The sequence below is a fragment of the Ruegeria sp. AI3 genome (genome assembly GCF_056541245.1).
In genome coordinates this window covers 169741-226375 of the sequence record NZ_JBQFYA010000007.1, presented here as the reverse complement: position 1 = coordinate 226375, position 56635 = coordinate 169741, and the positions used below count along the sequence as shown (strand labels likewise).

General features: G+C 53.6%; 57 protein-coding genes (2 of these 57 running past the window's edge). 24 read left to right on the top strand and 33 right to left on the bottom strand.

Annotated elements, in window-relative coordinates; genetic code table 11:
- Nucleotides 1-641, bottom strand: the start of a protein-coding gene (locus ACRZ95_RS12785; protein WP_480555017.1) for a sulfatase-like hydrolase/transferase. 1018 nt of this gene lie to the left of the window's left edge; the window shows 641 of its 1659 coding nt (coding positions 1-641); the start codon lies at nucleotides 639-641; its stop codon lies off the left edge, out of view.
- A 342-nt stretch (nucleotides 642-983) separates the two neighbouring features.
- Here ACRZ95_RS12785 and ACRZ95_RS12780 point away from each other — a divergent pair, with 342 nt between their 5' ends.
- The gene (locus ACRZ95_RS12780; protein ID WP_170679013.1) at nucleotides 984-1877 is read left to right on the top strand and encodes a helix-turn-helix domain-containing protein; all 894 of its coding nucleotides are present in this window, start codon (nucleotides 984-986) and stop codon (nucleotides 1875-1877) included.
- 20 nt (nucleotides 1878-1897) lie between these two features.
- Here the strand turns inward: ACRZ95_RS12780 and ACRZ95_RS12775 are convergent, their stop codons facing one another.
- Both ACRZ95_RS12775 and ACRZ95_RS12770 read right to left on the bottom strand, forming a co-directional pair.
- Complete coding sequence (locus ACRZ95_RS12775) at nucleotides 1898-2668, bottom strand: hypothetical protein (protein ID WP_170679015.1); 771 nt, start codon at nucleotides 2666-2668, stop codon at nucleotides 1898-1900.
- A 74-nt stretch (nucleotides 2669-2742) separates the two neighbouring features.
- Complete coding sequence (locus ACRZ95_RS12770; RefSeq protein ID WP_170679017.1) at nucleotides 2743-3258, bottom strand: DUF805 domain-containing protein; 516 nt, start codon at nucleotides 3256-3258, stop codon at nucleotides 2743-2745.
- Nucleotides 3259-3651: 393 nt separating this feature from the next.
- On the opposite strand from ACRZ95_RS12770, the gene ACRZ95_RS12765 reads away from it, so the two are divergent.
- From ACRZ95_RS12765 to ACRZ95_RS12755, 3 genes are all read left to right on the top strand, one after another.
- Nucleotides 3652-3951 (top strand): hypothetical protein, encoded by a 300-nt coding sequence (locus ACRZ95_RS12765; protein ID WP_170550033.1) that lies wholly within the window; start codon nucleotides 3652-3654, stop codon nucleotides 3949-3951.
- A gap of 250 nt (nucleotides 3952-4201) precedes the next feature.
- Complete coding sequence (locus tag ACRZ95_RS12760) at nucleotides 4202-5620, top strand: ShlB/FhaC/HecB family hemolysin secretion/activation protein (RefSeq protein ID WP_170679019.1); 1419 nt, start codon at nucleotides 4202-4204, stop codon at nucleotides 5618-5620.
- Nucleotides 5621-6948: 1328 nt separating this feature from the next.
- Entirely contained in the window at nucleotides 6949-7152 is a 204-nt protein-coding gene (locus ACRZ95_RS12755) for a hypothetical protein (protein ID WP_170679021.1), read from the top strand.
- Between the two features lie 452 nt (nucleotides 7153-7604).
- Here ACRZ95_RS12755 and ACRZ95_RS12750 read toward each other — a convergent pair whose 3' ends face one another.
- Nucleotides 7605-8309, bottom strand: a complete 705-nt coding sequence (locus ACRZ95_RS12750; protein ID WP_170679023.1) for a helix-turn-helix transcriptional regulator — start codon at nucleotides 8307-8309, stop codon at nucleotides 7605-7607.
- A 106-nt stretch (nucleotides 8310-8415) separates the two neighbouring features.
- On the opposite strand from ACRZ95_RS12750, the gene ACRZ95_RS12745 reads away from it, so the two are divergent.
- Both ACRZ95_RS12745 and ACRZ95_RS12740 read left to right on the top strand, forming a co-directional pair.
- A complete protein-coding gene (locus tag ACRZ95_RS12745) occupies nucleotides 8416-8853 on the top strand; it encodes a VOC family protein (protein ID WP_170679025.1) in 438 nt (145 codons plus the stop codon).
- A gap of 40 nt (nucleotides 8854-8893) precedes the next feature.
- On the top strand, nucleotides 8894-9250 hold the full coding sequence (locus ACRZ95_RS12740) for a VOC family protein (protein ID WP_170679026.1): 357 nt from the start codon (nucleotides 8894-8896) through the stop codon (nucleotides 9248-9250).
- A gap of 878 nt (nucleotides 9251-10128) precedes the next feature.
- On the opposite strand, the gene ACRZ95_RS12735 is transcribed toward ACRZ95_RS12740, so the two are convergent.
- The 3 genes from ACRZ95_RS12735 to ACRZ95_RS12725 form a co-directional block, all read right to left on the bottom strand.
- Nucleotides 10129-10293 carry a hypothetical protein gene (locus ACRZ95_RS12735; RefSeq protein WP_170679028.1) on the bottom strand — a complete coding sequence of 55 codons (165 nt, stop codon included), beginning with the start codon at nucleotides 10291-10293 and terminating at the stop codon, nucleotides 10129-10131.
- 47 nt (nucleotides 10294-10340) lie between these two features.
- On the bottom strand, nucleotides 10341-10547 hold the full coding sequence (locus ACRZ95_RS12730) for a hypothetical protein (RefSeq protein WP_480555013.1): 207 nt from the start codon (nucleotides 10545-10547) through the stop codon (nucleotides 10341-10343).
- A 145-nt stretch (nucleotides 10548-10692) separates the two neighbouring features.
- A complete protein-coding gene (locus ACRZ95_RS12725; protein ID WP_170679030.1) occupies nucleotides 10693-11313 on the bottom strand; it encodes a hypothetical protein in 621 nt (206 codons plus the stop codon).
- A 604-nt stretch (nucleotides 11314-11917) separates the two neighbouring features.
- Between ACRZ95_RS12725 and ACRZ95_RS12720 the strand changes: the two genes are divergently transcribed.
- The 3 genes from ACRZ95_RS12720 (at nucleotide 11918) to ACRZ95_RS12710 (ending at nucleotide 17334) form a co-directional block, all read left to right on the top strand.
- Nucleotides 11918-15517, top strand: coding sequence for an adenylate/guanylate cyclase domain-containing protein (locus ACRZ95_RS12720; RefSeq protein ID WP_170679032.1), 3600 nt, complete (start codon nucleotides 11918-11920; stop codon nucleotides 15515-15517).
- 27 nt (nucleotides 15518-15544) lie between these two features.
- Nucleotides 15545-15802: a DUF4242 domain-containing protein gene (locus tag ACRZ95_RS12715; protein WP_170641725.1), complete on the top strand. Its 258-nt coding sequence runs from the start codon at nucleotides 15545-15547 to the stop codon at nucleotides 15800-15802.
- Between the two features lie 116 nt (nucleotides 15803-15918).
- Complete coding sequence (locus ACRZ95_RS12710; RefSeq protein WP_170679034.1) at nucleotides 15919-17334, top strand: FAD-binding oxidoreductase; 1416 nt, start codon at nucleotides 15919-15921, stop codon at nucleotides 17332-17334.
- A gap of 368 nt (nucleotides 17335-17702) precedes the next feature.
- On the opposite strand, the gene ACRZ95_RS12705 is transcribed toward ACRZ95_RS12710, so the two are convergent.
- Nucleotides 17703-18728, bottom strand: a complete 1026-nt coding sequence (locus tag ACRZ95_RS12705) for a helix-turn-helix domain-containing protein (RefSeq protein ID WP_170679036.1) — start codon at nucleotides 18726-18728, stop codon at nucleotides 17703-17705.
- A 182-nt stretch (nucleotides 18729-18910) separates the two neighbouring features.
- Between ACRZ95_RS12705 and ACRZ95_RS12700 the strand changes: the two genes are divergently transcribed.
- From ACRZ95_RS12700 to ACRZ95_RS12675, 6 genes are all read left to right on the top strand, one after another.
- The gene (locus ACRZ95_RS12700; protein WP_170679038.1) at nucleotides 18911-20272 is read left to right on the top strand and encodes an amidohydrolase family protein; all 1362 of its coding nucleotides are present in this window, start codon (nucleotides 18911-18913) and stop codon (nucleotides 20270-20272) included.
- Between the two features lie 69 nt (nucleotides 20273-20341).
- Nucleotides 20342-21733, top strand: coding sequence for an amidohydrolase family protein (locus tag ACRZ95_RS12695; protein WP_170679040.1), 1392 nt, complete (start codon nucleotides 20342-20344; stop codon nucleotides 21731-21733).
- A 64-nt stretch (nucleotides 21734-21797) separates the two neighbouring features.
- A complete protein-coding gene (locus tag ACRZ95_RS12690) occupies nucleotides 21798-22196 on the top strand; it encodes a hypothetical protein (protein ID WP_170679042.1) in 399 nt (132 codons plus the stop codon).
- Between the two features lie 24 nt (nucleotides 22197-22220).
- Nucleotides 22221-22601 carry a hypothetical protein gene (locus ACRZ95_RS12685; RefSeq protein WP_170463054.1) on the top strand — a complete coding sequence of 127 codons (381 nt, stop codon included), beginning with the start codon at nucleotides 22221-22223 and terminating at the stop codon, nucleotides 22599-22601.
- A gap of 224 nt (nucleotides 22602-22825) precedes the next feature.
- Nucleotides 22826-23614: a DUF3299 domain-containing protein gene (locus tag ACRZ95_RS12680; RefSeq protein ID WP_170679044.1), complete on the top strand. Its 789-nt coding sequence runs from the start codon at nucleotides 22826-22828 to the stop codon at nucleotides 23612-23614.
- A 108-nt stretch (nucleotides 23615-23722) separates the two neighbouring features.
- Nucleotides 23723-26467 (top strand): AsmA family protein, encoded by a 2745-nt coding sequence (locus ACRZ95_RS12675; protein ID WP_170679046.1) that lies wholly within the window; start codon nucleotides 23723-23725, stop codon nucleotides 26465-26467.
- 11 nt (nucleotides 26468-26478) lie between these two features.
- Here ACRZ95_RS12675 and ACRZ95_RS12670 read toward each other — a convergent pair whose 3' ends face one another.
- Nucleotides 26479-26979 (bottom strand): hypothetical protein, encoded by a 501-nt coding sequence (locus tag ACRZ95_RS12670; RefSeq protein WP_170679048.1) that lies wholly within the window; start codon nucleotides 26977-26979, stop codon nucleotides 26479-26481.
- Nucleotides 26980-27211: 232 nt separating this feature from the next.
- Between ACRZ95_RS12670 and ACRZ95_RS12665 the strand changes: the two genes are divergently transcribed.
- Nucleotides 27212-27418 carry a hypothetical protein gene (locus ACRZ95_RS12665; protein ID WP_170679050.1) on the top strand — a complete coding sequence of 69 codons (207 nt, stop codon included), beginning with the start codon at nucleotides 27212-27214 and terminating at the stop codon, nucleotides 27416-27418.
- A gap of 139 nt (nucleotides 27419-27557) precedes the next feature.
- On the opposite strand, the gene ACRZ95_RS12660 is transcribed toward ACRZ95_RS12665, so the two are convergent.
- Nucleotides 27558-28739, bottom strand: a complete 1182-nt coding sequence (locus tag ACRZ95_RS12660) for an adenylate/guanylate cyclase domain-containing protein (protein WP_170679052.1) — start codon at nucleotides 28737-28739, stop codon at nucleotides 27558-27560.
- 194 nt (nucleotides 28740-28933) lie between these two features.
- Between ACRZ95_RS12660 and ACRZ95_RS12655 the strand changes: the two genes are divergently transcribed.
- Nucleotides 28934-30466: a phospholipase D family protein gene (locus ACRZ95_RS12655; RefSeq protein WP_170679054.1), complete on the top strand. Its 1533-nt coding sequence runs from the start codon at nucleotides 28934-28936 to the stop codon at nucleotides 30464-30466.
- A gap of 488 nt (nucleotides 30467-30954) precedes the next feature.
- On the opposite strand, the gene otnC is transcribed toward ACRZ95_RS12655, so the two are convergent.
- From otnC to ACRZ95_RS12620, 7 genes are read right to left on the bottom strand one after another with little or no spacing between them, the layout of a single operon-like run.
- Entirely contained in the window at nucleotides 30955-31596 is a 642-nt protein-coding gene (gene otnC, locus ACRZ95_RS12650) for a 3-oxo-tetronate 4-phosphate decarboxylase (RefSeq protein ID WP_170679056.1), read from the bottom strand.
- A complete protein-coding gene (gene otnK / locus ACRZ95_RS12645) occupies nucleotides 31593-32870 on the bottom strand; it encodes a 3-oxo-tetronate kinase (RefSeq protein ID WP_170679058.1) in 1278 nt (425 codons plus the stop codon). Before otnK ends, otnC begins: the two co-directional genes overlap by 4 nt.
- Entirely contained in the window at nucleotides 32867-33664 is a 798-nt protein-coding gene (locus ACRZ95_RS12640) for an N-acyl homoserine lactonase family protein (protein ID WP_170679060.1), read from the bottom strand. The genes otnK and ACRZ95_RS12640 overlap by 4 nt, the downstream gene beginning before the upstream one ends.
- On the bottom strand, nucleotides 33661-33948 hold the full coding sequence (locus ACRZ95_RS12635) for a putative quinol monooxygenase (protein ID WP_170679062.1): 288 nt from the start codon (nucleotides 33946-33948) through the stop codon (nucleotides 33661-33663). The genes ACRZ95_RS12640 and ACRZ95_RS12635 overlap by 4 nt, the downstream gene beginning before the upstream one ends.
- The gene (locus ACRZ95_RS12630) at nucleotides 33948-35459 is read right to left on the bottom strand and encodes a tripartite tricarboxylate transporter permease (RefSeq protein WP_170679064.1); all 1512 of its coding nucleotides are present in this window, start codon (nucleotides 35457-35459) and stop codon (nucleotides 33948-33950) included. Before ACRZ95_RS12630 ends, ACRZ95_RS12635 begins: the two co-directional genes overlap by 1 nt.
- 4 nt (nucleotides 35460-35463) lie before the next feature.
- Complete coding sequence (locus ACRZ95_RS12625; protein ID WP_170679066.1) at nucleotides 35464-36213, bottom strand: hypothetical protein; 750 nt, start codon at nucleotides 36211-36213, stop codon at nucleotides 35464-35466.
- A 57-nt stretch (nucleotides 36214-36270) separates the two neighbouring features.
- Nucleotides 36271-37278 (bottom strand): tripartite tricarboxylate transporter substrate binding protein, encoded by a 1008-nt coding sequence (locus tag ACRZ95_RS12620; protein WP_170679068.1) that lies wholly within the window; start codon nucleotides 37276-37278, stop codon nucleotides 36271-36273.
- Between the two features lie 135 nt (nucleotides 37279-37413).
- On the opposite strand from ACRZ95_RS12620, the gene ACRZ95_RS12615 reads away from it, so the two are divergent.
- The 5 genes from ACRZ95_RS12615 to ACRZ95_RS12595 all read left to right on the top strand — a co-directional run bounded on the left by ACRZ95_RS12615 (nucleotide 37414) and on the right by ACRZ95_RS12595 (nucleotide 41958).
- On the top strand, nucleotides 37414-38502 hold the full coding sequence (locus ACRZ95_RS12615) for an isocitrate/isopropylmalate family dehydrogenase (RefSeq protein WP_170679070.1): 1089 nt from the start codon (nucleotides 37414-37416) through the stop codon (nucleotides 38500-38502).
- Entirely contained in the window at nucleotides 38499-39530 is a 1032-nt protein-coding gene (locus ACRZ95_RS12610; RefSeq protein WP_170679072.1) for a Gfo/Idh/MocA family protein, read from the top strand. Before ACRZ95_RS12615 ends, ACRZ95_RS12610 begins: the two co-directional genes overlap by 4 nt.
- The gene (locus ACRZ95_RS12605; RefSeq protein WP_480555008.1) at nucleotides 39527-40204 is read left to right on the top strand and encodes a GntR family transcriptional regulator; all 678 of its coding nucleotides are present in this window, start codon (nucleotides 39527-39529) and stop codon (nucleotides 40202-40204) included. Before ACRZ95_RS12610 ends, ACRZ95_RS12605 begins: the two co-directional genes overlap by 4 nt.
- Nucleotides 40205-40568: 364 nt before the next feature.
- A complete protein-coding gene (locus ACRZ95_RS12600; RefSeq protein ID WP_480555006.1) occupies nucleotides 40569-41519 on the top strand; it encodes an Acg family FMN-binding oxidoreductase in 951 nt (316 codons plus the stop codon).
- Nucleotides 41509-41958: a MarR family transcriptional regulator gene (locus tag ACRZ95_RS12595; protein WP_170679076.1), complete on the top strand. Its 450-nt coding sequence runs from the start codon at nucleotides 41509-41511 to the stop codon at nucleotides 41956-41958. The genes ACRZ95_RS12600 and ACRZ95_RS12595 overlap by 11 nt, the downstream gene beginning before the upstream one ends.
- A 38-nt stretch (nucleotides 41959-41996) precedes the next feature.
- On the opposite strand, the gene ACRZ95_RS12590 is transcribed toward ACRZ95_RS12595, so the two are convergent.
- The 9 genes from ACRZ95_RS12590 to ACRZ95_RS12550 form a co-directional block, all read right to left on the bottom strand.
- A complete protein-coding gene (locus tag ACRZ95_RS12590; RefSeq protein ID WP_425085430.1) occupies nucleotides 41997-42764 on the bottom strand; it encodes a hypothetical protein in 768 nt (255 codons plus the stop codon).
- 364 nt (nucleotides 42765-43128) lie between these two features.
- Entirely contained in the window at nucleotides 43129-43299 is a 171-nt protein-coding gene (locus tag ACRZ95_RS12585; protein WP_170679078.1) for a hypothetical protein, read from the bottom strand.
- 263 nt (nucleotides 43300-43562) lie between these two features.
- Nucleotides 43563-44117, bottom strand: a complete 555-nt coding sequence (locus tag ACRZ95_RS12580) for a CIA30 family protein (protein ID WP_480555004.1) — start codon at nucleotides 44115-44117, stop codon at nucleotides 43563-43565.
- Between the two features lie 11 nt (nucleotides 44118-44128).
- A complete protein-coding gene (locus ACRZ95_RS12575) occupies nucleotides 44129-44581 on the bottom strand; it encodes a TspO/MBR family protein (protein ID WP_170679080.1) in 453 nt (150 codons plus the stop codon).
- Between the two features lie 13 nt (nucleotides 44582-44594).
- On the bottom strand, nucleotides 44595-45098 hold the full coding sequence (locus ACRZ95_RS12570) for an aggregation factor core (protein ID WP_170679082.1): 504 nt from the start codon (nucleotides 45096-45098) through the stop codon (nucleotides 44595-44597).
- Between the two features lie 136 nt (nucleotides 45099-45234).
- Nucleotides 45235-45618 (bottom strand): nuclear transport factor 2 family protein, encoded by a 384-nt coding sequence (locus ACRZ95_RS12565; RefSeq protein ID WP_170679318.1) that lies wholly within the window; start codon nucleotides 45616-45618, stop codon nucleotides 45235-45237.
- 144 nt (nucleotides 45619-45762) lie between these two features.
- A complete protein-coding gene (locus ACRZ95_RS12560) occupies nucleotides 45763-46143 on the bottom strand; it encodes a VOC family protein (RefSeq protein WP_170679084.1) in 381 nt (126 codons plus the stop codon).
- Complete coding sequence (locus tag ACRZ95_RS12555) at nucleotides 46144-47157, bottom strand: zinc-binding alcohol dehydrogenase family protein (RefSeq protein WP_170679086.1); 1014 nt, start codon at nucleotides 47155-47157, stop codon at nucleotides 46144-46146. It lies immediately after the preceding gene.
- 26 nt (nucleotides 47158-47183) lie between these two features.
- Complete coding sequence (locus ACRZ95_RS12550) at nucleotides 47184-47474, bottom strand: putative quinol monooxygenase (RefSeq protein ID WP_170679088.1); 291 nt, start codon at nucleotides 47472-47474, stop codon at nucleotides 47184-47186.
- Nucleotides 47475-47578: 104 nt separating this feature from the next.
- Here ACRZ95_RS12550 and ACRZ95_RS12545 point away from each other — a divergent pair, with 104 nt between their 5' ends.
- Nucleotides 47579-48466, top strand: coding sequence for a LysR family transcriptional regulator (locus ACRZ95_RS12545; RefSeq protein ID WP_170679090.1), 888 nt, complete (start codon nucleotides 47579-47581; stop codon nucleotides 48464-48466).
- 17 nt (nucleotides 48467-48483) lie between these two features.
- Here ACRZ95_RS12545 and ACRZ95_RS12540 read toward each other — a convergent pair whose 3' ends face one another.
- The 7 genes from ACRZ95_RS12540 to ACRZ95_RS12510 all read right to left on the bottom strand — a co-directional run bounded on the left by ACRZ95_RS12540 (nucleotide 48484) and on the right by ACRZ95_RS12510 (nucleotide 55896).
- Nucleotides 48484-49404, bottom strand: coding sequence for a haloalkane dehalogenase (locus ACRZ95_RS12540; protein ID WP_170679092.1), 921 nt, complete (start codon nucleotides 49402-49404; stop codon nucleotides 48484-48486).
- Nucleotides 49405-49639: 235 nt separating this feature from the next.
- Nucleotides 49640-51529, bottom strand: coding sequence for an SLC13 family permease (locus tag ACRZ95_RS12535; protein WP_170679094.1), 1890 nt, complete (start codon nucleotides 51527-51529; stop codon nucleotides 49640-49642).
- A 363-nt stretch (nucleotides 51530-51892) separates the two neighbouring features.
- Complete coding sequence (locus tag ACRZ95_RS12530; protein WP_170679320.1) at nucleotides 51893-52999, bottom strand: alkene reductase; 1107 nt, start codon at nucleotides 52997-52999, stop codon at nucleotides 51893-51895.
- Between the two features lie 115 nt (nucleotides 53000-53114).
- A complete protein-coding gene (locus ACRZ95_RS12525; RefSeq protein ID WP_170679096.1) occupies nucleotides 53115-53711 on the bottom strand; it encodes a TetR/AcrR family transcriptional regulator in 597 nt (198 codons plus the stop codon).
- 216 nt (nucleotides 53712-53927) lie between these two features.
- Complete coding sequence (locus ACRZ95_RS12520) at nucleotides 53928-54716, bottom strand: aspartate/glutamate racemase family protein (protein WP_170679098.1); 789 nt, start codon at nucleotides 54714-54716, stop codon at nucleotides 53928-53930.
- A 67-nt stretch (nucleotides 54717-54783) separates the two neighbouring features.
- Complete coding sequence (locus tag ACRZ95_RS12515; RefSeq protein ID WP_170679101.1) at nucleotides 54784-55632, bottom strand: alpha/beta fold hydrolase; 849 nt, start codon at nucleotides 55630-55632, stop codon at nucleotides 54784-54786.
- A gap of 75 nt (nucleotides 55633-55707) precedes the next feature.
- Nucleotides 55708-55896, bottom strand: coding sequence for a hypothetical protein (locus ACRZ95_RS12510; protein WP_170679103.1), 189 nt, complete (start codon nucleotides 55894-55896; stop codon nucleotides 55708-55710).
- Nucleotides 55897-56047: 151 nt separating this feature from the next.
- Here ACRZ95_RS12510 and ACRZ95_RS12505 point away from each other — a divergent pair, with 151 nt between their 5' ends.
- Nucleotides 56048-56635 carry the 5' portion of a LysR family transcriptional regulator gene (locus tag ACRZ95_RS12505; protein ID WP_170679105.1) on the top strand. Its footprint extends 288 nt past the window's final position, so the window shows 588 of its 876 coding nt (coding positions 1-588); the start codon lies at nucleotides 56048-56050; the stop codon falls past the right edge of the window.

Here is a 56635-nt window from a genome sequence, read left to right as displayed (position 1 = left end):
TTGTTGGCCTGCATGGCCTCGCGGGTCATCAGGCTGAGTTGCACCTGCTGGTGCAGCGGAAAGGCGGCGTAGTCAAAGCCCTGATTGTGCGGATAGGCTTCCTCGATATCACCCTGATGCCACTTGCCCACATGCGAGGTGTTGTACCCGGCCTGTTTCAGGATCTCTGGCAGCGTCACCTCGCTTGCGGGCAGTCCCTCGCCGACCAGAGCAACCTTGACCTCTTCAACACCGGCCCGGATCGGGTGCCGACCAGTCAGCATAGCCGTGCGTGTTGGTGTGCAGGAGGGTTCCGTATACATGCGCATCAGCGACATGCCTTCACTGGCAAAGTCGTTGATATTTGGGGTCTCGATCCCCATCACATAGTTCATCTTGCGCTCGCCCATCTGGCCGAAGCTGATGTCGTCGATAAGAATATACAGAAAGTTCGGAGGCTTGCCGTCATTGGCCTCGCGGATCTCGGCCAACCTGGCCTCAATCTCAGCATCCTGCGCATCCCATTGATCCCCGAACTGGGCCCGCAGGAATTCGAACTCACCATCATGAACGATCGCATCTTGCTGCGCGATCGCTGGCACGACGCTCATCATTGCAAACACACAGGCTGCGACACCGGTCTTACCTAAGGCTCTAGTCACTCTCGGACCTCCTTTTGACACTCGTAGATTCCAACGCCTGAACGATCAGTTCGTGGCATTTCGCGGAAAGGGATTGATTTGACCGTTTTGCCAGCTCTGAAAGCTGGCAATGTTCTGAAGGCGTCAGGAACGTCACCACACGTTCGGATCGGGCATCCCCCTTCGGTAGCCGAGGGCGGCCCATTATCGTATCGCTTGAAGACTCCGGCTTCACTTGACATTCCACCTATCGAATTCGTTACATTACCGGTAAACTGTCAGGATCTGGGGGTGGACCACATCAAGAATTCGCCAAATATGCGAAACGCGGCGCCGTCCGGTTGGGGCGGAGCGTCACCGGCGATGGCCCTATCTCTTGATCATCCAAACAGAATCGGAGAGCTCACGCCTTGGGAGATCGACTTTCGGCAGCTCGATCCCGGTCGGTTGTCCACAGCGATAACCGTGCGTTCAGGACAGGCTGTTTCTGCCCTCAACATCTCGATGAACCAGCGCGTCCACCAGCGTGGTGTTTCGCCGGACGGATGGAAGACATTTGGTATCCCCATGCGCGGCTCAATCGAAAAATGGCAGGCCAAAGACGTCACGGACAGCGCCTTTCTAGTCTTCGGTGATCGGGATGGCTTTGACGGCATCACGACCGCAGGATTTTCGGGAAGTGTTGTTTCATTTAAAACCGAAAGGCTGGAAAAGCTGGCCAAAAGATGCGGATTTCATCTGGCGGGCGACGAACCGGAAGCCCGCAAACTGGGCACCACAGCAGGGTTGGCCAGCATGGCACGAATTCAGAGGGCTGTCGTCCGATTGCTGAACGACGCGACTGCCAACTGGTCTCAGGACACTGAAGAGGCGCTTATGCTTGAGGCCCTCAAGATCCTGACCGACACGGACGCGCATTTTGACAAAAGCCAGGCCGAAACCAGACGGCGCGCCCTGAGCCGTGCAATTGATCTGATGCTTGCCAATCTGGAGGACCCGATCTCGATCGAGGAAATCTGCAAGGAGTGCGCGGCCTCGTGGCGCACATTGGACCGCGCCTTCAAGGAACAGTTCGGCCTTGGCCCGAAGTCGTATTACATGCGGCTTCGGCTGAACCGGGTTCGCGAGGACCTGCTGAACAGATCCTTCGATGGCTCAATAGCGGATGCTGCCAACCGCCGCGGGTTTTGGCATATGGGTCAGTTTGCGAAAGACTATCGACTTTTTTTCGGTGAGCTGCCTTCGGAAACTAAATGAGGTGCCAGCTGGAGGGGGCATCAATTGCATTGATCATACCTGTAGTCCCCGTATTCCAGCCAGTTTGCCGAGCCTTCGCTAAAAATCAGAAACTCGGATCTGTCTTCCCCAAGCAGGGCAACGACAAATCCTGCCGGCGGCTCATAGTCTCCGAAGTAACTGTAGGCAGTCATGGCTCTGATCGACTCGCCGTTGACCGTTACTCGCGCGTCCCATTCTCCCTCCGGGTTGTCCAAAATTACGGGTTCGATGACTCGCTCTACCGCTCCGCCACCACAATAGACGATACCTTCTGGGGGTTCGTAGGAGGCCCCCTTGCTAGCACCTGAATCGCAGGCGGAACGAAGGGAACGAATTGCCGCGCTGGAACCTTTCAAGTCAAAGATTCCGTAGCTGACATCTTGATCGATCATCGACAGATTAACTGAAGCATTGGCCGCAAGTTGGTCCAGTACAAAACCATAATCCTCCTGACTATTGAAACTGACCTCGACAGGATAATTGTCGACGATCTGCAAGGCAGCGTTTTCGGCGCCAACCTGAAATGCGCCAACTTCGGTGGTGCCGTTCTTCAAAAATCGAATGGAGAGCCCCTGCTTTTCCACAATGTCCTGGCTGTCCTCATATCCGGCCGGAGCAAAGCGGATACGATTACACTGAAGTTCCAGCGTCATGTTTCCGGTTTGAATAAAAGCATTAGGGTTAGGCCCGGAGTTGAACGACCACTCCGCTGATGCTGTGGTCGCCATTGCCATCATCAGTGTTCCAATGGAAATCGTTTTGAAACTCATTTTCTCTCTCCATGGTGTTGTGGTTCGTACTGTCATTCAGCCAGGGTTTCCGGCCCGTTACCCGGGCGAAAAAGTTAGGAAACAGGTGCGCCGTATTCGTTTGCGCCTTCTTGGGAAGGTCGCGTCAGCCACCAGATCATCAGGATAGACAGAACCAATTGAAGAATTGAGACAACAACAATACCGGTAACGCCCAGGACGGCCGCAGGTCCTCGCAATGCATCGGGATTTTCGGTCCCTTGCTCCAATACCGAAAAGAACGCCACCCCACCCAGCATAACAAAAAGCGTTGTAATGCTGAGCGCAATCGGCAGTAGCAAGTACCAGCCAGGTCGTCCTGTATCATGCAACCTCCGCCAACCGGCGGCCAGCATTGGTATGAAAACGGCCAGTTGGAAAACAGAGGACAGAACCCGAGATCCCTGCCCCGTTTCGGGGTCGGTCCCGAATAGGATCGTGTCCAGCACAGCCAAAGCAGCACTCACGAGCACCACAAACAAGAAGAACCACCAGTATTCTGAGCGTATAGCCCGACCGGAGAACTGGAAGTATTTCGAGAAACACGTTTTGACGGCTTCACCAAATCCCATTTTTCAATCCTTTCTTCGTTTCTGCGCGGCCTCAGAACGCCTCGCGGACCCTAAAGCACACCTTCGCCCTTCTGGGTTTTCCCGCCTTCTATTTTTGTTTGAACGCCAAAAACCTATCTTTCAAAAAGGTAGCGAAATTTACGCGCGGAAAAAATGTTGATTTATGAAAAATAAGATTCAAACATGCGAATTCGACTAAGCTTTATTTGACCCCCGTTGTTATCGGCCCCGGCAATCAACTCAATATCGTTCTGCCGACCAATCCGTTGGCGACAAGGTTTTGGGAAAGGTGGGCACCGGATCGAGCTGTACTCAATTGGCTGAATAGAAGCGGGCGCTTCAAAAAGGAGTGTCCAAATTCATTAAGTTCGAAGGACCCTGATGGAGAAGAAAATGACCAAAAAGACAGTGATGATTGCAGGCACAACTTTGTTTGCATTGCTTGCGGCATGTGACGAAACGAGCACGTCGGGCGCATCTGCCGAACCCACACCTGCTCAGCAGGCATGTTTGCGAGATGTGGCCAAAACCACGAACAATTCGCAAGTCGTTGTTCTCTCGTCCGCGTTTAGCGAAGCTGGAACACAAGTCACTGTCGGTGTTGGTGAGGATCGCGCTCCTTGGAATTGTATTGCTTACACCGATGGCGCGACGGCTGGTATCGAGTTCCTGGGCGACGAAGGCGCATTGTAGTCTGCTCGCCGTGTATCTCGAAAGCACCAGTCGTGATCAAATTTGAATACCGGTAAGCTCAAACATTCTAACCTCGTAATAGGATTGGGCTTTAACTTGCTCAATCATGCTAAGGTTGTGGAAAATGCCCGTATCACACTCGGTTGTATTTGCGATCATCTGCACTTTTGTGGCCATTGTATCAGTCCCAAAATACAGCTTGGCCCAAACCTGGGACATAGCATCTCAGCACTCTGTCAGCGGCGTAACGGTGTATGATACGGATGAGCTGTTAACGTTTGCAGGTCAGTTGGCCTTTGATCGGTCGGGGCGCATCACAGCGGCGGATGTCGCATCAACGATAACGCAGATCTACCGAGAGGACGGTTACTTCTTGGCTGAAGCCTGGCCTGGTCCCGATGGGCAGAGCATTGTTGTTGATGAAGGGCGTATTCAAACCATCGAAATTGAAGGTGTAGATACGCGCACGTTCCAAACCTTGGAAAAGATCTTTCGCCCCCTCACCACCGCATATCCCATAACTCTCAAACGATTTGAGCGGGCCGTTATGTTGGCCGAGGACATACCCGACTTGGACGTGTCGACCGAACTTGATTACCCGGATCAAGCTGGTGCTCGGCTGAGGGTATTGGGAGAGCCTTTGCGCAAACAAGCCGGCAGCGCGACACTCGACAACCCTCCGCGTGAGCTTGGAGAAGCGCTCAGCTTCTATATCGTACAAGAATTTTATTCGACGCTGACCGTCGGGGATTTGCTTCGATTTGAGGGGTCAGGCAACTACAATTGGGACAAAGACGACGAACACTCATTGTGGGGCGCTGTTACCTATCGCACGCCGCTGAACAGCAATGGTCTGTACGGTGAGATTTTCTACGGAAACATAAACGCAAAACGTGACCTCTCGGGTGATTTTGCAAGAACAGATGTTGATGGCGAGAACTTCACCGTCGCGTTGGGTTACCCCGTGATCCGCGATGTGGCCCGCTATGGTTATCTTCTGCTGGATTATCGCCTTTCCGAAGCGGACTCAGTCAGTGGCGGCGTTCCATTGTCCAGTGACGCGAGTGTCGTTGGCCTCACATATCTTTACGGGCAAAACTATCCAAAAGGACAAGCTCTGGAAGCGGGGCTAACCTTGTCTTTTGGTGATAATGACAACGACACGACAGACGCGAATTTTGACGACGGAGATTCTTCGTTCTGGCATCTGCGGGCCGGCATCGGGTACGAAAGCCCGCTTACGAGCTTGTCGCCCAACACAGCTTGGCGCACTGAGATTTGGGGGCAGTACACCACCGACCGGCTGCCCTCGGTCGAGGAGTACTTCCTTGGTGATCGTTATGCTTTGCGTGGATATCGGTTTGACGAAGTGGATGGTGATTCCGGGATTTCCGCGGTTTTCGAAGTGTCTCACTCCTATTTTCCAAGTTCCCAAAGCATTCATCGCTTAACGCCTTTTGTCTTTTTCGACGTGGGTTATATCTCGAACAATGACCCTGCGAGTTTTGAAGTCGACAATACTACACTGGCCTCGACAGGTCTGGGTTTGGACATTGAGTTTAAGCAAAACCTATTCCTGTCCGGATATGTCGGTGTCCCTTTGAGAGACGGTCCGTTGACTGACTCTGGTGATCCTGGCGCGTATCTTGCTCTGACAACAAGTTGGTGAGGATGTTATGAAACGGAACCACATTGTTTTACTTTCCGCAGCTTGTTTGGTCGCGGAGCTGGCCGCCACGCAGGTCGTCGCCCGCGGCAATCATTACGGGTGGTGCCGTGGCGTAGGGAACCCACACCAATCGAGCCAAGGATGCGGGCAGGCCGGCGGGCAAGGGGCAGGCAATCAAATTTCCGGTCCAACGCAGCCGGTGGCAAATCAGTTGCCACCTCAGGGAACGCCGCAAACGCCCACCTCCGTTGCTGTGCCGGTCCTTGCGCCGGGCGCGGTCCCGAATGCAATTCCCGGTCGGGTTCCTGTCGCGACGCCAATAGCGATTCCCGGTCAAGTTCCAACGCCGATCGTAGCGCCGACGCTCGCTCCGCCCTTGGTGCCAAATCCAACACCAAACCAGGTTCCGACAGCCGTTCCCAATCAGGTTCCGCCATTGGCTAATGTGCCGCCGCAAGTTCCGACTGCGACTCCTAATCAAGTTCCGATAGCTGTCCCTGGTCAGGTTCCGCCTCAACCTAATGTGCCGCCCCTTGTGCCAACAGCGACACCCAACCAAATACCTGTCGCCGTTCCTGGTCAGATCCCGCCTCAGCCTACCGGTCAAACTGCTGTGCCACAGCTTGTCCCAACCGCGACTCCTAATCAGGTTCCCATTGCGGTTCCTGGCCAGGTTCCACAGTTGACGCCAAGACCCACGGCAACTCATGTAGCCGTCCCAGGACATCAGAATCCACAAGGTGTCGTGACAATCATGCGCCCAAGGCCAAGGCCAACAACCGGTACTGCTCAGCAACCTGGCGCAACACAAGTGACCCACCATTTAACCCATCAAAGCAATTCAAAGAAACACGATCACGTCGCAGCAACACCAGGACGGCATGACCCGCACGACCTACCAAGATTCCGCAACGCGGCGGCCAAGGAAAACTGGGAATGCGTTGCCAGCGGATTTGGACAGCGTCGTTATGATGCTGGGCGAGGCGTTTTGTTGAACAGCGGGGCGTTGCGGCATCTCGGAAACGTGGACGCCATGGCACGCGATGTACCAGCGCGGCATCCAAAACACTCTGGCTGCATTATTTCGGTCAAACGAAAGCAGCGTTGACCCGGTTTGGTGGGTTTTAGTGCGCTTGTAGCACTTGGCGCATCTTTAAGGTCATGTAGGTGCGGGCACAACGCTGCGCCTCTGAAACTGATTGCATTCAGACAATAAAGGAGTCCGCGCTTTTGCCCGGAGATACGGAAACTGAGATTCCAGGGAATTCGTTTCCGGCCATTGCCTTGGCGCATCCGTTCTCTGCGTCACTACCAACGGGCACAGCTGGATGATCTGCGGCGACCATCACATTGGTCACGCCACGACAGCCACGCTGACGGATCATGCGATCAACCTGCCCATGCACAGCAAAGGCATCCGCGACGACACGCTGAACGGTTCCTGGAGTGCTTGGGTACCGGAACGCATTGTCTGCATCACACTGTCCAGATCCCTCGGGAATTGCCGCGACCGGGCTTTTGCGCTGTTGTGAAAAAGCGGGCAAGCGACCGCGACTGAATGAACAGGCCCGTGACCGCAATCGTCCTCTCTGGCGCGCGCCGTGCACCAGATCATGGCCCATCGGTTGTGCAGACGGTCTTTCTGGAAGTTACCCTCAAAACGCTCTGGCTCAAAGAGCTTGGTCAGATGCGCGAGCGGGTCGCCCTGGTACGCCAATGGATTGCGGTTACCAAATGCTCCGAATTTGGCGCTGACCAGCTTCCATTTTTTCGAAGCAATTCGGCATGTTTTCCCTCTCCCCCTAACAGAAGCGCGAGAAGCCGCTCCGACACGTGATCACGGCATCCATGTTGTTAAAGACGGTCGCGTAAAAGTTGCTCTGATTGGGAGCGGATGACATCACGAATCTGATCGGAGCGGTTTTTGAACCAGCGCTCCGCTGCGCTGCAGATTTCACAAAGCGGTCGTGCGGCAAGCCCTGCCCTATGCCCCTTCTTCATAGCGCTTTCGTTCTGCATCCGTTGCATCGCGCCACTCCGCGCGGAGTAGGTCCATTCGCCGAGGAATGCTGTCTTCGAGGACCTCCGCCTCAATGATCCGCTCTGTCCGAAAGTAGCGAAAGCCTTCTCGCATCTCGCACCATGCAGCTATGATGCGGCTGGTGTCTCGGTAACCCAGCAGTATGGGCCATATCACACGACGTGACTTTTGGCCTGAGTGGTCTGAATATTTCAATGCTATCTTTTTGCGGCACCGAATGGCCAGACGAATGGCCGCCGCGCCGAGCACTTCATCCGGCTGTGTGACGGGCGCGACGCTGACCGCCGGCTGAAGGAATGACGTCCGGTACTTGTCAGGAGCAACAGCTTCCAGCTTGGTGATCAGCTTCTCAGCCGCCAGCGCAAGTTCGGGTTCGCCTCGGGTCTGGACCCACAGCACACCAAGCGTAACGGCCTCGATCTCATCCGGGGTCAGCATCAGCGGTGGCATATGAAAGCCGGGCTCCAACACATAGCCGACCCCGGCCTCGCCATTGATTGGCACGCCCTGCCCAATCAGCGCAGCAATATCACGATACACCGTGCGCTTGGTCACGCTCAGTTCTTCACCAATAGACTGGGCTGAGATCGGGCCTTTGGCACGTCTCAGAATCTCTATGACTTCAAATAATCTATCGCCACGCCTCATGTGATCTCCTTCCTATGAAGCAGATCATACTGACACCATGCTGACAACACGCTGTCAGCATAGGCGCGGTAAAAGCAGGAAAGGCATCAACTAAGGAGATCAGAATATGAGACGATTCATTGCCCTAACCCTCGCCGCTGTTCTGCCATCAGCGCTCGCAGCGAAGTCGTCCGAGCAGCAAGGAACTGCGCCGATCATGGCTATGGGTGCCTATGTGCCGACTGACAACATGGACGAATCGGAGGCCTTCTACCGCGCCCTGTTCGACAGAGAACCGACAATTGGGCTACCAGAATTCGTGGCGTTCGACGTGGCTGGTGGCTGGTTCGCGATCGTGTCACGGGATAAGTACGCACCTGGTGCCGAGGCAGGTTCGGGCGCGGTTCCCTACCTGCAATCCGCCGATCTGGAAGTCTTGCACGCCCGTGCCATTGCCGCCGGCGTGGCCGCGCCAAAGATCATCGAAGAGCCGGGCATCCACCTGCTCAAGATCATCGACCCGAACGGTCAGCTGATCGAGTTCTTCAAACTGACAGTCAAGTGACGCACTCAACACTCCGCACTTTCTCAACGGAGATCGCACCATGCAAATGAACTACTTCGTCGTCGGTACCAACGACATGGCCGCCGCAACGCACTTTTATGACCAGCTTTTTGGTCGAACGGGTATGGAGCGTGTCTCGCCCACTGACAGAATGGCATACTGGCTCGGACCTGGCTTTGCCTTTGCAGTCGCCATCCCGTTCGACGAAAACCCTGCCACCAATGGAAACGGAACCATGGTCGGCTTCAGTGTCGGGTCGGCTGAAGAGGTCGAAAGGCTGTATGTATTGGCCATCGAGCTTGGCGGCACGAGCGAAGGCGAACCGAACCAACGGGGACCGCGTTTCTCGGCCTACGTCAGGGATCTGGACAGCAACAAGATTTGCCTCTCCGCCTGAGGACAGGTCGCAAGTGCAGTTTCCGATTGAAAGGAGAAGGTTTTTAAGCTTGTTCTTTTGGGCGCGAATGGGCGGAGAGGTAAGCTTGTCCTCGATGCTGCGCTCGCAAAGGATTTAGTCGTCACAGCGATCAATCGTTCTGCAGACAAGGCACGCGATCTCAAAAAAGACTGCACGTGGAGGTCGGTGATCCCTGTAACCCTGTGTTCCTCGCATCAGTGTTTCGCGAACATGGCGCCGTTGCTTCGACCTTGGGCAGCCGGCTGCCTTCGAAAGGCGCGACATCGGTGTATTAACGATCTGCGGTCGCCATCGTAGAAGCTGCGTCTCGGGTTAGCCGTTTGACCCGTAAGGCCAGACTATGTTTAGAATTAAGATTGCCACAAATAGGGTGACAAGCTTAAGCACTGTTGCTTTTCGTTTCGGCATGTTCGCAAAAAGTGGCGTCTGTTCGAGACCCCAGAGGACAGCAAAGCAGATTGCTACGGTGACAATCATATGTGGAATATCAAGGCTCACAGCGTCCCTTTCAAATAACTGAAATGATGTCTACAGGCGTCGTTTTATACGACGGCAAAGCAACGTTAGGATTACAAGATTGAGCGCCGGAGCCAGACTCGCAAGCCATAGGCGCCAAGTCTCCGGAAAACCATCTGTCAAGAGAACCCATGGCAATCCCATGGGCAGCAGGAAGATACCGGACAAAGGGTCTCTCTGCTGACCAAAAAGCCCGAAGGTGCCGACCAAAAACAGCGCAAGTGCCATGAGGTACAAAACCCCTAAGGTTCGAACAACCCAACGACAGGCGGTTGCCGATCCTGACACTGCTTAGTCCTTTCCGTATGTGTAAGTGAGATTCTCCGGGTGCCGATGTCAGATTAGTTGCACGCCGGATAGTTCGCGCGATCCGCTTCCGATACATCCACGGGGCATTCGGTGTTCCGGTTTACTTCGGAAATATCCGCTTCCGTGGTGAAGGATTGCTCTTCTGCACATCCTGCCAAAACGACGAACAGTGTTGCGGCTGCAAGCGTGTATTTCATGGAACTTCCTTTCAATCAGACAAAGTGTTCAGCCACGACCTAGAGCATTAGCAATCTACGGCGGGCAGCATAGTGACATCCGAATAACGGCCATCGGCAGTCGCGATGCGTGCGCAGGCACCCGTGCTGCGGTTAAACCAGAAGGCAGTTAGACCGTCTGTCCGGATCAACTCATAGCCGAGGTTTTGTATGCCCATCTCGGCCTGACCGGCCCGCGCACCTTCAAATGCGGAAAGATCGGTGGAGCTTCCCACGGACGGTTGGTCAGTTGAAGGTGCCGTGGGGCTTGAAGTCTCCACGCAACCCGCCAATGCGCAGAGTGTCGCAAATGCACAAACCAGCATAAACGATTTCTTATTGGATTCTCCAATTTGATGCGGAAACTCTTCCGCATTCATGTCATTCGATGCCAAAGATCACGTTGTAGGACTGTGCACCGTTCGAAGTGTTGTAGACTTCGATCACGTGATCTCCCGACTGCCAGAGCTGCCCACGATACTCTTGCGCCGCGCCCGTTTCATCGAGCAGAACAGACCCGTCCGGATTATAGATCACATAAGTCATTCCGGGTCCGTTCGCGGCGAGACGGAAATAAAGGAACTGACCGTCGCGCGCACCCAGGATATACCGCCGGCTCTCTTGTGGCAGGAGAGAGCCGGTCAGCTCCGCACCGGAAGTGCCACTTGCGAACTGCACGCGCTCCGTGCTTGGCGCGCCTGTGCCAGAAGAGCCCGCCATCGCACCACCGCCGTCATCTGCGGCTTGTGCAACGCTCAATTCGGCAACCTGACCATCGTTTGAGACAAGGCATCGCCAGATTGTTTCGCCTCTATCTTGCAACATGACAAGCGAGTTTGCTTCGGAAAACTCGGTGGAGAGCACCGCGCCACCTTGTCCGTCTGGCCCTCCGACTTCTCGCAATTGGTCGATACAGCCGTCAATTGCTTCCTGCCCAACATCCGCGGCGGCCGCGAGCGTTGGCAAAGCAAAAATACATACAGTCAAAAACGTCAATCGCATTATTAAAAACTCCCAATGGAACCACGGAGAACTTTAATTACTAAAGCAATGCAAACTGTCGCACGCAATAATAATGTAAACACCGCTCCGGGCTCAAATCAGCTGACCAAATCACAAGTCACTCAGCGAATTTTGCGAGTGTTCGTTAGTGTTGTGAGTGTCAAAAACGGTCGTTTTGGGCCCGCTTCCCGGGAGAAGGCTTTCTTGCGCAGTGCAACATTCGGCAAAGTGGGCTCACAACAGACTTCAGAGGCAGCGCAGCATCTGTAGTGGTGTGTCGGGTTGGCTCATCTTGTGCGGCGCAAAGCTGCCCTACATTGCTGAGTCTGTATGCCGCGTCGCGGCCCATCAAAGAAGACACTCACTGCGCTAATGTGGCCTAGCGCTGCGCGCACTCGCACATCGCGGTCACAGGTCTCTTCAAAAACAATTCATCGAATACGTGCAGCTAATTGGCAAGTTGCGCAATTCCAGAAGGCTGGGGCAAGAACCGACCTAGTCGGTTGGTCTGAATGTAAAGATATTCTGCAGCTATTCATTCAAGGTCATCCCGTTTTGATTGCGTATTCTTGATTAGTGATGCGTATCCCAGCATGATCCAAAGATGACGGTCGAAATTGAAAAGTGGTTGAAAGATCTCGAACTGAGCCAGTACGCAGATGTTTTTGCGGCAAATGATATCGATGCGCGTGTTTTGCCACTTCTGTCAGACGACGACTTAAAAGAGCTCGGGGTAAGCCTTGGTCACCGCAAGATCATCCTCGCCGCAGTGCAAGAGCTAGGCGGCCAGCAACGCGCAACTTCATCGCCGCAAGCATCTCGTGAACACCCGCCGGGAAACGTAAACGCGCCTATCTCAAACCATTCACAAAGTGACGATCCGCTCAAAAGTAAGCATAGTGAGCCGGCCACTGCAGAGAAGCGCCACGTAACCGTTTTGTTTGCCGATCTCGTCGGCTCGACGGAACTCACCAATCGTTTCGACCCCGAAGATATGCGGGACTTACTACAGAACTACCAAGACGCCGTTGCGGGCGCCGTAAGTCGATATGGTGGCTATGTTGCAAAATACTTGGGCGACGGTCTTCTCGTGTTTTTTGGCTGGCCGAGGGCCTACGAAGATCACGCAATTCGGGCGATCAAAGCCGGTCTTGAGGCCGTTCATCGCGTCAGCGAACTCAAAACCCCGGACGGAGAGCGCTTGTCAGTAAGGCTGGGCATTGCGAGTGGTGATGTCGTTGTCGGCGATAATATCGGTGAAAACACATATGAAGAAGGGGCCATGACGGGCCCAGTTGTCAATCTTGCGGCGCGAATTCAAGAATTTGCGGAACCAAACTCGGTCGTGTTGTCGGCAGAAGAAACCGAGACCGCTTTGCATCGGATTTTTGAATACAAATCTCTTGGCAAGAAAGAGCTAAAGGGTTTTGCTGAGCCTCGGACTCTACTGAAAGTGGTGTCGGAACGCAGTGCGGAAAGCCGGTTCCGAGCCGCACATCGCGATGAAGTCGACAGTGTTATGATCGGCCGGGACTACGAAAAGGGTATTCTGCTGCAATCATGGCAACGTGCCCAGAATGGTCATGGAGAGGTTGTGTTGCTGTCCGGTGAAGCCGGGATTGGGAAATCGCGACTTACAGAGGAATTCCTCGCAGATATCACCGCGAACGACCAGGCAGATATCATAAGGCTGAATTGTTCTCCTTATCTCAGCAGTAGCCCCTTTCATCCGGTTGCCCAACGGATATCCCAGGACGCAGGTGTCGAACCGGACTTCGATGACAATCTGATCCTTGAACATGTCAGGAAGATGCTGGAAAGACGGCCGGGACTGGACTGGGAACAAGTTCTACCTGTCTTCGCAGCTTTGGTTGCACCTCGTAGTGCGCTGGCCCAAAAGGTGCTCGAGATGTCGCCGCAGGAGCAGCGCGACATAACAATCCAAACTTTGATTCACACAGTGCAGGTGCGATCAGACGTGTGCCCGGTTGTTCTGTGTGTAGAAGATGCGCATTGGATCGATCCTTCCACACAAGCCTTGTTGGAGCGCTTTAAGTCGATTTCCAGCGACCTTCCTCTGATGATCCTGATTACCCACAGGCCTGGGTGGGAATTGGCCCGCGACGATGGGGACACGCACGTTCAGTCACTAGTACTGCGCCGGTTCGATTCTGCGCATGTTTCACACCTCGTCGCAAACATCACAGGCAAGAAACCGGACGGTACCTTGATTGTTAAAATCATTGAAAAGACTGACGGTGTACCTTTGTTCGTGGAGGAATTGACGCGAACGATTGTGGAGGCTGGTGAGCAAGGGCAAATCCACATACCCTCGTCTTTGAAAGGCGCGTTGATGGCGCGTCTTGATGCGGTTTCGCCTAAGGCAAAACAGGTTGCGCTTACAGGGTCTGTTATTGGCAGAGAGTTTGAGCCGAGCATATTGAATGCGGCGATGCGTCTTGCAGAATCTGATATCGACAAATGCCTCGAAGAACTTTCGCGAACAGGCATAGTCTTCGAAAGCGGTCACAATCGCGGGCACTTTGTATTCCGTCATGCCCTTATCCGCGATACCGCCTATCAGTCCATGCTTAGCTCAACTCGAAAACAACAGCACGCGGATGTTGCGCGTGCGTTGATACAGACAAGGTCAGCCGAAATCGCGCGTCGTCCCGAACTGGTCGCCCGCCACCTTTCAGAAGCTGAGGATTGGAGGGCCGCGTTCGAAAAATGGCAGATTGCGACAGAAATGGCGTTGGCACGATCTGCCAGCCAAGAGGCGATGACGAACGCCAGAGAAACGCTGCAAGCTGCTGAAAAACTTGGCTCAGATTCCAAAACAGAATTGATCAAAGGTAAGATCCTTGTTGGCCGCAGCCATGACAGCCTGGGCCAATTGCCTGAAGGGATAGCAGTTCTGAAAGACGCCTCCAACGCGGCGCTGGCAGTGCACGATGTGGAATTGGCTGCTGACGCGGCCAACCATTTCGCCGACTCATGCATGATGTCCAGCGAAAGGCACAATGAAGCAATCGATCTCTGCGACAATGCATTAAAAGACTTGCCCGATGCCGATGAAGTCCGTCGGTGCAGACTGATGAGCCAACTTGCACGCGCCCACATGTTCGTCGGTCAGTTCTCCGAAGGTGCGCGTTTCGGCCAGCAGTCCATGGAGTTGGCCGCAAAACTGGGAGACTATAAATCCCAGTTCTCAGTAATGATGATGCATTTTGGGGCTCCATTCGTTGCGCGTAAGGGAAGAGAAGCCCATCATTGGCGTGAAAATCTGGAGGCCATGCACGGTGTGGCAGAGCATCTTGGTAGTATCGATCAAGGTCGAGACCGAACTCTGAGCTTGTTTGTAGGCGCCGAGATGGCCGACCGTGAATTGATGGACCATTCTCTGGGTTTGCTGACAGAGATTTCGGAAAAGGACAATCATCTGCAGCTCTATTGGGTTCAGAAACACGCACGCGCCATGGTTGCAATTATGGATGGCGATTTTGAGCAAGCCGAGAACCACGCCACCGAGGCTGTGAAAATTGGTCGAAAGACCCATGGGGAACATGTTGAGGGCGTCTTTGGAGTTCAGATGTTCACGATCCGCCGCGAGCAAAACCGACTGCACGAAGTTGCGCCTGTGATTAAGAAACTGATGACAGACAGCCCCGAAGACATTTCATGGAAGCCCGGTTTTGGTCTTATCGCTGCAGAACTTGGGTACAAAGAACCTGCCGAACGAATACTGAACGAAATGGCTGCCAATGGCTTCGATCTTCCACCCGACGCCATGTATTCAACGACATTGTCCTATTTGGCCGACATATGTGTCGCCATTGAGCATCAGGAACACGCCAAGACGCTCTATGAAATGCTTGCTCCTTACGAAGACCTTACGATCACCGCTGGGGCCACTACAGTCTGCACTGGCGCAGCTGCCCGACGCCTTGGAAGTCTGAGTAAGGTTCTGAAGGACTGGGATGCCGCTGAGAAGATGTTCGAGAAGGCCATAGAAATTGACACGCGCATGAAATGCCCCCCTTGGGTCGCGCACAGCAAGGCGGCATATGCAACTGCATTAAGGCGACGCGGGCGCCAGAATGATGTGGAACAGGCGTTTCAACTGGAAGGGGAAGCGTTGGCAATTTCACAGAAATTGAGTATGGTTTCCCTCAGATCAAAGCTCGAAGGAGTAGCGAGTTAAGGTAATTAATCTGGTTTGGGGGACTTTATGCCAAGGTACATAATTGAAAGAAATTTCGCTGAGCAGCTCAACGTCACAGACGATGACAAAATTCACATAAAAGAGATCAATGACGAAGTCGGCGTCGAGTGGATTTTTTCGTTTCTAAGTGCAGACAAGCGCAAAACGTACTGCTTGTACGAAGCCCCGGATGAGGAAAGCCTGAGAAGGGCGGCCGAACGCCTGAACATTCCCGCCGATGTCATAACGCCTGTGGATCGGATTGATCCGGCAATTTTCGCCTGATCAGCATCGTATTTTACTAATTCAATGAAACGCCGTCGCGAGACAACGCGACGGAAATATCAATTACTTGAGGCAACCCTGCAAGAAGCCCGACCTGACAATAGGGAGGCCAATGCATGTTTGACCTAAAAACACTTGATGGTAGTACGGCAACTGTAAACCAAGGCGCTTTAGACGCTCTTGATTTATCGCTTCGCGGCGGAGTCTACCATAAGGGCACTGCGGAATACGAAGATGCTAGGACCACGTGGAATAGCATGTTCGAACGTTACCCCGGTTTCGTGATCCGCGCCTTGGGTGCAAGCGATGTGCAGAAGGCCGTGAACTTCGTGCGCGACAATGGCCTCATAATGTCCATTCGGTCAGGTGGGCATCAGATAGCGGGACATGCAGTCGCAGATGAAACGGTCATGCTCGATCTGTCCCAGATGCGGTCGGTTCACGTCGACCCTGTCAGCAAAACTGCTCGGGTTGCGCCCGGAGCACTGCTAGGAGATGTGGATCGCGAAACTCAGGCACATGCACTTGCCGTTCCCGTTGGCATCAATTCGACTACGGGCATCGCAGGTCTCACGCTTGGCGGCGGCTTTGGATGGACCACTCGGAAATTTGGTATGACGATCGACAATTTGCTCTCAGCGGAAGTCGTGACCGCGGACGGAACCATAGTAACGGCCTCTCCCAAAAGCCACTCTGAACTTTTCTGGGCCATCCGAGGAGGCGGTGGAAACTTTGGTGTGGTGACTTCCTTCGAGTTTCAACTGCATGAGTTAGGGCCCGAGGTCCTGTCTGGCCTCATTGTTCATCCGATAGTAAAGGCGCCAGAACTATTGGCCGAATTCGCCACCATTGCAGACAATTCCCCGGAGGAACTGACCGTCTGGAGCGTGATGCGGAAAGCGCCTCCTCTACCCTTTCTGCCAGCTGAGTGGCATGGACGAGAGGTGTTGATCTTTGCTGCCTGCTATAGCGGGTCCATGGACGAAGGTGAAAAAGCTATTGCGGCACTACGCGCGCTTGGCGAACCAATTGCCGACGTGATCTCTCCCCACAAGTTTGTAGACTGGCAGGCCGCTTTTGACCCGCTTCTAACACCAGGTGCTAGGAACTATTGGAAGAGCCATGATTTAGATGAACTTTCTTCGGACGCCATCTCAAGTTTACTGAAAGCGATTGCAAATCTTCCTGACCCGGCGTGCGAAGTTTTTATTGCCCATGTGGGCGGAGCGATGGCGCGCGTCGACGCCGGTTCAACGGCCTATCCCCAAAGATCTGCTCACTTCATCATGAATGTTCACACGCGTTGGGAGGATCCCGGCAAGGATGCCGAGTGTATTGATTGGGCGCGAAAACTTTACGTCCAGATGCAACCGCACGCGAGCGGAAGTGCGTATGTCAACTTCATGCCAGAAGACGAAGCAGACCACATGGCCGGGGCATATGGCGATAACGGTGGCAAGCTTTCTAGGATCAAGGGCACATATGACCCGGCCAATTTGTTCAGGGTAAACCACAATATCTTGCCCGCGTGATAGAATTCAAAACCGCATAAACTGGTCCAGATTGATGTTGAGCGTTGCGCCTTAACATCACGTGGCTATTCTCGTTGACGAATTGTCAGGTCAAGTGAAGCATCCAGTGGACAATCGAACTAGTGACCCCGCTCGTACCTGGTTGCGGATTCCGTCAATACGATCTTTAAATTCAAATCGTGTAAGCGTTATTTCTAAATCAAAGTTGCAGTTTGATTAGCAGAATTCAGCCTCAAAAAAATGGATGCAAGGCGACTAGCAACTATTTGGGACTAGTTCGCCGATCTTCTTGCCGAGCATCAAGACCACTATTTGGTACAGTCTTGTTACAGGAACAGAAACCTCGATCAGCATTGGCACCGAGATGATCAGGCCCGTTCCTCCACCGTTTTCTTAAAGGCCGACGGCGACATCCCAGACCATTTTCGGAAGGCCCTCGAAAACGCGGTGGAGTCTGCGTAACCAAGCCGCAGTGCGGTCTCACCAACGGACTTCCCAACCGGACCCAGCAGCTTCCTTGCTTCTTCCAGTTTGACACCAGATATGACCTGAGATGCTGATAGCCCATAAGTGGCCAGCCGATTGTTCAAAGTCTCCCGGTGGAAACCGCATAGGCGCGCCAGTTCGTCTACACCAAATCCCTGCTCGCCAAGATGAATCCGGATCAGGCCCTGAAGCCCGGCTAAGAAATCTTGAGGCGCATGCTGATCGAGGTTAGCGCTTGTCAGGTCTGACGGGTTTGCCAATGTTTCCGTGAGCAACTTATGGCTCAGCCAGGGTGAGGGAAACCGGATCGAAAAACCCTGTGGGCCGCACTTGATGGCTTGAACACCATGAAAGTGCTTAGGTAGCACGTCAGGTTCGCTTACCCGTAAATTGATTTGGCTTGGGTCCCACCTGAAATCCAGAACTCGGTGCAGTAGTGATATCCAAATGCTCGCCAGAAATGCGTCGGTCTGTCCGGGCGAAACCGAAATGTTGAAATTCCGCTTGGCACTGAAATAAGCATGCTCGCCTTCCACAAGCAGCGATTGCGTGACCGCATTGGATTCTTTCGAGACGGCTTGAGTGTATCGCGTAAAGAAGTCGCCTAGCGTCAACGCCTCGGCCAACATGTCACCAAGGGGCAGAAACCGAACAAGGTCAATTGATTGACCAACTTGCGCGCAGAAGTCCGGTGATGTTGCGTCAGCAGCGGCTTGATGGATTTTATAAATCGTCTCGTGTGGCAGGAAATTCTGGCGATCCATCACCTGAGCTTCACTCACGCCCAGAGGGTCCAGAACAAATGCCGGTTCAACACCGGCACCACGCAAAGCAGCGACCACGGGTGCAGCAACCGATGCCCGAACCAACGGCAAGGCCTTCTTGGTGTTTTGGTCAAATGCGTCCATGCCGACCTCAGATATCATGAAGGTAACGACAGAAAGACAGAAAACACACAAAAAGGCGCCAAAAGCATGCAGAATGCCAAATCAATTTGGCTAAGCCCGCCATACTGTCAGGCAAAATCCGGCAATCACTCTAAAATCATATTCAGAAACATATATCTGTAATTCGTATTTGGAGGGCCTCAATGACACCGAAATTCAAACACCTGGTGGCCACGGCAGCCTTTTCTGCAAGCCTGGCAATCGCGGGCCAAGGTTTGGCACAGGAAGAGAGCTTTCCAATCCTATTTACCAACGTGCACGTTTTTAACGGTGTCGATGAACAGCGACTTGAGAACGCAAACGTTCTGGTCGTGGACAACCTGATCGCAGAAGTATCGGCGGAACCACTGGCCGTCGCCAATGCCCAGATCATTGACGGTGGTGGTCGCACGCTGATGCCGGGCTTGATCGACGCACATGTGCATATGACCGTCACCGAACCGGTGGCTGACCTGCGCGATAACTTCGACTGGATGTACTGGGGTGCTGTTTCAACAATTGAAGCCGAAAAAATGCTTCTGCGAGGGTTCACAACAGTGCGGGATGCGGGCGGCCCCGCGATCGGCCTGCAAAAAGCGATTGATCGGGGTAAGGCTATTGGCCCGCGTATCTACGCCTCTGGGCCTGTGATCTCGCAAACCTCGGGGCATGGAGAACATCGCGTCTACACCGAGCCCCATCCCAATTTCATGGGGGCGCAACCATCCTTCTTTAACCAGCACCTGGAGTTTCTGGCCGACGGCGTGCCGGAAACACTGCGCGCGACCCGCGAAGCCCTGCGCCTTGGCGCTGTCCAGATCAAAGTTATGGCTGGCGGCGGCGTGTCCTCTTCAGTTGATCCTCTTCACACCGTTCAAGGTCTTCCGGAAGAGCTGGAAGCTTCTGTTCGGGCCGCTGCCGATTGGGGAACCTATGTGATGGTTTACGCCTATACGGACGAGTCCATTGTGCGGTCGATTGAGGCAGGTGTGATCAGCATTGAACATGGACAACTGATGACAGAAATCGGTGCGCAAGCGATCAAGGACGCGGATGCATGGATTGTTCCGTTCTACTCTCTTTTGGGGCTGGACGAACAAACCGTTATTTCCGCTCTCGGACCAGGGGCCGCTGAAAAGTTCCTCAGCGTGCAAGCGGGTGCACGAAATCAGATGCAGTTGATCAAAGATTTCGGGATCGAGAACGTGGCTTTCTCAACTGACATAATCGGCGACCCGGTGGCTCTGACCAAGCAAAACGATGAGTTCAAATACCGGCTGGAGGCGTGGACTTCACACGAAATCCTGCAACAGGCCACGTCAAAATCGGCCACACTTCTGGCACTTTCAGGAAAACTCAATCCCTACACAGCAGGCCCGCTGGGCGTGATCGAACAGGGTGCATACGCCGATCTGCTGCTAGTTGAAGGTAACCCGGTCGAGGATGCCGAGATCCTGGTCGACTACACCAACAACATCGACCTCATCATGAAAGATGGCGTGATCTACAAGAATACACTCGATTGAGTGTCGCGCGGGGTGAATTTACCTCGACATCCCGCGCCCCCTTAACTTGGAAAATGGGAGTACTGACACGTGAAAACACTGGCCTCACTGACAGCAATCGCTGGACTTGTTTCCATGGCAGCAAGCGGTGCCTTGGCGCAGGACGCGCTCCCGCAAACCTTGTTCACCAATGTGCATATCTTTGACGGAATTGATGAAGAGCGGATCGAAAACGCGAATGTTCTGGTTGAAGGCAATCTCATAAAGACAGTCTCGACTGACGGTATTGATGCGCCTGACGCGACGCTTGTTGACGGGGGCGGGCGCACGCTGATGCCGGGCTTGATTGACAGTCACGTGCACTTTTATGCCACAGGGCTCGTGCAATCCTTCTCGGGCCTTCAGGCCGCCAAATGGGATCAAATCGGGGCCACAGCAGCCGAAAATGCCCGCGACTATCTCTACGACGGCTACACCACGGTGCGGGATACCGGCGGAATGGGATCAGGTCTGCGCGAACTGATCGACAAGGGGATTGTAGACGGCCCGCGCATCTATGCGTCAGGTGCGGCCATCGGCCCGACATCCGGCCATGGTGACTGGCGAAACCCCGAGCAGCGAACCTTCAACATCGGTTCGGACGACGTCGCCAATACGTTCAACCTGTCATATATTGCTGATGGTGCCGAAGAAATCCGGAAGGCATCGCGGCTTAACTTCGCGCATGGGGCGAGTTTCCTGAAACTGATGGCCGGCGGTGGAGTGTCATCCGAGCTCGATCCACTCTGGTCCGTTGCTTACAACGTCAATGAGATTGCGACAGCCGTCGAGGCTGCGTCCTTCTTTGATACCTATGTGACAGTTCACGCCTATACGGACGAAACAGTAACAATGGCTCTGGACGCCGGCGTCAAGTCGCTGGAGCACGCTCAGATGGTGAGCGAAGAGACCGTCAAACGCATTGCGGATGAGGGTATCTTCTGGGCCTTGAATGTAGCTGGAATGGATCCTGCACTGCTTGATCACCCCAATTTCTCGATGCCAACAGTGAAACCGAAACTGGAAGAATATCTGGTCGGGTCAGAAAACGTCATTGAGTACATTAAGAAATACAAGCCCAAGATCGTGCATAACGTCGACACCGTGCTGTCCACCATTGGGTTTGGACGCGCGCACCGCGACTTTGAAAAATACTACTTCGCTGAATTGCTGGGTAACCATGCCTTCCTAGTTGCAGCGACCTCGACTGGTGGCGAGTTGGCACAGCTGACTGGGCGGCGGAACCCTTATCCCAACAAACTGGGCGTGATCGAAGAAGGGGCCTATGCAGACATCCTGATCGTCGATGGAAATCCGCTGGAGGACCTGTCGGTTCTTGGAGCAAACCCGAAATGGTTCGATGCACCGGCGCGTGATCGAGGGTTCGAGACCATTCGTGTCATCATGAAAGACGGCGTCTTCTACAAGAATACACTCGAATGAGCAGAGTATGCGGGAATTTGACATCTGCGCCTTGCATCGTCGATCCTGATCGGGGGAGTGATCAATGAACAGGGTAATCGCAGTAGTTCTTTGCGTATTTGGGATCGGCGTTGCTGAAGCAGCAGCCGACGAAAACCAAAGCCGATACTATCTGGGGATCGGGGAACCAAACTCCGAGGCCTGGCAAATCATGATCGACAACCCAACCGACCGGGAAAAGGACATGGGCGCTGCACTCGCCGCAATGGGCGGTGAGATGATAAGCTATTTTTGGGGACTGGCAGATGGCAAGAACTACATCACCGTTCGTTTCCCAGACGATCCGGGCATGGTGCAGGCCATGTATATTTCGCGTCTGAGCCAAGGGGTTCTGAAAGACTACAGGTTCATCGAACTGATGACGAGCGCGGACATGGTTGAAGCCCTGAAGCGCGTGCCGGAATTTTCAACTCCGGTCGAATGAAGTTAGGAAGCAAAGGAACAGTCTATGAAGATCGTGTACGGAATTCTCGCAGCCTTATCAGTTGTGTTTTTCATCCTTGGCGGCAGCGATGCCTATGCCAAAGACAACAAGGGTAAGAAGCCGAACAAGGGGGGCAAGGACCGTGATGTCAGCATTCAGATCGAAGACAAACCCGGCAAAGGCCCAAAGGCTGTGCCACCTGGTCAGATCAAGCGTTACACGCGCGGTGCCAAGCTCCCGTCTGATCTGGAGTTCGAGGAAATTGGGGACCTTTCCAAATGGAAGCTGAAGGAGCCGGGCAATGGAAACCGCTACATTCAGGTCGATGGTGAAGTTCTCGAAGTTACAAATGACCTCTCTACGGTTGTGGATGCTGTCGGCATCGTCGGCGATCTTCTCAACTAGACGAAAGTACGATGTTTCAGGGCAAGAATTACCTCGTTTGCCCTGACGCTGGCCGGGGCGATCTTTCTGTGAACCCCGGCCCAAGTTCAAAACCCAGACACCAGGCCTAGCGATCGAAAAAGCCCTTCTTATACTTTTTGCGCTTGCGACCCTTTCATGAGCACGCGTCCTGCTCGCGCAGGAATCCGTTGGAACTTAATGATGACCCGTCAGAGCCAGTGGCAGTGGGCGCTGTTTTGCGTACAATTGAGGAGCATATGACAATGCGTCTTTCCTTTGCGGTAATAGCCGCGTGCTTTTTGGCTTTGCCGGTTCATTCGGAAATTGCACGTATCGAATGGTCAGACCTGATCGATGAATCCGCTCAAGACTACGAAGATCCTTTCGTTGAATTGACTGACAAACAGCTTAACGCGCTTCGTAAATTGGTCCGGTTGCGCGCACGGCAAGAAAAAGGCGGGGCGACGCCAGAACAGCTGGACCAGCTTCAAGTGGATATCGGGACGACCGAAGCAACTCTTGCTGAGGGAGGCATTGATGCGAACTGGCTGATTTCCCAACGCTGGGTTGTGGTGGAAAGACGTGGGCAGGCGGGCACGACCACCAACGTCGACATCGATGGCGTGACCGTTTCATCGGGCGGGTTTGTGATCCCGGCAACCCGCGACGAAGATGGCTCCCAAAAGGCATATATCGTGCGGGAACGTGGAATGTGCAGCCACGTACCGCCTCCGCCACCAAACCAGATGGTGCGTTTGCGCCTGAGTGAATCCTGGTCACCATCGACAGTTTACGAGCCCATCGTTGTAACTGGTCAAATCAGGATCGACCCGACGCAGAACAAAATGCTGGTTGTCGATGGTCCCGTCCTGATGAAGGCTGCGTTTACTTTGGAGGTTGATGACGTTCAGACTTTTGGACCAATCCAGTCTTCAGAAGAGGCTACGACAAATAGGGCAAGCGTACTGATGGGAAGAATAATAGCGACTGGCGGGGCTATCAAAGACGAATAGTGACACAGCCCAACTGACCTGAATATGTTTCAGAAGGGGCGTTCTGTTAGGTGGGCCGAAAATCTGCTTGTCAGAGACTGAACGGCCAAAGCGGCGATAGGGGAGCGCATGAGGGTTTGGCTATTTAGGATAATTGGGCTTGTCGCACTTCTCGCTTTCGCAGCAGGCGCGTTTGTTTGGTTGTTGTTCGCTGCTCCGATGTTCTCGGACATGCGGCGCGACCTTGTGGAAAGAGTTCTTTCGGAACAAATTGGTCGGCCACTTCTTGTCAAAGATGATGTAAGCGTCGCGCTTGGCCGCACGAGTTACATTTACGTCGGTGGTGTGGTCATCCCGAGCCTGACAATGCCGCAGGAAGCTCTTGTGGAATTGAACCTGCTGGAGCTGGAGCTGGATATAGCCGCTTTGGCCAACAGGCGCCTGCACTTTGACAATCTCGTCGTGGAGGGCCTCCAAGCAAATCTTCTGACGGCCGAAGACGGCACCACAAGCTGGCGAACAGACAGGCCGACACGCAGGCCCGAATCTGAGGAAACAGTATCAACGGAAGATCAAGAAGACGTCGCGAGCGCTGATAGTACCAATGAGAGTGGTGCGGAAGGCGGTGGGATCCTGAACTTTCTGAGCGACAAGAACGTAAGTTTCACATCAATCGGGTTAAACATTGACGACAAGGTCTCGGGCTTCTCATTTGTATTTGACCTTCAGTCACTCGCGCTCGAACAAGTAGACAATGGACAAAGAACAAAGGTCTCTGGTTCCGGCTCCGTCAACGGTCAGGTTTTCGAAATCGAAGGCGACTACCCACACGCCGCACCGTTTACGACACGCGCCAGTTTTGGCGAAATGACCGTAAGCTACGATGGCGAGCCCTTCTCGGCAGACGAAGGGGGCGGTTATCGGGCAGTCTTGGAAATGGACACAGGTGAGTTCGGTGATTTTCTGGACGTCATCGGGCTGGAACGCGTTCTGGAAGGCAATGGTCAGCTGCAAGCAGAACTCGTGTCTCAGGACGCTGTGAAGATCGAGGCGTTTACAACAACTGTAAGCTTGGAGGATGGGCAAAAACTCGAAGCTGAGGGTTCAATAGATGACCTCTACACCGCTCAGGGCGTTGATCTGATCTTCAACGCGCGGCTTCATCCCGAAGGACAGCCTCCGCCAGCAGCAAAAAGTATCCAGGAACTTAAATTCACCGGCTTTGAAATGCATATGGTCGGATCCCTGGCTTCCTTCGAATTTGAGAAGTTGCTGTTCCAAACCAATGCATTTGACCAAGGGCTGGACGTAATCGGCCCAGCCTCAATCGAAAGTATTCGCCGCATGCCAGACGGACGGCTTGCCATGCTGGGCATTGCGCTACAAGCCGGTCCAATTGAACAGCCTGTCCTGAAAGCCGAAGGTGAAATCCTCGATCTGCTTCAGCTTCAGGACGTGACTTTCGATGGGGAGCTAAACGGGCCCGCCAAGTTGATTTTGCCTAACCTCGATGAAGAATACGTTGACCAGTTCGGCGGCATCAAAGCCGATTTCAACATATCCAACGCGGGTGGGCCGGTTTCACTCAACAGGTTTAACGCGACCACCTACGGCACCGATCTCTGGGCGCTTGATCTCGCACTATCTGTCAACGAGCTAAGAGGCCTTGCCGGTCTCGATTTCGACGTGGAATTGGACATCGACGACAGCGCCAAGTTTCTGACCGCAGTTAATCTGCAGCCTGTCGAGATCGGAGCACTAGCTATTGATGCGGAAACCTCCAAACAGGGCGAGGACTTTGATGCCGCAATCCAGTTCGAAGCCGGGTCTTCGCATCTTCTTGCGGCTTTGGACGCAAAATTTCCCGAGGGTGCTTCTGTTGTTCGGGGCAACATCACGAGCGAAAGGCTCGATCTCAACGACCTGAAGAACCTGACTGCCGTGCTGGACCAACTGAAAAGCTTGGTAGGCGAGACCACAAAGGAACCTGAAGCCGAAGTTCAGCCTTTGGTTTTACCGAAGGAGACAGACGTCCAGCCCTTGGTATTGCCAAAGGAAAAAGGGAAACCTGCCGATCTTCTGGATGTGCAGCGCGTGCTTCGAGAAGCTGACGTCGAGGTACAGATCGACTTCAAAGAGATCGTAGGCCAGCAAGGCGTAACATCAGTTTCAAGCCAATTGTCTGCCAAAGACGGAACTGTGGATTTCGGGCCCTTTCAGATGGCTTATGGCGGTGGAAACTTCAGCTTGCGGGCGGTCATGGATCTGATTGACTCTCCTGATTGGCTTTCATTGTCGGGATCGACCTCGGGATGGGAATTCGGCGAAATCTTGGATGAGTTGGGAATTGGTATTGAGGCCTATGGACGTTTGAGCGGAGAGTTCAACGTTTCTGGCAATACTGCCTCGGGCAAGGCCTTCATCAACTCCATGCGCGGCAATGCGTCTTTGTCGATGTCGCAGGGCTATATCAGCACCAGCCTATTGGAGCTGGCGGGGCTGGGCATATTCCCGTGGCTGTTTTCAGAGGAGTTTCGGCAGGGTTACACCGACATCACTTGCGTGGTCGCCCCGGTTGATATCCAGGCCGGGCGGGTCAGTTCAAACTCCATCGTCATTGAAACGGGATCAGTTCAGTTGGTGGCCAGGGGGCAAGTGGACTGGCTAAACGATAGCATCGCATTAAGAGCGGAGCCTCGTCGCGTCGGCAAACCCCTATCCCGGAGCGCTTGGCCATTTGATGTAACGGGTCAGCTTTCGTCGCCGAAGTTCAAGCTGGATGTGGGTGGGTCTATAAGCAAGGCTCCAGAGGGCGCTGATGCTATGCCTGTCGACAGGCAACCCTGTGTGCCGGACATCAATCAATTGCAGTAGTCGGACGCGACCTAGTTCTTCAGTGGTTCCGGCTGTTCAGCCTGACACGTCAGAACGGCCTCAATGGCTTTTGCGGACCCGCTGAGATCAAGCTCTACCTCGGCCCCACTTTCGCCAATAATCGTGACGCTTTGGCGTTTTCCAAACTCGGTCACAAACGCCGGGTTGTCGAAAAAGGCGTAGCCACCGGGAACTCCATTCTTATAGACACCAACCGCTTCGCCTTCGAATTTTGCATCACCAAAGTCGAACTTTACGATGCCGGTCGCGCCGTCCTCGATCTGCACCCAGGCCGGATTGTAGGCGGCAAAAAAACCACCAGCCTGATTGGGTGCCGCACCAATTTCAACGGTCATTTCGTCTTCAAAGGGCTTCCAAGCGAGACAGCCGTTTCCCTTTTCGAGATCAATTAAGATTGTCCAGTCACCGGATTCACCCCACCGCTCCATACCAGCAGCCCACACCACGCCAGCGGGGATCAATGCCATTGCTGTCAGCGCCAACCTGTTCATTTAAAGCTCCACAAATGGTCCGTGTATCTAAAGCTGCATTCAGATTATCTTGCGGGACAAATCAAATACAACCATTCAATTTATGGAATGCTGAGCCAACGCTAGTACGCCATTGCCCTGAACACGAAATCATCTTCAACCGCCGCCAGAGAAAAAATGACGCTCTACTCACCTAGAATTTGCCAGAGTTATTCAAAGCCTCTTTCGGGCCGATCCGTTCCTGAAAATCCCAATGTTCGACGATCTTTCCACTCTTGATCCGGGACAAGTAAAAAACGGCCCAGTCGCGCTCGTCTCGCTCTACATGGCTAAAAGCGACCACGAAATTTCCTTGACCGAGTGGTCGGTGAACTTTGACGTATTGCGCGGTTTTTCTGCCACTTGTCACTTCTCCAAGAAGCTTGGAAAAAGCTTCCAATCCATCGGCTACGCCGGTTGAGTGTAGCGTTTAGCGATCCGAAGGATTGCCGCCGCGCATTCAGTGCTGCCGTTCTCTGCAAAGTACGTAAAGGCCGCTAGCAGCCCTAGGCAGACCTTGAAAACACGAAATTCCAAAGTATTTACAACAAGATAGAGCATCATTTTGCTTGATCGGAGAGGCTGATAACACGGAAAATCTGCACCGGGTTACCGATGCCCTTCAGTTCCTGTTCTCCCATTTCTTCGGTCTCTACATATTCTTCTATGTCTAGAAGCGCCCGTTGGTTCAAAAGGATCTGCCCGTCGCTGGCAAAGTCGCAAAGCCTGGATGCGGTGTTCACGACCCCACCTATTGCAGTGTAGTCGGCGCGGCCATGAAACCCGATAAGCCCAAGCGTCGCATAACCACTACTGATCCCAATACCCAAACCCATCGCATGTCCGAGTTTCTGCCAGGGTGCTCGTATTCCTTCGAAGGCTTCGTTTATTGCCTTAGCCAGCCGCACGGCTTGCAGAACGGGCTGATCGCACGGAACCGGGTCATTGAAGAAGACCATCAATCCGTCTCCGGCTCGGTATCCAATTGTTCCTTTGTGTTTGGCAACTAAATGGCCAACTTCATCGTGGAAATGCTGGAGAAGGGTAATGACATCCTCCGGCTCAATCGCTTCGGAAATGGCGGTGAAATTCCGGATGTCGCAGAATAGGCAAGCGATGTATTGACGATGAGTATTCAAAAGCTCGTCAGCGTTTTCTTCGACGACAAGCTCCGCAACTTGAGGCGCAAGGAATTGTTTGAGACGCCCCAGCCTGTCAATCTCGCCTTCCTGGCGCTTTACCTTCTCAGTCAGTCTTTCGTTCAATGCTTCTATTTCATGTGTCTGGCTGCGGACCGTGTGGTTCAAAGCATCGAGTATAAAGTTCTGGTTTAGCAAAGCCGCGATCACCAAAAGCACATAAGCCAAAGCTTCGACGCGTTCATCATAGCCGAAGTATAGTGTGACAATCAGGATGACAGCAGCAATCCCACCAAGGACGAGTGGAAGCTCCTTGGCATGCCGTTTCCGATCTCTCCATAAGAAACTAACCGCCAATAATGCAAACACCCACATGAGCACCGCTTGCGCATGTGGGTTTATGGTAAGCGCTTCGTAGCCAACCAAATAGGTGAGCAAAATCCCAGAATAGCACGTGGCCAAGGAGGCCAGAGCAGCCAAAACAGCTCCGATCCCGATTGGCATCGAGATTTTGAACTCCTCAGTTGCCACGCCGATACCGTCGGCCGCAGCACGCGGCGAAGGCTCCGCAGCGGAGTTATTTCTGTGTTCGGGATCAGGCATGGTCCTCGTTCGCACTTGGTCGCTGGTAGAGTACGTTTGATTTGAGATTGCGTCAAAATCACATGCCAGCATGCGAAAGCTGAGGGTTTCACCAAAACAACAACGCCCAGCGAAACAATCTCATGCTTTACAGAACAGACTTGCAATCACCCGTCTAGGCGTAGTCACCTAATTTTAGGGGATGGAGGAAGCTGATGACGCAATGGAAGTTGGTGGTCTGTATCTTGTGCACGCTGACCCTTGTTGCTTGCGCCCCCAAAACTCGCAGATATGAAAAGACGGTATCGGCTTCGCTGCCGGCGGACTCGCGCACGGCTCTCAGTCGGGCGGCCAACCGGCTTGGCGATCCCAAAGACGGTCGGTCGGGCGTAAAGCTGATCAGTGACGGCGAAGAAGCTCTTGTCTCAAGGCTATTGCTCGCTGCGGCGGCCGAGAGAACGATAGACGCGCAATACTACCTTCTGCACGACGACCCAACAGGCCACCTATTCGCTGCCAGTCTTTTGCAAGCGGCTGATCGGGGTGTACGTGTCCGATTGTTGCTGGATGACATGGACACGTCCAGCTATGACGCGATGACCGCCGCATTGGACAATCACAAAAACATTGAGATTAGGCTGTTCAATCCATTCTGGCGGGAACAAAGCCTTCTGATCGCAGGTTTGACCGATTTCAAACGCATCAATCGCAGAATGCACAACAAGTCCATGACCGCAGACAACGTGTTCACGATTGTGGGCGGGAGAAACATCGGTGACGAGTACTTTCTCGCGCGAGAAGAAATGAACTACGCTGATCTAGATGTGCTGGCAGCAGGCCCCGTTGTACGCGAGGTGTCACAAAGCTTTGACTCATACTGGAACAGCGAATTCGCCGTTCCAGCTCGGGTAGTCGTTGGAGAACCTCAGGAATTTGACCTTGTTGATGCGCGAGTCAGGTTGAACGAACTGGTCGAGGAAGCGAAGCAAACGCAGTATGGCGCGGCCCTCAGAAAGTCAGCACAAGAGAACTTCGCAGATAGAGCCCTATCACTGGATTGGCTGCCTGCGAAGCTCTACGCTGATCCGCCGTCAAAAGCCGCCGGTCTCGAGAACTCAGGTCCCGTTCTGGCATCTCAATTGCTTCCGTACTTTGAGAATGCAAGCAGTGAAGTGAACATCGTCTCCGCCTATTTCGTGCCGCGTAGCAACGGTGTGAAATGGCTGACCGAATTGGAAAGCCGCGGCGTCGACGTAAAGGTTGTAACCAATTCACTTGCCTCTAACGACGTCGCACCCGTCTACGCCCACTACGCCAAAAAACGCCGTGCACTTCTGCGCGGTGGAGTAGAACTCTATGAACTGCGACCGGACGCCTATCAGGTCCAACGCCGCGGTATTAACTGGGCTCAATCCAGGTCAGGCCTGCATTCCAAGGCATTTGCAGTCGATGACCGATACTTGTTCGTAGGATCGTTCAACTGGGATCCGCGATCTGTCAACATCAACACCGAGATGGGAATTCTGATTGACTCGCCGGCATTGGCGACACAGACCATGGGTGCCTTGGATGACGCGCTACCCGCATACACATATAACGTAACGCTCGAGAAAGCTGGTCAGCTTAGATGGACGACAAGAGGCGATGATGGCAACGTTCTAGAGTACCAATCGGAACCGACAGGATCGACCTGGGATCACATAGTTGCGGGATTTTTAAGTGTTTTACCAATTGCGTCTCAGCTGTAGGTTTTGGCAAATACCCGACGCTACCAGAGAACTCCGGCCTGCAAAAAACGCTTGGATTGGGTTCAAAACGTCCGTTGCTCTTTTCCAGCCGGTCGTTTTGTTCATCCGCCCACCAGAATTTGCATCTTCGCTTTCAGCGCATTGCAGACCTTCGCGAGAATCCAAGCAGAAAAGCCGCATGGAACCCAAGGGGCCTTAGAGAGGCCCTTTGTGGGGTTGAGCGCCGCAAAGAACCATGACCGCAATGACTACGACAAAAACTGACAAAATTCGTCGCTAAGGCAGACAATCGCGCAGCGCAAGACTACAGGCAAACTACGCAAACTTATGGGGTGCGCGTAGTGTTATGCACAAACCTAAGCATCATGTAAGCGCGCTCATAACGGTGCGTTCCTGCAATTGATTGCATTCATTAAACTCAAGCGTGCTTGCGAATAACTTTTCACGATTTTCCCAATTGTTTGCACACTCCTCCTATCGGCGTCCGATTACATCCTTCCGAAAGTCTCTTTGAGTTCTGTGACTTGTGCTGCATCCAACATCCGGGTTGGCATGCCCCGCAAGGCCACAAGCAGCTTGGCCGTTTCTTCAAGCTCTTCTGCTGCACAGACAGCAGAGAAGAGGTCCTTTCCCGACACGACCGGGCCATGATTAGCCAACAGAACCGCACTGTACTTGCCGCCCAGTTCGCGGATCAAATCACCGGATTTCGGGTCACCCGGCTTAACGTATGGAACCAGTTTGACCGTGCCAACGCGCATCACCACGTATGGTGTTAGCGGTGGAATACAGTCATTGGGATCGGTGTCTTCCAAACACGACAGTGCAGTGGCCCAAGTTGAATGCAGATGCACCACGGCGCCCGCTTCTGGCCGCGTCTCGTAGAAGGCTTGGTGCAGAAAGACTTCCTTTGTCGGCTTATCGCCCGAGACGTAGCTGCCATCCAAACTAATCTTGGCGATGCGCTCTGGGTCGATATCGCCCAAGGTCGAATTCGTTGGCGTCATGAGGATTCCGTCATGTAGACGCGCGGAGACATTGCCCGCAGTGCCGACGGAAAAGCCACGCGCAAAAAGCGAGGCGCACAGTTCCGACATTTGCTGCCGTAAAGCCAATTCTTCAGATCTCATTTGCCGGCCTCCATCATTCTGAGGGCTTTCGCAAAAAAGTCCGGAGCGCCAAAGTTTCCAGATTTTAGGGCCAGCGCAATAGGTTCAGTTTTTCCAACGCTCAGGATTGGCACGCCCGGGTCGATCTCTGGCCCAATTGACATGGCCTGAGACCCCAGTGCCTCAGAGATGACCTTGGCAACAGCTCCCGACGTCTCCCCTCCGGCAACGACAAGGTGCTTATAGCCCGTTTGGACAAGTTCCCGGGCAGTTTCAGCAAAGAGATTGTCCAGCCTGTCCGCTACAGCTTCCTGACCGAATTTATTTTGGATAGCACGCACATCATCCGGGCTTCCCGATGAATATGCGAGCGGTGCCTGACCCGGATGCTTTTCAAAGAAATCCAGAAGCGTTTGCGTGGTCACATCCCCGGACATCACGCCCGGAACATCAATGGCGAAGGTTGGATAGGATTTCGCATGAATCTCAATCTGCCCGCGGGTCGCACCTGAACAAGAACCCGCAAGGATCGCGGCAGGCCCTGCGATACCAGTGAACGCTCTGCCAGCACTTTTGGATGAAGTCTCTCTCAGGAAGTTTCTTGGTAGACCCAGCGCTATACCCGATCCGCCAGTAATGAGCTTGGCATCCTTTAGAGCTTCGCCCCAAGCCAACAAATCTTCATCCGAAATCGCATCGCCAATCACAAATCGTTCGTCGGCGTTCTGCCAAGCAGCAGCAATCCCCTCTGATCCTTGCTTCACGGCGTCGATCGACACCAACCCGACCGGTTCTTTGGTTTGATGCTGCAACCATCGCCTAATGTTGGCATCCGTCATCGGAGTAAGTGGGTGGTTTTCCATTCCGGACTTGTTCAACAGCTTGCCGAGCACAAAAAGATGACCGTGATAGACCGTGCGCCCCGTTGTCGGAAAGGCCGGACAGAAAACCACCTTTTGCGCGCCCAGTTCGTTGGCCAGCGCTTCTGCAACTGGGCCGATATTTCCCTCCATAGTGGAATCGAAGGTCGAGCAATACTTGAAGATGAACTGCTGGCATCCTTGATCCTTAAGCCACCGCAGGGCGCGCAGGCTGTCCGCAACAGCTTCTTCGACAGGTGCGGTGCGGCTTTTGAGCGAGATCACACCCGCCTCGATCTCTTCGTTGGCTGGGGTTGTGGGAATACCCGGGAACTGAGCCGTTCGTAATCCACCTTCCGGCTCGACACCCTTTGCCAAGGTGTTCGCAATATCACTCGCACCGGTAAAATCGTCCGCTATGACGCCGATCTTCATAATTTGATTTCCCTGGTTGGCCCAGGATCCAGCCTATGAATATGCGGTGCCGCTCCGACTGGAAAGATCTCACGCACAAGTGGATCATGGCCGGGCACGATAAGTCGAGGATGCGAGGCCAATCTCTCTAGCGTCCCAAAACCATCCATCATGTCTTGCAGGTCGACGACGATGGGAAAGGCTTTGCGTGCCATGAAATTCTCGTAGTAATGCGAGGCATCAGAGGCGAGTACCATCCACCCAGCTCCCGTTCTTACGCGAACGCATTGCAATCCGCGCGAGTGTCCACCGATGCAGTGCACCGTGACCCCATCTGCAATCTCAGCTTCTCCATCGTAGAACACGACCTTGCCTGAATAGAGACGCTTTACCACCTCGCAGACATGGCCAGCCGTGAAAGGCGCACGCAGGTGGTCATGGCACATGCAGGGACCTGTGGCGAAGGCCATTTCCGCCGACTGCATATGCAACTTTGCGTTAGGAAACATGTGCAGTCCGCCCGCGTGGTCATAATGAAGATGGGTCACGATGACCTCGGTCACCGCTTCCGGCGAAATGCCTAGGGGCCGCAAGGCCTCGCGAGGGTCCATCGCGATGGGACGACCCCGGGCGGCGGCCTCATCGGAGTCGTAGCCAGTATCGACCAGAATGACTTTGTTGCCGCGTTTGAGCACCCAAACAAAATAATCCATCGCATGAGACGCGTCGTGATTATCATCAATGATGAAACTATCAGCGCGCGTCCGGGCATTTCGATCCGCGTATTTCACGGCGTGGATTTCCCAACCGTTCATCGGATGACCTCGGGATACTGGTGAACTACTTTGGTGGCGATAATATCAGCCACTGCCGAATCGAAAGACCTAAAATGCGCACTTTCTAGGTGGGCAGAGAATGCCACGCTGTCATCATAAACTTCATAGAGAAAAACTGTCTCGGGATCGCCGCCGAGGCAAACGTCAAACTGATGGCATCCGGGTTCTTCACGCAAAGAGGTTGAAGCATTTTCGACCATCAGCGGCAAAAAGGTGTCTCTTGAACCGGGCTTGAGAGTGAAGGTGACAGTGACCACAAACATCAGACAGAAAGTCCTTTTAGACGTGAGAAAGCGCGCTTTGCGACGGGCAGTTGGCTGAGGATCAGACCAATGTTGAGCAACAGCAGAATGGCCGCACCGGGTCGTGAAAAGAAGACCGAAAGATTCCCGTCCGACAAGAACAGCGACCGGCGGAAGGTTTCGTCAAAAAGGCTGCCCAGAATAACCCCGATAACCAACGGCGCGATTGGGTACTTCATGAGGCTCATGAAGTAGGCAACGGCACCGACACCGAGCATCAGGTAAAGATCATTGATGCCTCCACCAACGCTGAATGACCCAATTGTTGTCAGAACCATCACGACGGGCAAGAAGATGGTCTGCGGGATGGCGAGTATCTTGATAAAGACCCGAGCCGTGAAAAGCCCCATCATGAACATGGTCAGGGATGCCAGCACCAGGATCGCAACCACGCGCAGAATGATCTCGGGATCAATCGTCGGCCCCGGGATCACGTTGTTGATCTTGAAGGCCCCCATCAAAGCCGCGGCGGGTGGTGAACCGGGAATGCCCAACACCAAAAGCGGGATCAGCGCGCCGCCTATGCAGGCGTTGTTTGCGGTCTCAGAAGATAGCAGACCTTCCAATGACCCTTTGCCGTACTTGTCGCCCTCGGCGGACACCGTCTTGCCAACACCGTAACTGACCCAACCGGCTACATCTTCGCCCACTCCGGGAAGTGCTCCTACCCCTGTCCCGATCACGCCTGACCGGCCAATGGTGGGCAGGTAGCGTCGAATTGAGCGAAGGTTCGGAAGGATACGACCTTTCAGGGCCAGAACCTTCCCGGCCTCCACGTGCCTCAAACCGTCGATGATTTGGGGGATGGCAAAAGCCCCCATCAAAACTGGCACAACTTGAAACCCGCTCATCAAGTATGACCAGCCAAAGGTATAGCGCGGCTCAGACAACAGAGGATCGAGCCCAACCATGGACATCGCAAGCCCAATCAGACCGGCGATCCATCCCTTAATCACTAGGTCTTCGCTCATCAAAGTGCCAGAAAGCAAAATGCCGAATAGGGCAAGCAGCGCTTTCTCCGGGCTTGCGATGTTCTTTGAAACCAAAAGCAACGCCCAGACGAAAATCAAAAGCGTGATGGTCCCGATAACTGTGCCAATAAAACTGGCCGTTGTGGTCAGTCCGAGTGCTTCGCCCCCTCGACCCGCTTTGGCCAGAGGGTAGCCATCCATGGCCGTCGCCGCGCTGGCTGCCGTGCCCGGTATATTCAATAGAATTGAGGGGTAAGAGCCGCCGTAGATCGCGCCAACATAGGCTCCGAGCAATGCGATGAGTGAATAGTCGAGCGGGATTTTGTTGCCGAAGAAACCTGTCAGGATCGTCACCGCCAAGGTTGCCGTCAGACCGGGCAATGCGCCGAACGTGATGCCCAGGAATACGGATGCGATCAAATACAGATAGGTCAGCGGGTCCACTGCCAGGCCCACGAAGGCGGCCCCAAATCCAGCCAGTTGCGAAAGGATAAAGTCCATCCGGTCAATCTTTCCATAGCGGACGAAGCGTCACGTAGTAGTGGTATTCGATTTGCTTGAAGATCAGCCCGCCGCGCGCGGGCACGTTCTGCCTGAAAACAAAGGCCATCGCGCAAACAAGGATGAGCGGGGCAAGTATTGCCACCAAAGGAACGTACCGCAAAACGGGCTCAGAGGCCACTTTGGTCAACACTACAAATGTGAGCGAGACCCATAAGGCCAGCGTAAACCAATCATCACCGTGTGCGTTCCAATCCGCCTGCGCGGGAAAAACAGCAAACGCAAACAGTCCAGTGGAGACAACAGCGATACAGGCAACCAAAGCACGCCGAGCATGGCCGCCGTAGTAGCCATACGTCAAAGCTGTAATCAGCAAGCCAGAACACAGAATGAAGTCGACCCTTGGAACCAACCCGACGACATATGCTAGAAGGATCAGGCCTATTGTTGAAGCTCGATAGGCTTCCGACTTGTCCCACCCGATCCCCAACGCACTGAGCGCGTTTTCGGCCCCACCAGAGCGGATCGAAATAGCCAGTAAAACGAAGGACAACGCAAGCAACCCACCGAAGATGAACAGCGGTACAATTGCAGCCGAGTTGTACCAATCCGACCCGCTTACACCTGCGCGGTTTTCACCCCAAAGGGGGATGTCCGACGTCTTCCAAAGGAAAAAGACGGACACCGTTATCAGAACAATCGACGCCCAAAAATCGCGCGCCCGCATGAGCAGTGTTTCGTCAGGTTTGTCCATTGCCTGCCTCCTGAGGGAAAGGGCGCGATCAAGCGCGCCCTTTCAAAATTGATCGGATTAGGGCTTCTCGATACCCAGCGAGGCCGGATCGACCGTTGCAGCACCAAGGTCCTGCAAGGTATAGGCAAACGTAGCTTCGAGGTTCGCAAACAGCTCTTGAGCCTCTTCACCGTGCTGACCACCGACGTCGTAGTTGTTTGCCGCAGCCCATTCGGCGACAGTGTCAGACGCAATAGCCTGCTCGAACGCATCGCCTAAGGCAGCCTTAACGTCATCCCCGGCCGAACTGTGAACCGCAAACCCGATGGCCTGTTTCAGCGGCAAATACTGATCGAGTCCGTCATAGATGCCAAAGGCAGACGGAACTGTTGCCCCTGCGATCTGCGCGTCATCGGGCGTCAACATCGCGAGCGGTTTAAGCTGACCGCCTTCGATCAACGGCGCCTGTTCAGCCAGTGACGTCACAACCAACGCAACTTCACCCGCTATGGCTGCTTCCTGCCCGGGCGCTGAGCCTTTGTATGGAACAAACTTGAATTCTGCACCGGACCCTTTTTCGATGGCCAGAAGGTTCAAGTGGTGGATCGAACCTGCGCCCGAAGCCGCGGCTGGAATAGTGCCCGGAGCAGCTTTCGCGGCGTCGACCAGTTCTTCCAGAGTATTGTAAGGGCTGTCCGCCGGAACCGAGATCAGATCAGGTGATCCGCCAACAATGAATGGATACCAAAAGTCAAATTTCTTATCCCAACCACCCTGCACAGCAGCGGTGACATTCGATTCAGACAGACCAACCAGTGTGTAGCCATCGTCTGGTTGGTTCATGACGTAGACCATACCGTTGGAGCCCGCGACACCACCTGTTTGATTGATCACATTGATCGAGACCGGAAGGTGTTTTTCCATCTCGGCCATGATCATACGGTTGATCGTATCCGTGCCGCCACCGGCCCCCCAGACCACAGCTGTGGTAATGTCACGATAGGGGTAATCCTGCGCAGCAGCTGCGCCTGCAATTCCGGTCGCCATCACAGCTGCGGCCACCAACTGCCCTAGCATTAATTTCATTTCCAAGTCCTCCCAAACAACATCGCGTTTATTATTGCATTTATTTGCGTATACATTAAAGAATGCGTTGTCAACGGACTGTAGTGAAGGCTGCGATCGCGCTATGAATGCGAAACAGGAAGGAAGCGGGGCAAAATGAAAAAGACTTACGATATTGCAGTGTTCCACGGGGACGGGATTGGCCCAGAAATTATGGGCCCCACGCTTGAAATCCTGCGCCAGCTCTCGCTCAGCAATCCCAGCTACGACCTGGCGTTTACAGACGCGCCGGCAGGAGCAGGCCACTACGCCAATACTGGAGAATCGTTTCCGGCCGGATCACTCGAAACTGCCCGCAATGCTGACGCGATTCTGCTGTCTGCAATGGGCTTGCCGGACGTTCGATACCCGGACGGAACTGAGATTTCGCCGCAGATTGATCTTCGAAAGCAACTGGGACTTTTCGCTGGTGTGCGACCTGTAAAGGCAAGCAGCGGACAAATGACCCCATTGGCGCTGCCTCCCGGAAAAGAGATCGACTTTGTGTTGATACGCGAAAGCACTGAAGGGCTGTTCTTCACCCAAGGCGCTGGCGAAGTTTCCGAAGACGAAGCACGAGAAACTCTCCTGATCACGCGTGAGGTGTCCGAAAAACTGTTCCGTTTCGCGTTTGAGCTCGCCCAGAACCGCAAAAGAACCGGGCGCGGCCAGGGGCGAGTTACATGTGTCGACAAGGCCAATGTATTTCGCGCCTTTGCGTTCTTCAGATCAATGTTTGATGCAGAAGCCGCCCAACATCCCGAATTGCGGGCAGACCATGCTTATGTTGATGCCACCGCTCTGTGGATGGTTCAAAAACCTTGGGAATTTGATGTTTTGGTCACCGAGAACATGTTCGGAGACATCCTCTCCGACCTTGGTGCAGGTCTTATGGGGGGTCTTGGACTGGCTCCGTCAGCGGATATCGGGTTGAAACACGCTGTATTCCAACCCTGCCATGGTTCCGCACCGGACATTGCGGGACAGGGAATTGCCAACCCTTTTGCGATGATCCTGTCCGCAGCAATGATGCTGGAATGGTTGGGTTTGACCCATGATCACCCAGGCCTGTCCAACGACGGCCAACGATTGCGTGAAGCCGTGGAAAAGGTGACTGCGAACGCACAGAACCTGACGCGTGACCTAGGTGGCACCGCCGGAACGCAGGATGCAGCCGCATCGGTATTGGAAGCACTACGGGCATGAATACTCGACAAACCATCAGGGTCGCTTGTGTGGGCGCAGGATATTTCAGCAGGTTCCACTACGAAAGCTGGTCCCGAATGCCCGGAGCGGTTCCGATTGCATCCTGCAACCGTGATATCAAAAAGGCGAAAGAAACAGGACTTGCCGCTTACGATGATCTGTCACAAATGCTGGAGGCGGAAAAACCAGATCTCGTGGACATCATCCTTCCACCTGTAGCGCAGGCCGAAGCCATCCGAACGGTACTGAACTCTGGTATCAAGTGGCTGATCTGTCAAAAGCCATTCTGCATGTCTCTGGATGAAGCGGAGAAGATCGTCTCCGAGGCTGAAGCGGTAGGCGCAACTATCGTCGTACATGAGAATTTTCGCTTTCAGCCTTGGTATCGTGCGATCAAGGTGACGATGACCGAGGGTCGAATTGGAACACCTCTACAAGCGACTTTCCGGCTTCGGCCCGGCGACGGACAGGGACCACGAGCCTACCTTGACCGGCAGCCGTATTTTCAGGACATGCCGCGTTTCCTCGTTCATGAAACAGCAGTTCACTGGGTAGACACGTTCCGATTTTTGTTCGGTGCGCCCAGCGCAGTTTATGCGGACTTGCGCCAAGTTAACCCCGTTATCGCGGGCGAGGATGCAGGTTTCATCCTATTTGATCACCCCAACGGCTTGAAAGCCCTGTTCGATGGCAACAGGTGCCTTGACCACAGTGCCGAAAACCTGCGTCAAACCATGGGTGAGGCTCTCATCGAAGGAACCGAAGGATCACTGGTTCTTAACGGTGACGGTTCAGTTGAATTCCGTGCTTTTGGAAAACAGGAGCGACAGCAGATTTTACCTCCGAGCGATCATGATGGGTTTGGAGGAGACTGCGTGCACGCCTTGCAAAGTCACGTCGTTTCAGGCCTTGTAGAGGGCACGCCGCTGGAAAACACGGCTCGAGACTATTTGGACGTGATCCGCATCGAAGAGAACATCTATCTCTCGGCTGTGGAGGGACGAAAGATCAACTTGGAGACGCCGTGAAGGGTCAGGACGCAAAAACTCTTTCCAATACCCAACGCGCTGTTAGGGATTTGCGACAGATGATTCTGTCTGGCGAACTAGCAGCCGGAACTGACCATCTGGAATCGGAACTCGCCGAGACCCTTGGCATGTCCCGCACCCCGATACGGGAAGCTGCGCTGATGTTGGAGAGTAAGGGCTTGCTTGAAATGCGGCCCCGAAAGGGCGTGCGAATACTGCCTGTTTCATCAGATGATATGCGTGAGATTTACGACATACTGACGGAACTCGAGAGTCTCGCAGCACAGCGCGCTGCCGAAGCGGGCTATTCAAAAGATGAACTGGCGGTACTCGCCGGATCAATTGCAAAGATGGACCAAGCCATCGAAGCCGAAGATCTTGAAGCCTGGGCCGAGGCAGACGAGTTGTTTCATCAGGAGCTCGTTCGGTTGGGCGGCAACAAACGAGTCGAAGCGATTGTTGCCATGATGAGCGACCAGGTGCGCCGCGCGCGCGCAACGACATTGTTCATCAGGCCCCTGCCCGTCAAATCCAACGAAGATCACCGGGTTGTTTTTCAAGCGATTAGTGAAGGTCGTCCAAATGCCGCCCGTGAACGTCATCGAGAACACAGGCTGCAAGCACAGGCTATGCTTTGCGGGATACTTGAAAAGCATCGGCTTAACAGCCTCTGATCTTCTCGCATCCGGTCGTTAATCAACTAAGATAGCTGCTTATTTTCGGCACAAAAGGCGCTCCGAATGCCTGTCTAACACGGCAGTCCGCCGTTGAGTCTAGCTGTTCTGATTTACTTTTTTCAGGTCACTCAACCAATCACTGTATCGGTGGGGTTGCAATAGTACGATTTCGCATTACTTTAGTTCGATATCGTACTATTGGAGAGTCAAGATGCCAAACCGAAGACGTTTTCTCAAGATTCTAGGCGGAGGCACGATACTGGTGGCAACGGGCGCGGTTGGGTTCCTCGCTACACGCACGCCGCATGACGCGCTGGCTCCGTGGACGCCAAAACCGTATGACGACCCACGCAAAGCCGCCTTGTCCTACGCAATTCTCGCCCCCAATCCACACAACTTGCAACCTTGGCTGGTCGAGTTGGTTGGGCAAGACACGGTACGTATCCACCGTGATCCTGATCGCGAACTTCCGGAAACCGATCCTTACCACCGCCAGCTCTTTATTGGCCTCGGCGCATTTGTTGAGACACTGGTCCTGGCGGCAGGAGCACAGGGATTTGATACCGAAGTCAAACTACTGCCAGATGGAGATTACGGACCTATCGCAGAAGCAGTGTTTGTTCCCGGCGGAGCACCCGATCCGCTCTCAGATCAAATCCTCAAACGGCATTCCAACAAGGAACCGTACACTGAACAGCGCCTCTCAGCCGACCAAGTGTCTACGCTTGGCAACTATGCAACCTTGATTACCGATGAAGATCTGGTGGCGCGTATTCGAGACCTCACGAAACGCGCTTTCGAAATCGAAATGCGAACACCCCAGACCCTAAAAGAATCCGTCGACCTCATGCGGATCGGGAAAGCAGAGATCAACGCCAACCCGGACGGGATTGAATTGCGCGATCCCATGCTGGAAACGCTGCGACTTACCGGCCTATTGGACAATGAGACCCTTAAGAATGTTGACCACCCAGGCACTCAGTCTCACATGCGAGGCTACTTCGCTATGCTAGACGCGACGCCGCAATACGCAGTCCTCACGACAGCTAAAAATACGCGAAGCGATCAACTCGAAGCCGGACGTCAATTGATGCGTTTCTACCTGAAAACAACTGAAATGGGCTTAGGCGTTCATCCAGTCAGTCAAGCCCTTCAGGAATATCCTGAGATGGCTGATGAATACGCTCTTGCGCATGAGCTTCTTGCGTCACCGGGCCACACGGTGCAAATGTTGCTGCGTTTGGGGTATGGACCCGAGCCAATTGCCACACCCCGCTGGCCTCTGGAGACACGAATTCTGAATGAAGCCTGAAGATGAGACCAACGCAGTCTACCGGTTCTTCACCGAGGTCGGGATCATCAACCAGCTGATCTCGACCAAGCTTGAGGCGTTCTTACCTGGCAGAATGACCGCAACCCAATTTGGCATATTGGGTCACCTGGTCCGGCGCCCCGAGGGGGAAACGCCACTACAGCTATCGAACGCGTTTCAAGTGCCCAAGACGTCGATGACGCACATGCTCGCGAGCCTTGAAAACCATGCCCTGATTACCCTTGAAACCAACCCCAATGACAAGCGTTCGAAAATAGCCCGGTCCACGCCACAAGGCGCGGAGTTTTTGAAAGCTTGTACCGAGCGGATGTCGGAATCCCTGGCTCCAGTTTTGTCCGAACTCGGGTCAGGTCCGTTTCAGAATTCGCTACCGAATCTGACGCTCATACGCGAAGCTTTGGATAGCGAACGGGACTAGGCAAAAACCAGTGTTGGCCAGAATACGAAACCAAATTCTCAGAACATCATGCAGTCTCCGCCCGGGGGAAGCGGCGGTGATCCTTCAGGCAAGGTGGGCGTGTAGTCAAATGTCACAATCTTCGCGCCGCCGTCGAATGCTACAAACAGTTGGTTAGATCCCGGCCTAATGGCGATGCCTTCAGGGTCAGTTCCGAATTCCAAAAGGCTTTGCTGGGCGAGCAATTGGCCATCTGCCGTGAACTCATACAAGCTGTTTGACCCTTCCCAGTCATCAACAATCAACATGTGACCTGTGCGTGGGTCAATGGCGATGCCCTGCGCCTCACTTAAGGGGGGAGAGAGCTTCATGGTATCCAACCTCGCCGTCAAAGCACCCTCTGAAGTGAACCAGGACAACCGTTCGGGGTCATCTTCTACGGTCACGATCTGCCCCTTCGCGTTGATCGCGATCCCCTCGGTGTCTGCGAATCCGCCGTCCAGTTTGAAAGGCGCTCCGAGTGGCTCTCCATCTTTGGTGACACGTTGAAGACTGCCGATACCATCGCCCAGCAACAAGTGATCCCCTTCGATAGCAATTGCTTTGATACGGAAGAGATCGCTGGATATTCGGCGCAATTCATCCCCTTGCAATGTAACGAGAATGGCCTCGGGCCCTTCATTCGCAATCCACAACCCGCAAAACGTCGGATCGTAGTCAAGACTTGCGGGTTGATTGAGCTCATACCGCCCTGTTTCGCGAAGCTGCAGTGCCGTGGCCGGGGTCGACACAGCAAAAATTAATAAGGCAGTGGTCCTCACAAACACTCAGGATGCTCCTAACTGAGTTAGAAAAGTGGGGCGGTGTCGTGACGGGTCAATACAAAGAACGATTGGTCTCCTAACAACAGAGGCCATCACATTGCCTCACCAGAGGAACGGAGAACGCCAAGAATCGGCCCAAGGTCGCGTGAATTTGAAATATCCATCGACACAAACCAAGGCGATGAACTGGTGCAGTTTCTTGCATCGCAGCGGGACAGGAGGTTCCCTACCACGCAGTACTTATAGACGAGTCTGTCGCGTCACCACTCTCGGCATCGAGTGCTGTTTGGCTTTGGTGCTACCAATTGCAGAATTCGATCTGCCTTAACCAAATTCACAGACAATTTGGTGTCGAACCCCGAAACGCTTAAGCTTCGGCGATCAATGTGCCCCAACTGGAAAAGCCACCGTCTGTCTCGCAGATGATCGTCTCCATCCCGGTTACCGCATCGTTCCCGAAATAGCAGTCCGCAAACGCACCAGTGCCAACAAATGATAGAGTCAGGGCAACAAGCCCCAAAGTTGCAATCCTCTTCATGATACTCACTCCTTTAGATGAGCTTCATGTGGGAGTTGTCTTTTGCTGAATGTATTTTGCTTTGATTAAGTTACTTTAATTTAAGACCGTCTGTGGAGTTGTCTCTTCGGAACGCAGCACGCTGCAAATGTTTGCTCAGAAAAGACAGGTTCAGCATCGAAAATGAAGGAACCGCACATCCGCGTCGAGGCATTGGCACAACTCGATCTCAAGCGGTCTCAAGCAGACCTATCTGAATATCACAGCCCTCTCTTTGGAGATCTTCAATAGAAACCAATCTCACTGACATCTACGCGGGCCTCGTGATCGCGCCCGAAGGCTACAACTCCAACTGAGGTAATTTCGTCAGCAACGGGAATAGCGCGCAATATGGCACCAGAAGCCTTGAAACCTGACAAAGGCAAGTGAACGTCGGTCCATTCGTCGGAAGTTGCGAAAGCGGCCTGATAGTATTGCCACGGAAGCACCGTGCCGCGGGTTCTGAGATGAACGAAATATTGCTCACCGTTCCCCCGTACCAATAACCTGACGCCTGATACACCCTCATCTGGTCGATCAGACAACTTGCGCCGGAACTGGATGAAGCCGCCGTTGTTTTCCGTACTGACCGTTCCGGTCAGCCGCGCGAATGCAACATCACCTTCCGAACGAAACTGCACTTGTCCTGAGGAAACACCTCCCATGACGGTGTCGGCAACGTAGTCCCAACGCGTCTCCGGAGACTTGGAAAAGTCTTCAGTCAGTTTTTCATCAGCCTGAGCCATTGTGCATCCAATGATAACAAGACCTGAAACAAGCCCAATGAAGTTGGCAAGCATTTTGTTCCTTCTCAGTTCAGTATCGCAATGGAAAGGTTCAGCGCCATGGCAAATGCGACCCATGCAAAGTACGGCAGGAAGGCCAGCGTAGAAACCCGATCGGAATTCCTGACCTGAACGATGAACATGACGATCACAGCCAACAACGCGACAATGACCACAAAGGCAATCCACGGCCGTTGCAGTATGAAAAAGGCTGGGGACCACAAAAAGTTCAGAACCATCTGCGCCCACCACAGCTTCATGGCGGTCGAGCTTCGGTCTGCTTCGAACTGGCGCCAACCTACCATAGCGATCAAGACATATAGCACTGTCCAAACTGGCCCAAAAATCCAATTTGGTGGATTGAAAGCCGGCTTAGCAAGCTGCGCGTACCATTCGCCGGGTGCGGTCAGTGTCCCGATCAGGATGCCGCCTCCCACCATGAGCGCAAGGAATGCTATGCGGATTAACCAGTTCGACATTTTGGGATAGCTTTCAGCAGTCCTGTGTCGCCACGTTCACAAATGCTTCGGAAGAGAAGGTCGCAGTACTGGTCTCATCCGCATCGGTAAATGACACCGTGGCGCCTTCGATCTCCGACCCCGTTACGGTGATTTCGCGTTGCCCGATAGTATCATCGACATCGATGGTAAAGGCGAGTGTGTCCCCGGCTGCGAGGGAGGCGATCTCAAGTTCAATTGTATCTTGCCCGTCCACGACCCCTGGGATTTGCCGCAGAGCATCCGCACCCTCAACGAATTCGAGAGGTTGGAATACCTCCACGCCAGCACCCTTTTCGGTAACGTCGAAAATCAGACGTCCGGTAGATTGCGACAAGTCAATTTTGAGGGTCGAGGCTTCTACTTCGCAAGCTCCGACATTTGTCAAAACAAAACGGTCCTTGGGTGCGCCTTCTATAAAGCGAATTTGTACACCAGCTTGAAGGGACGTGGCTGCAAATAGTCCAACGGTGGCCGTAAGAATACTCTTCGAGAACATATTTATCTCCTAATTAAACGGTTCTTGATAGATACGCCTCGGCGGGTTTCCTGGATCAGACTTATACCCTTTGACTATCGTGGTTTAGCAGACAGCAGCTTTCGAAGTTTCATGCTCTGCAGTTAGAACGGCGAAGTCAAAACATGCCATTGTCATTCTCGCTGTTTGCTGGAACTTCCTGAAGAACGTCCCAGTGTTCGACAACCTTGCCATCGGCATCCAGGCGAAAAATATCGATCCCTGCATACTCGAGACCATCAGGCCAGATTTGATGGCAATGCAGAACAACGTGATCGTCTTCAGCAAAGGCTCGTTTGATATCCACACGCTTTCCCGGGTATTCGGCGGCCATGCGCTCAAAATAGTCAACAAAGGCTTGCTTGCCGTCGCCAACATGCGGGTTGTGCTGCGTATAGGTTTCTCCAACAAAGGTTGCGATGGCCTCGGTTGGTCGACACGCGTTGAACATCATTTCGTAAAAAGCGATGACGTTTTTCTTGTTTGTTTCGAGGTCCGGCATGCTGATCTCCAAATCGACGTTTGTACCGCCCAAAAATGTTGGTCCGAGTAATTCTTGGAAGCAACCCGGCAAGGATCGCAATCACTAGTCGGTAAGAGGTTACGTGTTTGATTTTGCGTTCCGACTTTTTCGAGGGTTTGTCCCTTACTCGGGTTCTTCAAAGTCTATATGAATATGATTTCCATCAGGATCGGCCACATGGATTTGGACCATTCGGGCGCCTGGGACGTCAGTCTTGCGATACTGGATATGACTCGAGGTCAATTTTTCTTCGAACGCGCTCAACCCCGTGGCTGAGAGTGCAAAATGCTCGAGCTTGAGCTTCACTTCGGAGCCGACACTTGGCGTTCCTTCGTGCCCCACAAGGTGAACCACCGCGTGATCACCCGCATACAACCAAGCTCCGGGGAACGGAAAATCAGGGCGGGCCCCGAGTTTCAAACCCAGGACCTCTTCATACCAAGTAACCATCTCAGGCAACCTTGTGGTCACGATGTTCACATGATCCAGCCGCTCAATTCTCATCTAAAACCCCTCAAGCACGAGCTTCCCTTTAGCCTTGCCGCTTTCAAGGATAGCATGCGCTTTCATTAGGTTTGTAGCATTGATCCTACCAAGTGTATCGGTTGCTGTGGATCTGATCTTTCCATCATCTATCAACCCGGCGACCTGATTCAGGATTTCGCTTTGACGATTCATATCTCCAGTGCCAAACAGCGACCGAGTGTACATGAACTCCCAATGCAATGAGATCGATTTGGATTTGAACGGCGCGATGTCGAAGGCCTCAGGATCATCGATCAACCCAAAGCGACCTTGGGGCGTCATTGCCTCTCCGGCTTGAGAGGCATAAAGCTGAGAATGGTTTGTCGAATAGATGAAATCCACGTTGTCGATAGCGAGAGCCTCGAGTTGTGTGCCAAAAGGTTCCGCGTGGTCGATGACATGGTGTGCGCCAAGCTCTCGAACCCAGTCTTGTGTCTCGGGTCGGGACGCAGTTGCAATAACCGTCAAGTCAGTAAGAGCCCGCGCCAATTGAATGGTGATTGACCCGACACCACCTGCACCACCAATAACCAGCAACGTATTGGTTCCACCGGGCACGGCATCTTGGACTCGCAAGCGGTCGAACAGCATCTCAAAGGCAGTAAGCGTCGTGAGCGGCATCGCCGCAGCCGCTTTCGCCGGTATGGATTTTGGCGCGGCTCCGACAATACGCTCATCCACCAGATGAAACTCGGCATTGGTTCCCGGTCGGTTGATCGCCCCGGCATACCAAACTGTATCGCCCGGACTGAAAGTCTCAACCGCTTCACCAACGGCTTCGACGACGCCTACTGCGTCCCACCCCAGAATATCAGGTGCTGGAACCGCAGGAGCACGTTTTTGCCGAATTTTCGTATCAACCGGGTTCACTGACACGGCCTGCACCTTCACCAACAAGTCATTCCCCTTCGGCGTCGGTTTGTCGGCCTCGAAGTCGATCAAGGCGTCCGCCCGATCAATCGACCCTGTCTCACGGTATCCCACGGCTTTCATAGCGTGCTCCTTTGTCCGGCTCTGTATCAACCGATGATTGTCATCTCATTCAACGTGAATTCTGCAACGGCACCCTCTGTTGCTTCCAAGTAAGCCGCAAGGTGCTGAGCACCCATGTGGGTTTGCCAAAGCTCCCGGCTTTCCCAGTTTTCGTAGAATACGAAATGAGCCGGGTTGTCGTTGTCCTGGTGCAGGTCATAGTTAATGCAACCCTCTTCGGCACGGGTTATGTCGATGAGCTTGATCAGCTCGGCCTTTACGAGGTCAATCTTGTCGGGGTTGGCTTTGATGTTGGCGACGATTGTCAGCTTGGCCATTGAAATAGATCCCTTGTGTTCTTGAGTGATGCGCTAGATTTACGCCGCAGTCCCTTCGGGATAAATAGGGCAAGATCGAACATATAATCCGGAAAATCCGTTTAATGCTTTTAGACAATCTTCGCTTGTTTCTGACCATAGCCGAGAAAGGCAGTCTTGTGGCCGCGGCGCGCGAGACAGGGATGTCGAGCACGACAGTATCCGAGCGCCTCGCGACCCTAGAAGCACACTACGGAGTGGTTTTATTCAACCGAACCACCCGTTCCATCAGCCTGACTGAAGAAGGCCGGTTACTAGCCGACGGTGCAAAAAGTGTACTCAGTGAGGTTGCGGACTTGGACACACTTGTTCGGCATGGTGCAGAAACTCTATCTGGTCCAATTCGCATAAGCGCGCCTATCGATTTGGGACGGAGCTTTGTCTCCGAAGTTATTGCCGAATTCACCGAAGAGAACCCCGCCGTCTCAATCGAACTGTCCCTCTCGGACGGCTATGTCGACCTAGTAGGCCAGGGTTTTGACCTCGCCGTTCGCTTCGGCAACATAACAGACAGCTCGCTCAGATTGCGAAATCTAGGAAGCTACCAACGGTTCGTATGTGCGTCCCCAGGTTACCTAGCCTCATTCGGAACGCCTGAAAAACCAGAAGATCTGTTAATCCACAACTGCTTGGTCATGAGGTTTGGCGACATGATCGACAACGTTTGGGAGTTTGGATCAGGACCAAATGCCCAGCGCGTATCGGTAAAGGGAAATCGAATAGTCAATGATGGTTCACTCATCCGCGATTGGGCGATTGCAGGCCATGGGGTCGTATTAAAGTCGGAGCTGGATGTCGGCGACGATGTTCGATCTGGCAGACTTGTTTCTGTTTTGCGCGACTTCCTGCCACCGCCAAAACCTTTACAAATGATGTTTCCGCCTAGCCGAGCCCAACCACGCCGCATAACGGCGTTGGCCGAGCATTTGCGTCGCAAGTTTGGTGTGAGTTAAGACCGCAGGGAAAGTCACTAATCTGACAGCAGCTGTGTTTGCTCAATGAATTTCAAAGTCGCCTGTGCCAGCTCTGTGCCAGCATCTTCTTGAATGAAATGCCCCGCTTTAGGCACAACGGTATGGTTTTGACCAACTGCCCCAGGGATCGACTTTTGGAACAGTTTGTCTACCCCCGCCATGACCCTGTCATCTTCTCCAAAAATAGTCAGAAACGGGGTGTTTAGGGTCTTGAGGGTTTCCCATGCGGCTCGGTTGGCTTCAGAAGCTGGATTGTCAGGCGAGTCGGGCACCAGCATTGGAAACTCTCGAGCGCCTGCCAGATAGCGCGCGTCCGGGAATGGTGCGTTGTAGGCTGCGACCTCTTCCTTTGAAATCTTGGATGTAGTGCCGCCAAAAACGATACGGCCCGAATTAAATTCCGGCACGGATTGCGAGTATTCCCGCCAAGAAAGAAATGCGTTGCCCAAAGGCACGTCACCGGTGGGTAAGGCCGTGTTCGCAACAACCACACTAGAGAACCGCTCGGGCATACTCGCAACCAGCCGCAAGCCAATGAGTCCGCCCCAGTCTTGGCAAACCAATGTGATGCCCGTCAGGTCAGCTTTCCGCAACCATTCGGTCATCCAGTCCACATGGCGTTGGTAAGTGTAGTCGGATCGCTCAGTGGGCTTGTCCGACCGGCCAAACCCAATCAAATCAGGAGCCAGAACTCGATGGCCCGCATCTTTGAATAACGGAATCATGTGCCGATACAGGAAGCACCAGGTTGGCTCTCCGTGCATCAACAACACTGGCGGTGCCTGCGCCGGTCCCTCGTCCAAATAGTGCAGTCGGAGAAGACCGCCCTCGGTATCATCCACATCAAGATAGTTCGGGCCAAAGTCGAAATCTGGCAATCCGTCAAACTGGTGGTCCGGTGTACGAAGGAACTTCATCGTGAACTCTCCAAAATTGCCGACGGTCTTGGTCCAACAACAGTGATGGATAAAACTAAAACGGTCCAGTTCCAGCGAATACCGACTTCAGGTTTGGTTGAGTTGGACGCATTGCTTCGGTCCCTCGCGGCGGAGGTTCTTTTTTGCAGACGTCTTGAATCTAACGTTCCGACAAAAATTTGGTCTCAAAAACCCTATATTATGAGTTCATCTGTACGGATCGCCGAGAGGCGGCTCAGAAGAAAATCGCAAGTCCAGTCATTGAGACAACCAAGAAAAGCAGAGTCATGATACCGCCCGAGCGAACAAAATCGACCACCCTGTAACCTGCTGGGCCCATGATCAACGCGTTCACCTGGTGTGTTGGGATCAAAAATGAGTTGGACGTTGAAATTGCCACGGTGAGAGCAAATACAGCCGGGTTTCCACCCGCCGATACAGCAATAGAAACTGCTAGCGGCACCAGCAGAACAGTTGCACCCACATTCGACATGACCAACGTGAACGCCGTCGCCAAAACGGCGATTCCTGCTTGCAACGACCAGATCGGCCACCCCTTCAAAAGGGCCAACACATGCGCTGCAATCCAATCCGCAGTGCCGGTGTTCTGAACCGCCTGCCCCAACGGGATCAGTGAAGCGAGTAGAAAAACTGTGCTCCAACTTATCGACTCGTAAGCCTCATCAATCGACAGCACCCGGCTCAAAACCATGCCAACAGCGCCAACTAACAGGCACAACGACAAGCGCAGGTCAGAAAATAGAATTAAGCTCAACGCTATCAGGAAGAAAGCGAGCGCCCATCCGACCTTGTGTGGCCGCAACTCTTCCTGGGGAAAGTCCGAGGTGACAACGACGAAATCCCGGTCTGCCTTCACTCGTGTCAGACGGTCCCACTGCACGTGCACCACACACGTGTCGCCGGCTTGCAAAGGAACTTGCCCGATATGCGTAGCTGAATGATCTTCGGTCTCAACGTGGCTTAGTGTTTCTTCGCCACGCTGAATGGCCAACAAAGACAAACCATGTGTTTGGCGGAGACGTAAATCGATCGGAGTCTGGCCGATCACCGAAGAACCGGGAGGAATAACAACCTCGGCCACCCCCGATTGGGTCGCGGCGAAATCGTCTGCAAAGACATCTAATTGGTGCAGGATCTCCAAGCCGTAAGGCTCAGCAAACTGGTGCTCAACCACCCGACGCAGGCCAAGCACGGCAAGCCGCGCCGGGGCTTCGATCTTGGTATCAGCCATCGGCGCGATGACCTTGTGGCCGCGATAAGATGTGCCCAGAATGTACATGTTATGGGCGACCATCAGATCCGAAAGCGTTTGCCCGATGATGATCGAGCCTTCAGGGACACGTATCTCAAACATATCGGCCCTAAGCCCGTAGGTGTTTTCGACATAGGCCTGCATGGACCGCGCCGAGCTTGCATCTTCTCCACGCTCCCGCTGCGCTGGAAGGACCCAACGACCAAAAAGCACGAAGTAAAGCACCCCTGTCAGCACCAGCATCACACCGATGGGCGTGACTGAAAACAACCCAAATGTCTCCATTTGTTGGTCAGCTGGAAGGGATGAGTTTGCCGAAACAATCAGGTCATTCAACAGGATGAGGGGCGACGACCCGACCAATGTAATCGTACCACCCAGGATAGCGCAAAAACCCATGGGCATCAGCAACCTACTCATCGGGATTTCCGTACGTGCCGAGATGCGGCTCACAACAGGCAGAAAAAGCGCAGCTGCTCCGACGTTCTGCATGAAGGAGCTTATGACACCAACCGTTGTTGATATGATTGGGATAATCCGAGCCTCTGTCGTGCCACCATTCTTGAGGATCAAGGCCGCAACCTTTGACATAAGTCCAGTCTTATCGAGCCCAGCCCCTATTATCATAACTGCGATGATGGACATCACAGCGTTCGAGGAAAAACCTTCAAAGAGCCTAGAGACATCGGCAAGATTACCTAGCCCTGGCAGATAGCTCAGTGCGCCAAGCAGCACCATTACGAGAATTGCTGCGACATCGATCCGAATAATCTCAGTAACAAAAAGTAAGACCGTGAAAGACAATAGACTCAGTACGGCTATCATTTCGTACGTCAGTGTTGGTAATTCCATATCGTACTCCCAACCTAACGTTACCTGAATAGCAGCAAATGCGAAGGACCAACTCTGCGCCGAAGGTAAGGCCAAAGTCCATCAGGCCGGCTCACACAACTGGTTTTCTCGGACATGGACAACTGGTTTTCTCGGACATGGTATGTGCTGAAACCTGGATTTCGCCAACTTAAAGAGACGCTGATGATAAACTCAAATGCGCCTCTTAGTCACCGCAATCGGAGGGAAGCAGTCCATTCGCGGACGTGTGATAAATCCCAGCTTCCAGAAAAGTTATTGCCGTAACCGCGAAAAGAGCGCGCCCAAACCGGCGCGCTAATTCTATTTGCTATTGCATGTCACCAAGGAGTTAAGAGTGATGCATCACTCTGCGGCAACCGCTTCCTCTTCCAGTGCCGGGTAGTCGGTGTATCCTTTTTCATTCCCGCCGTAGAGGGTCGTTTCATCCAACTCATTCAGCGAGGCGTCTTTCTCAAGCCGACTGACAAGATCCGGGTTGGAAATGAACGGTCGGCCAAAGGCCACCAGGTCGACGGCTCCGATCTCAACCGATTCAATCGCCATTTCGCGGTCATAAGCGTTGTTGCCCATTTTCGCACCGTCGAACAAATCATAGAGCGCCTTGAGATCGCCACCTTCAGGAATATCGCGCGGGCCGCCGGTCTGTCCTTCCACGAGATGGAGATAGGCCAACCCATAACTATTCAACAATTTGATCGCATGCGAGAACGTCGCCTGTGGGTCACTGTCGGAAATGTTGTTGGCGTTGGAGAAGGGGCTGAGGCGGACACCAACACGGTCGGCGCCCCATACGTCGACAACTGCGTCCATGACTTCTTTCAGGAACCGTGCTCTGTTCTCGACAGGACCACCATATTCGTCTTCACGCTTGTTGGAATCGTCCCGCAGAAACTGATCAATAAGATATCCGTTGGCTGCATGGACTTCGACACCGTCAAAACCAGCCTCCTTGGCATTTTCTGCGGCCCTCCGGTAGTCGTCCACTATGCCAGCAATTTCTCCGATGGCTAGAGCACGCGGCTCAGATGTTTCAACAAACCGCTCACCATCAAAGGTCTTGGCCTTTGCGCCAATCGCGGATGGCGCAACAGGGGCGCCGCCATCCTGCTGCAAGCTGTGATGCGAAATCCGGCCAACATGCCAAAGCTGGATCACAATCTTGCCGCCCTCAGCATGGACGGCTTCAGTCACTTTTTTCCAGCCGTCGATCTGTGCTTGGGAAAAAATGCCGGGTGTCCATGCATAGCCTTTGGCTTGGGGCGAGATTTGCGAAGCTTCCGTGATGATCAGACCAGCACCCGCCCGTTGCGCGTAGTACTTGGCCTGCAATTCATGGACGCTGTCATCCTCGGCTCTTGCCCGGTTGCGGGTCAGTGGCGCCATGACAACGCGGTTTTTCAGTTCAATTGCGCCAGCTTTGATGCCGGAGAACAGTTTTTCATCAGCCATTGCTGCTTCCTTCTTTGGTTTAGTTCTATCAGACGGTTTTGGACTATTTGGTCCAAAATTAGGTTTGCGATTACTTAATGTTTTTTTTGATTTCAAAACATTAAGTTAGGTGGAACTAAGGTGATATCACCAACCGAGCTTGATTCAGAGTTTGCGATATCTGCTCCGCGGGAACACCCGCCTTGCGCAAAGCTAAAGTACCGATTGCAAGGGAGGCAAAGGCGCGCGCCTTGTCGAGCGCCTGTCCCGGATCCGAAGGCTCAAGCGCTTTCGCAATAATCTCGTCTATACTCTTCAAATGGTGACGCCCGAGAGCCGCGACTTCCTCATCATGAGGAGCAAGCTCCGTAAGGCAGTTGATCAGCATGCAGCCATCACGACCGCCTTGCGGGTTCGCCAAAGCTTCCATTATCGCACCAACGGGGTCATCTCCGCCCGAGTCTGCGACCTCACGCAGAGTTTTCAAACCACGCCTCGAATAGTGGCTGAGGGCTTTGTGAAACAAAGCTCGTTTGTTGCCGAAAGTTCCATAGAAGCTGGACCTGCTCAAACCCATGGCCTTGGTCAAATCGTCCAAAGATGCGGTCTCATATCCCTTGTGCCAAAAAACGCACAGGGCTTTTTCCAAAGCCTCGGCTTCATCAAAGCCACGAGGCCGACCCAGGCCAACAGGCGAATTGTTGTCGCCAACTATAAGAGTATCTTCGCTCATGGTTTGGATTTGGAATGGTCGGTCCAGGAATTCAAGGGACCCGTCGAGGATTCTGGATTAATCAGTCCGAATTGCAGCCAGCGACAGTAGTTTCTTAGGTTACTAGAAATACCGGACCCGCCCGTCGCGCTCGCTATATGGCTGATGTACGCCAAAACTGCCGACGGAGACCTATGCGTTCCGGAGTTGATTGGCCACGAAATTGGACAAACCCAATCAAACATGACCGTAGTAGTCGCGAGAAACGACTGCTGAGTAGGCACAGTACAGCAAGGTCCCCCAATCGAAAATCGGCAGGCCAACCTCGCGCTGTGCTGCACGAGAAAACGGTTGCATCCCTGTGCATTCATAAACGATGGCGCCGACATTCGGATCGCGTGCCACGAGTGCCTTTGTCGCTTCGACCATCTGTATTTCGCAGCCTTCGTAACGTGCGTGCAGCTCTTGCGGGCGTTTTTCCGGATCACAGAGTTTGTCGAACTCGGTCACTCCCAGCTCGTCCTGGGCTCCGCCAATGATCAGGTTGGAATTCGTATCAATACCGACGGCTTCGAGGTGGCGATTCGTCAGGAAGCGGCGTTGGGCACACAGGATCGCCACCTTCTTGCGGCTGCCGATCAGTGTCTGGGCAAATGGCACCTGTAGCAGGCTGGACGTGAACACCGGCACGCTAACGGCGTTGGCGACCTCCTGCTGGAAATAGGCAAAGTACCCACATTCTGCGGCAATGGCACGACACCCGTATCTTTCCAACCGCTTTGCGGATGCAATGATGGGCGCGCGAACTGGTGTCTTGCCCTGGTCCCAAACCAAGGTCTTGTTGCCGACGTCTGTGGCGATGTCGTACTGGATTGGAAAGGGAAACGCGCTTGGGTTTCGCACGTCACCGGGGAAGCCCGGATAGGCATCGTCCAGAAGCATGACGCCAAGGCCCATCCCATAGCCCACATGGTTCTGACGCACGTGGATATCTTTGATGCCGGGGTCACGGGGTGAATAAAACATTTAGTTAGGCCTTTTCGTGTCAGGGCATTTTGGCGGGCCAACATACAGTCGACCCGCCCCAGTCTGATCAGCTGTTGCGTTTGAGGAAGTCGACCAGCAGGGCCGAGATCTTCTCAGGCTGGTCTTCCATCGAAAAGTGGCCGCAGTCCTCGAGCACATGCAGTTCCGAGCCGGGGATGGCGTCGTTCAGCTTGTGGGCCCACGCAACCACCTGCCAGGCGTCATCCGCGCCCCAGATTAATTGGACCGGACGCTCACCGAGCTCGGCGTAGCGCGGCGCGACCTCATCGGTGTGCTTGGGGTCGTAGTGCGTAACTTGATGCTGAAAGAAACTGCCCTGGCCTACGGGACCACAGATGAAATCGAGGTAGGTTTCCATCGAGGTTTCGGCGAGACGTTTCTTGTTCTGTACTGTCGAATACAGCCAATCCCGGAAATGCTCACGGTGTTCTGCATCCGGCGCCTTGATCAGCTTCTCAAGACCCGCTTGCATCTGTTCGTGGGTGCGCTTCGAGGGCCAGCTGTCAAAGCTCACCACGTCGATCATGGTCAGCGTGCGGACACGCTCAGGGGATTGGATGCAGAACCGCTGGGCGACACCACCGCCGATGTCATGGGCGATGACATGCAGATCATCCAGTACCCAGATATCGAGCAGCCCTTCAAGGATCGGAACTTGCCCGGTGACCGAGGTGTCGATGTTAAGATCGCGTGGACGTTCCGACAGACCATACCCGAGCAGGTCGAATACGTGCACCTTGTGTCCGACCTCGACCAGCGAAGGCAGGATGTTGCGCCAGATCCAGGATGAGGACGGAGTGCCGTGGATGAGGACTACAGGTTCGCCTTCACCATGCACGCCGTGGGCGATGCGATTTCCGTTTATCACACAGTGTTGGTCCACAAGTTGGATCATGATTTTTCTCCTGCTTTGGTGGGCTGGTCGGGCAGCTATTCGGGATGATTTCAAGGAAAGGGAGCGCAGGACCGGTCAGACGCTCCAGGCAAAGATGCCGTAGGCGCCGGCGGCAATGTAGAAGCCCTGCATCGTCGTCCAGCCCCACATCCGCTTGCGCACCGCAAGGGTGAAAAGAAGGAGCGCCGACAACAGGAAAAACACGAAGGAAAGCACCTCGTATCCAGTGTTGGAGGCGATGAGCAGGGAATAGGCGATGGACAAAAAAGGCTCCACCCCACTCAAGCGATTTGTTTGCATCGGTTGTCATGTTTCAATCCGTTTTATGACTTTCCCTGATTGTAATTTCAGAGCAATCAATCTAACAAATGAATGATTGTCATGAATCTATAATATATACGAATGGAGTCATGCCATGGCTGAACGGCTGGAAATAGATGGCCTGCGGGCGCTTCTGGCGATCTCGTCTCATGGGGGCGTCACCCGCGCGGCCGAACATCTTGCATTGTCCCAACCGGCGGTCAGCCACAAGATCAGGCGGCTGGAAAAGGTGCTGGATTGCGATCTTCTGGCGCGCCGCGCGGGCGGACCGCTGTTCACCGAGGCGGGTGAGCGGTTGCTGGGATATGCACAGCGCATGATGGATCTGCATGACGAGGCGCTGGCGGCATTAGGTAAGAAACCACTCAAGGGTATGATCCAATTGGGCATGACCGAAGACACAACGGGCGGCGATGTGGCCCGTATTTTGGGCCGCTTCACCCGGCTACACCCGGAAACCCAAGTGCGCACACGGATCAGCCAGAGCCTGACCCTCGCAGATTGGTTGGAGGCCGGTGAAATCGACGTCGCAGTCATGCAGGTCTTCAGCCGCGATGTGCTTCCTGACGATCTGGTTCTCTATGAAGACCAGTTGCATTGGATCAAATCGCATGACCTTCCATTGGACCTGTCGGTCCCGGTGCCGTTTCTCGCCTTTGACAGCAACTGTTTCTACAAACAT

Bases quoted from the DNA above. Each gene is read 5' to 3' on its own strand.
- ACRZ95_RS12755 (WP_170679021.1), top strand. From the start codon at position 6,949: ATGATCTGCGGCGACCATCACATTGGTCACGCCACGACAGCCACGCTG.
- ACRZ95_RS12530 (WP_170679320.1), bottom strand. From the start codon at position 52,999: ATGGCTGATGAAAAACTGTTCTCCGGCATCAAAGCTGGCGCAATTGAA.
- ACRZ95_RS12540 (WP_170679092.1), bottom strand. From the start codon at position 49,404: ATGAAGTTCCTTCGTACACCGGACCACCAGTTTGACGGATTGCCAGAT.
- ACRZ95_RS12585 (WP_170679078.1), bottom strand. From the start codon at position 43,299: ATGAAGAGGATTGCAACTTTGGGGCTTGTTGCCCTGACTCTATCATTT.
- ACRZ95_RS12595 (WP_170679076.1), top strand. From the start codon at position 41,509: ATGAAGCCTGAAGATGAGACCAACGCAGTCTACCGGTTCTTCACCGAG.
- ACRZ95_RS12710 (WP_170679034.1), top strand. From the start codon at position 15,919: ATGTTTGACCTAAAAACACTTGATGGTAGTACGGCAACTGTAAACCAA.
- ACRZ95_RS12565 (WP_170679318.1), bottom strand. From the start codon at position 45,618: ATGCCGGACCTCGAAACAAACAAGAAAAACGTCATCGCTTTTTACGAA.
- ACRZ95_RS12725 (WP_170679030.1), bottom strand. From the start codon at position 11,313: ATGCGATTGACGTTTTTGACTGTATGTATTTTTGCTTTGCCAACGCTC.
- ACRZ95_RS12690 (WP_170679042.1), top strand. From the start codon at position 21,798: ATGAACAGGGTAATCGCAGTAGTTCTTTGCGTATTTGGGATCGGCGTT.
- ACRZ95_RS12575 (WP_170679080.1), bottom strand. From the start codon at position 44,581: ATGTCGAACTGGTTAATCCGCATAGCATTCCTTGCGCTCATGGTGGGA.
- ACRZ95_RS12625 (WP_170679066.1), bottom strand. From the start codon at position 36,213: ATGGACAAACCTGACGAAACACTGCTCATGCGGGCGCGCGATTTTTGG.
- ACRZ95_RS12700 (WP_170679038.1), top strand. From the start codon at position 18,911: ATGACACCGAAATTCAAACACCTGGTGGCCACGGCAGCCTTTTCTGCA.
- ACRZ95_RS12665 (WP_170679050.1), top strand. From the start codon at position 27,212: ATGTTCGACGATCTTTCCACTCTTGATCCGGGACAAGTAAAAAACGGC.
- ACRZ95_RS12610 (WP_170679072.1), top strand. From the start codon at position 38,499: ATGAATACTCGACAAACCATCAGGGTCGCTTGTGTGGGCGCAGGATAT.
- ACRZ95_RS12615 (WP_170679070.1), top strand. From the start codon at position 37,414: ATGAAAAAGACTTACGATATTGCAGTGTTCCACGGGGACGGGATTGGC.
- ACRZ95_RS12745 (WP_170679025.1), top strand. From the start codon at position 8,416: ATGAGACGATTCATTGCCCTAACCCTCGCCGCTGTTCTGCCATCAGCG.
- ACRZ95_RS12535 (WP_170679094.1), bottom strand. From the start codon at position 51,529: ATGGAATTACCAACACTGACGTACGAAATGATAGCCGTACTGAGTCTA.
- ACRZ95_RS12550 (WP_170679088.1), bottom strand. From the start codon at position 47,474: ATGGCCAAGCTGACAATCGTCGCCAACATCAAAGCCAACCCCGACAAG.
- ACRZ95_RS12520 (WP_170679098.1), bottom strand. From the start codon at position 54,716: ATGTTTTATTCACCCCGTGACCCCGGCATCAAAGATATCCACGTGCGT.
- ACRZ95_RS12675 (WP_170679046.1), top strand. From the start codon at position 23,723: ATGAGGGTTTGGCTATTTAGGATAATTGGGCTTGTCGCACTTCTCGCT.
- ACRZ95_RS12640 (WP_170679060.1), bottom strand. From the start codon at position 33,664: ATGAACGGTTGGGAAATCCACGCCGTGAAATACGCGGATCGAAATGCC.
- ACRZ95_RS12750 (WP_170679023.1), bottom strand. From the start codon at position 8,309: ATGAGGCGTGGCGATAGATTATTTGAAGTCATAGAGATTCTGAGACGT.
- ACRZ95_RS12545 (WP_170679090.1), top strand. From the start codon at position 47,579: ATGCTTTTAGACAATCTTCGCTTGTTTCTGACCATAGCCGAGAAAGGC.
- ACRZ95_RS12560 (WP_170679084.1), bottom strand. From the start codon at position 46,143: ATGAGAATTGAGCGGCTGGATCATGTGAACATCGTGACCACAAGGTTG.
- ACRZ95_RS12655 (WP_170679054.1), top strand. From the start codon at position 28,934: ATGACGCAATGGAAGTTGGTGGTCTGTATCTTGTGCACGCTGACCCTT.
- ACRZ95_RS12555 (WP_170679086.1), bottom strand. From the start codon at position 47,157: ATGAAAGCCGTGGGATACCGTGAGACAGGGTCGATTGATCGGGCGGAC.
- ACRZ95_RS12780 (WP_170679013.1), top strand. From the start codon at position 984: ATGGCCCTATCTCTTGATCATCCAAACAGAATCGGAGAGCTCACGCCT.
- ACRZ95_RS12770 (WP_170679017.1), bottom strand. From the start codon at position 3,258: ATGGGATTTGGTGAAGCCGTCAAAACGTGTTTCTCGAAATACTTCCAG.
- ACRZ95_RS12775 (WP_170679015.1), bottom strand. From the start codon at position 2,668: ATGAGTTTCAAAACGATTTCCATTGGAACACTGATGATGGCAATGGCG.
- ACRZ95_RS12630 (WP_170679064.1), bottom strand. From the start codon at position 35,459: ATGGACTTTATCCTTTCGCAACTGGCTGGATTTGGGGCCGCCTTCGTG.
- ACRZ95_RS12715 (WP_170641725.1), top strand. From the start codon at position 15,545: ATGCCAAGGTACATAATTGAAAGAAATTTCGCTGAGCAGCTCAACGTC.
- ACRZ95_RS12720 (WP_170679032.1), top strand. From the start codon at position 11,918: ATGACGGTCGAAATTGAAAAGTGGTTGAAAGATCTCGAACTGAGCCAG.
- ACRZ95_RS12515 (WP_170679101.1), bottom strand. From the start codon at position 55,632: ATGATCCAACTTGTGGACCAACACTGTGTGATAAACGGAAATCGCATC.
- ACRZ95_RS12660 (WP_170679052.1), bottom strand. From the start codon at position 28,739: ATGCCTGATCCCGAACACAGAAATAACTCCGCTGCGGAGCCTTCGCCG.
- ACRZ95_RS12705 (WP_170679036.1), bottom strand. From the start codon at position 18,728: ATGGACGCATTTGACCAAAACACCAAGAAGGCCTTGCCGTTGGTTCGG.
- ACRZ95_RS12620 (WP_170679068.1), bottom strand. From the start codon at position 37,278: ATGAAATTAATGCTAGGGCAGTTGGTGGCCGCAGCTGTGATGGCGACC.
- ACRZ95_RS12525 (WP_170679096.1), bottom strand. From the start codon at position 53,711: ATGAGCGAAGATACTCTTATAGTTGGCGACAACAATTCGCCTGTTGGC.
- ACRZ95_RS12570 (WP_170679082.1), bottom strand. From the start codon at position 45,098: ATGTTCTCGAAGAGTATTCTTACGGCCACCGTTGGACTATTTGCAGCC.
- ACRZ95_RS12735 (WP_170679028.1), bottom strand. From the start codon at position 10,293: ATGAAATACACGCTTGCAGCCGCAACACTGTTCGTCGTTTTGGCAGGA.
- ACRZ95_RS12635 (WP_170679062.1), bottom strand. From the start codon at position 33,948: ATGTTTGTGGTCACTGTCACCTTCACTCTCAAGCCCGGTTCAAGAGAC.
- ACRZ95_RS12670 (WP_170679048.1), bottom strand. From the start codon at position 26,979: ATGAACAGGTTGGCGCTGACAGCAATGGCATTGATCCCCGCTGGCGTG.
- otnK (WP_170679058.1), bottom strand. From the start codon at position 32,870: ATGAAGATCGGCGTCATAGCGGACGATTTTACCGGTGCGAGTGATATT.
- ACRZ95_RS12580 (WP_480555004.1), bottom strand. From the start codon at position 44,117: ATGCTTGCCAACTTCATTGGGCTTGTTTCAGGTCTTGTTATCATTGGA.
- ACRZ95_RS12765 (WP_170550033.1), top strand. From the start codon at position 3,652: ATGACCAAAAAGACAGTGATGATTGCAGGCACAACTTTGTTTGCATTG.
- ACRZ95_RS12740 (WP_170679026.1), top strand. From the start codon at position 8,894: ATGCAAATGAACTACTTCGTCGTCGGTACCAACGACATGGCCGCCGCA.
- otnC (WP_170679056.1), bottom strand. From the start codon at position 31,596: ATGAGATCTGAAGAATTGGCTTTACGGCAGCAAATGTCGGAACTGTGC.
- ACRZ95_RS12685 (WP_170463054.1), top strand. From the start codon at position 22,221: ATGAAGATCGTGTACGGAATTCTCGCAGCCTTATCAGTTGTGTTTTTC.